50 protein-coding genes and 4 pseudogenes (2 of these 54 cut by a window edge) are annotated in these 56,970 nt (G+C 72.9%); 42 read left to right on the forward strand and 12 right to left on the reverse strand.

Translation table 11 applies throughout. The features are described 5' to 3' along the window. The 5 genes from nsdA to ffh all read left to right on the forward strand — a co-directional run. A protein-coding gene (gene nsdA / locus ACU6P3_RS25160; RefSeq protein ID WP_447194225.1) for a transcriptional repressor NsdA crosses the window boundary here: on the forward strand, positions 1–72 show its 3' portion. 1,392 nt of this gene lie to the left of the window's left edge; 72 of the gene's 1,464 nt are visible here — the last part of the coding sequence; its start codon lies off the left edge, out of view; it ends in the stop codon at positions 70–72. A gap of 479 nt (positions 73–551) precedes the next feature. Then, on the forward strand, positions 552–1,838 hold the full coding sequence (locus tag ACU6P3_RS25165) for an ammonium transporter (RefSeq protein ID WP_447194226.1): 1,287 nt from the start codon (positions 552–554) through the stop codon (positions 1,836–1,838). Continuing rightward, complete coding sequence (locus tag ACU6P3_RS25170; RefSeq protein WP_030753563.1) at positions 1,835–2,173, forward strand: P-II family nitrogen regulator; 339 nt, start codon at positions 1,835–1,837, stop codon at positions 2,171–2,173. The genes ACU6P3_RS25165 and ACU6P3_RS25170 overlap by 4 nt, the downstream gene beginning before the upstream one ends. Positions 2,174–2,225: 52 nt before the next feature. After that, positions 2,226–4,808, forward strand: a complete 2,583-nt coding sequence (locus ACU6P3_RS25175) for a [protein-PII] uridylyltransferase (protein WP_447194227.1) — start codon at positions 2,226–2,228, stop codon at positions 4,806–4,808. Positions 4,809–4,976: 168 nt separating this feature from the next. Continuing rightward, entirely contained in the window at positions 4,977–6,551 is a 1,575-nt protein-coding gene (gene ffh / locus ACU6P3_RS25180; RefSeq protein ID WP_447194228.1) for a signal recognition particle protein, read from the forward strand. Between the two features lie 76 nt (positions 6,552–6,627). Here ffh and ACU6P3_RS25185 read toward each other — a convergent pair whose 3' ends face one another. After that, on the reverse strand, positions 6,628–7,524 hold the full coding sequence (locus ACU6P3_RS25185) for a methyltransferase domain-containing protein (RefSeq protein WP_447194229.1): 897 nt from the start codon (positions 7,522–7,524) through the stop codon (positions 6,628–6,630). An 863-nt stretch (positions 7,525–8,387) separates the two neighbouring features. On the opposite strand from ACU6P3_RS25185, the gene ACU6P3_RS25190 reads away from it, so the two are divergent. From ACU6P3_RS25190 to ACU6P3_RS25270, 17 genes are all read left to right on the forward strand, one after another. Next, positions 8,388–8,981 (forward strand): hypothetical protein, encoded by a 594-nt coding sequence (locus ACU6P3_RS25190; RefSeq protein ID WP_030753574.1) that lies wholly within the window; start codon positions 8,388–8,390, stop codon positions 8,979–8,981. Between the two features lie 360 nt (positions 8,982–9,341). Then, positions 9,342–9,788: a 30S ribosomal protein S16 gene (gene rpsP, locus ACU6P3_RS25195; RefSeq protein ID WP_030753577.1), complete on the forward strand. Its 447-nt coding sequence runs from the start codon at positions 9,342–9,344 to the stop codon at positions 9,786–9,788. 2 nt (positions 9,789–9,790) lie between these two features. Then, entirely contained in the window at positions 9,791–10,030 is a 240-nt protein-coding gene (locus ACU6P3_RS25200; RefSeq protein WP_030753580.1) for an RNA-binding protein, read from the forward strand. A gap of 142 nt (positions 10,031–10,172) precedes the next feature. After that, a complete protein-coding gene (gene rimM / locus ACU6P3_RS25205) occupies positions 10,173–10,910 on the forward strand; it encodes a ribosome maturation factor RimM (protein WP_447194230.1) in 738 nt (245 codons plus the stop codon). Continuing rightward, complete coding sequence (gene trmD / locus ACU6P3_RS25210) at positions 10,910–11,731, forward strand: tRNA (guanosine(37)-N1)-methyltransferase TrmD (RefSeq protein WP_030753586.1); 822 nt, start codon at positions 10,910–10,912, stop codon at positions 11,729–11,731. The genes rimM and trmD overlap by 1 nt, the downstream gene beginning before the upstream one ends. A 130-nt stretch (positions 11,732–11,861) precedes the next feature. Further along, positions 11,862–12,209, forward strand: a complete 348-nt coding sequence (gene rplS / locus ACU6P3_RS25215) for a 50S ribosomal protein L19 (RefSeq protein ID WP_030753589.1) — start codon at positions 11,862–11,864, stop codon at positions 12,207–12,209. A 250-nt stretch (positions 12,210–12,459) separates the two neighbouring features. Then, positions 12,460–13,233, forward strand: coding sequence for a signal peptidase I (gene lepB / locus ACU6P3_RS25220; protein ID WP_447194231.1), 774 nt, complete (start codon positions 12,460–12,462; stop codon positions 13,231–13,233). Beyond that, complete coding sequence (gene lepB, locus ACU6P3_RS25225; protein ID WP_030753593.1) at positions 13,226–14,281, forward strand: signal peptidase I; 1,056 nt, start codon at positions 13,226–13,228, stop codon at positions 14,279–14,281. Before lepB (ACU6P3_RS25220) ends, lepB (ACU6P3_RS25225) begins: the two co-directional genes overlap by 8 nt. Beyond that, entirely contained in the window at positions 14,250–15,236 is a 987-nt protein-coding gene (gene lepB, locus ACU6P3_RS25230; protein WP_447198065.1) for a signal peptidase I, read from the forward strand. The genes lepB (ACU6P3_RS25225) and lepB (ACU6P3_RS25230) overlap by 32 nt, the downstream gene beginning before the upstream one ends. Before the next feature lie 59 nt (positions 15,237–15,295). Then, the gene (gene lepB, locus ACU6P3_RS25235) at positions 15,296–16,075 is read left to right on the forward strand and encodes a signal peptidase I (RefSeq protein ID WP_447194232.1); all 780 of its coding nucleotides are present in this window, start codon (positions 15,296–15,298) and stop codon (positions 16,073–16,075) included. Then, positions 16,065–16,667, forward strand: a complete 603-nt coding sequence (locus ACU6P3_RS25240) for an NUDIX hydrolase (RefSeq protein ID WP_447194233.1) — start codon at positions 16,065–16,067, stop codon at positions 16,665–16,667. The genes lepB (ACU6P3_RS25235) and ACU6P3_RS25240 overlap by 11 nt, the downstream gene beginning before the upstream one ends. Before the next feature lie 49 nt (positions 16,668–16,716). Next, positions 16,717–17,025: a DUF2469 domain-containing protein gene (locus ACU6P3_RS25245; protein WP_014675276.1), complete on the forward strand. Its 309-nt coding sequence runs from the start codon at positions 16,717–16,719 to the stop codon at positions 17,023–17,025. Positions 17,026–17,155: 130 nt separating this feature from the next. After that, positions 17,156–17,533 carry a YraN family protein gene (locus tag ACU6P3_RS25250; RefSeq protein ID WP_447194234.1) on the forward strand — a complete coding sequence of 126 codons (378 nt, stop codon included), beginning with the start codon at positions 17,156–17,158 and terminating at the stop codon, positions 17,531–17,533. A 1-nt stretch (position 17,534) separates the two neighbouring features. Next, positions 17,535–19,163: a YifB family Mg chelatase-like AAA ATPase gene (locus tag ACU6P3_RS25255; protein WP_447194235.1), complete on the forward strand. Its 1,629-nt coding sequence runs from the start codon at positions 17,535–17,537 to the stop codon at positions 19,161–19,163. After that, on the forward strand, positions 19,160–20,350 hold the full coding sequence (dprA, locus tag ACU6P3_RS25260; protein WP_447194236.1) for a DNA-processing protein DprA: 1,191 nt from the start codon (positions 19,160–19,162) through the stop codon (positions 20,348–20,350). The genes ACU6P3_RS25255 and dprA overlap by 4 nt, the downstream gene beginning before the upstream one ends. 251 nt (positions 20,351–20,601) lie before the next feature. Further along, positions 20,602–21,438: an RNA polymerase sigma factor WhiG gene (gene whiG / locus ACU6P3_RS25265; protein WP_447194237.1), complete on the forward strand. Its 837-nt coding sequence runs from the start codon at positions 20,602–20,604 to the stop codon at positions 21,436–21,438. Positions 21,439–21,499: 61 nt separating this feature from the next. After that, entirely contained in the window at positions 21,500–22,057 is a 558-nt protein-coding gene (locus ACU6P3_RS25270) for a TetR/AcrR family transcriptional regulator (RefSeq protein ID WP_447198066.1), read from the forward strand. A 326-nt stretch (positions 22,058–22,383) separates the two neighbouring features. On the opposite strand, the pseudogene ACU6P3_RS25275 reads toward ACU6P3_RS25270, so the two are convergent. After that, positions 22,384–22,641: pseudogene (locus ACU6P3_RS25275) on the reverse strand (hypothetical protein); the annotation flags it as partial. Here ACU6P3_RS25275 and ACU6P3_RS25280 point away from each other — a divergent pair. From ACU6P3_RS25280 to ACU6P3_RS25325, 10 genes are all read left to right on the forward strand, one after another. Further along, positions 22,544–22,969, forward strand: coding sequence for a hypothetical protein (locus tag ACU6P3_RS25280; protein ID WP_447194238.1), 426 nt, complete (start codon positions 22,544–22,546; stop codon positions 22,967–22,969). The pseudogene ACU6P3_RS25275 and the gene ACU6P3_RS25280 sit on opposite strands and share 98 nt — an antisense overlap. A 240-nt stretch (positions 22,970–23,209) precedes the next feature. Beyond that, positions 23,210–24,115, forward strand: coding sequence for a 30S ribosomal protein S2 (gene rpsB, locus ACU6P3_RS25285; protein ID WP_030753608.1), 906 nt, complete (start codon positions 23,210–23,212; stop codon positions 24,113–24,115). Between the two features lie 90 nt (positions 24,116–24,205). Then, positions 24,206–25,042: a translation elongation factor Ts gene (gene tsf, locus ACU6P3_RS25290; protein WP_030753611.1), complete on the forward strand. Its 837-nt coding sequence runs from the start codon at positions 24,206–24,208 to the stop codon at positions 25,040–25,042. Between the two features lie 284 nt (positions 25,043–25,326). Further along, a complete protein-coding gene (gene pyrH / locus ACU6P3_RS25295; protein ID WP_234314933.1) occupies positions 25,327–26,034 on the forward strand; it encodes a UMP kinase in 708 nt (235 codons plus the stop codon). A gap of 138 nt (positions 26,035–26,172) precedes the next feature. Next, positions 26,173–26,730 (forward strand): ribosome recycling factor, encoded by a 558-nt coding sequence (gene frr, locus ACU6P3_RS25300; RefSeq protein WP_030753619.1) that lies wholly within the window; start codon positions 26,173–26,175, stop codon positions 26,728–26,730. Next, the gene (locus ACU6P3_RS25305) at positions 26,730–27,980 is read left to right on the forward strand and encodes a phosphatidate cytidylyltransferase (RefSeq protein ID WP_447194239.1); all 1,251 of its coding nucleotides are present in this window, start codon (positions 26,730–26,732) and stop codon (positions 27,978–27,980) included. Before frr ends, ACU6P3_RS25305 begins: the two co-directional genes overlap by 1 nt. 80 nt (positions 27,981–28,060) lie before the next feature. Beyond that, the gene (rlmN, locus tag ACU6P3_RS25310; RefSeq protein WP_447194240.1) at positions 28,061–29,167 is read left to right on the forward strand and encodes a dual-specificity RNA methyltransferase RlmN; all 1,107 of its coding nucleotides are present in this window, start codon (positions 28,061–28,063) and stop codon (positions 29,165–29,167) included. A gap of 309 nt (positions 29,168–29,476) precedes the next feature. Further along, a complete protein-coding gene (locus ACU6P3_RS25315; protein WP_447198067.1) occupies positions 29,477–30,580 on the forward strand; it encodes a thiamine ABC transporter substrate-binding protein in 1,104 nt (367 codons plus the stop codon). A gap of 131 nt (positions 30,581–30,711) precedes the next feature. Beyond that, positions 30,712–32,325: an ABC transporter permease gene (locus tag ACU6P3_RS25320; RefSeq protein WP_447198068.1), complete on the forward strand. Its 1,614-nt coding sequence runs from the start codon at positions 30,712–30,714 to the stop codon at positions 32,323–32,325. Positions 32,326–32,341: 16 nt separating this feature from the next. Beyond that, positions 32,342–33,382, forward strand: coding sequence for an ABC transporter ATP-binding protein (locus ACU6P3_RS25325; RefSeq protein WP_447194241.1), 1,041 nt, complete (start codon positions 32,342–32,344; stop codon positions 33,380–33,382). A gap of 291 nt (positions 33,383–33,673) precedes the next feature. Here the strand turns inward: ACU6P3_RS25325 and ACU6P3_RS25330 are convergent, their stop codons facing one another. Both ACU6P3_RS25330 and ACU6P3_RS25335 read right to left on the reverse strand, forming a co-directional pair. After that, positions 33,674–34,966 (reverse strand): hypothetical protein, encoded by a 1,293-nt coding sequence (locus ACU6P3_RS25330; RefSeq protein ID WP_447194242.1) that lies wholly within the window; start codon positions 34,964–34,966, stop codon positions 33,674–33,676. Beyond that, positions 34,948–35,592: pseudogene (locus ACU6P3_RS25335) on the reverse strand (ABC transporter ATP-binding protein); the annotation flags it as partial. The pseudogene ACU6P3_RS25335 and the gene ACU6P3_RS25330, both read right to left, overlap by 19 nt. Positions 35,593–36,110: 518 nt before the next feature. Here ACU6P3_RS25335 and ACU6P3_RS25340 point away from each other — a divergent pair. Both ACU6P3_RS25340 and ACU6P3_RS25345 read left to right on the forward strand, forming a co-directional pair. Beyond that, positions 36,111–37,550, forward strand: a complete 1,440-nt coding sequence (locus tag ACU6P3_RS25340) for a gamma-aminobutyraldehyde dehydrogenase (RefSeq protein ID WP_447194243.1) — start codon at positions 36,111–36,113, stop codon at positions 37,548–37,550. Positions 37,551–37,933: 383 nt separating this feature from the next. Further along, on the forward strand, positions 37,934–38,806 hold the full coding sequence (locus ACU6P3_RS25345; RefSeq protein WP_447198069.1) for an MIP/aquaporin family protein: 873 nt from the start codon (positions 37,934–37,936) through the stop codon (positions 38,804–38,806). 145 nt (positions 38,807–38,951) lie between these two features. On the opposite strand, the gene ACU6P3_RS25350 is transcribed toward ACU6P3_RS25345, so the two are convergent. Beyond that, positions 38,952–39,632: a glycerophosphodiester phosphodiesterase gene (locus ACU6P3_RS25350; RefSeq protein ID WP_447194244.1), complete on the reverse strand. Its 681-nt coding sequence runs from the start codon at positions 39,630–39,632 to the stop codon at positions 38,952–38,954. 83 nt (positions 39,633–39,715) lie between these two features. Continuing rightward, on the reverse strand, positions 39,716–40,750 hold the full coding sequence (locus ACU6P3_RS25355; RefSeq protein WP_447194245.1) for an adenosine deaminase: 1,035 nt from the start codon (positions 40,748–40,750) through the stop codon (positions 39,716–39,718). Between the two features lie 235 nt (positions 40,751–40,985). On the opposite strand from ACU6P3_RS25355, the gene ACU6P3_RS25360 reads away from it, so the two are divergent. Next, complete coding sequence (locus ACU6P3_RS25360; RefSeq protein ID WP_447194246.1) at positions 40,986–41,747, forward strand: DUF4190 domain-containing protein; 762 nt, start codon at positions 40,986–40,988, stop codon at positions 41,745–41,747. A 242-nt stretch (positions 41,748–41,989) separates the two neighbouring features. Here ACU6P3_RS25360 and ybiA read toward each other — a convergent pair whose 3' ends face one another. Then, positions 41,990–42,598: a riboflavin biosynthesis intermediates N-glycosidase gene (gene ybiA, locus ACU6P3_RS25365; protein ID WP_447194247.1), complete on the reverse strand. Its 609-nt coding sequence runs from the start codon at positions 42,596–42,598 to the stop codon at positions 41,990–41,992. Between the two features lie 59 nt (positions 42,599–42,657). Here ybiA and ACU6P3_RS25370 point away from each other — a divergent pair, with 59 nt between their 5' ends. After that, positions 42,658–43,884: an ABC transporter substrate-binding protein gene (locus ACU6P3_RS25370; RefSeq protein ID WP_447194248.1), complete on the forward strand. Its 1,227-nt coding sequence runs from the start codon at positions 42,658–42,660 to the stop codon at positions 43,882–43,884. A 270-nt stretch (positions 43,885–44,154) separates the two neighbouring features. On the opposite strand, the gene ACU6P3_RS25375 is transcribed toward ACU6P3_RS25370, so the two are convergent. From ACU6P3_RS25375 to ACU6P3_RS25385, 3 genes and pseudogenes are all read right to left on the reverse strand, one after another. Next, positions 44,155–45,072 (reverse strand): AraC family transcriptional regulator, encoded by a 918-nt coding sequence (locus ACU6P3_RS25375; protein WP_447194249.1) that lies wholly within the window; start codon positions 45,070–45,072, stop codon positions 44,155–44,157. Positions 45,073–45,142: 70 nt separating this feature from the next. Next, the gene (locus tag ACU6P3_RS25380) at positions 45,143–46,051 is read right to left on the reverse strand and encodes a zinc-binding dehydrogenase (RefSeq protein ID WP_447194250.1); all 909 of its coding nucleotides are present in this window, start codon (positions 46,049–46,051) and stop codon (positions 45,143–45,145) included. Between the two features lie 353 nt (positions 46,052–46,404). Continuing rightward, positions 46,405–46,548, reverse strand: a pseudogene (locus ACU6P3_RS25385) (hypothetical protein); the annotation flags it as partial. Between the two features lie 239 nt (positions 46,549–46,787). Here ACU6P3_RS25385 and ACU6P3_RS25390 point away from each other — a divergent pair. From ACU6P3_RS25390 to ACU6P3_RS25405, 4 genes are all read left to right on the forward strand, one after another. Further along, the gene (locus ACU6P3_RS25390) at positions 46,788–48,005 is read left to right on the forward strand and encodes an ABC transporter ATP-binding protein (protein WP_447194251.1); all 1,218 of its coding nucleotides are present in this window, start codon (positions 46,788–46,790) and stop codon (positions 48,003–48,005) included. After that, positions 48,002–48,976: an ABC transporter permease gene (locus ACU6P3_RS25395; RefSeq protein WP_447194252.1), complete on the forward strand. Its 975-nt coding sequence runs from the start codon at positions 48,002–48,004 to the stop codon at positions 48,974–48,976. The genes ACU6P3_RS25390 and ACU6P3_RS25395 overlap by 4 nt, the downstream gene beginning before the upstream one ends. Then, positions 48,973–49,938 carry an ABC transporter permease gene (locus ACU6P3_RS25400; protein WP_447194253.1) on the forward strand — a complete coding sequence of 322 codons (966 nt, stop codon included), beginning with the start codon at positions 48,973–48,975 and terminating at the stop codon, positions 49,936–49,938. Before ACU6P3_RS25395 ends, ACU6P3_RS25400 begins: the two co-directional genes overlap by 4 nt. 78 nt (positions 49,939–50,016) lie before the next feature. Beyond that, positions 50,017–50,592, forward strand: coding sequence for a hypothetical protein (locus ACU6P3_RS25405; RefSeq protein WP_447194254.1), 576 nt, complete (start codon positions 50,017–50,019; stop codon positions 50,590–50,592). A 55-nt stretch (positions 50,593–50,647) separates the two neighbouring features. Here ACU6P3_RS25405 and ACU6P3_RS25410 read toward each other — a convergent pair. Together ACU6P3_RS25410 and gabT are read right to left on the reverse strand one after the other, a co-directional pair. After that, positions 50,648–51,433 (reverse strand): annotated as a pseudogene (locus ACU6P3_RS25410) (phosphatase PAP2 family protein); the annotation flags it as partial. Positions 51,434–51,601: 168 nt separating this feature from the next. Further along, the gene (gene gabT / locus ACU6P3_RS25415; protein WP_447194255.1) at positions 51,602–52,936 is read right to left on the reverse strand and encodes a 4-aminobutyrate--2-oxoglutarate transaminase; all 1,335 of its coding nucleotides are present in this window, start codon (positions 52,934–52,936) and stop codon (positions 51,602–51,604) included. 290 nt (positions 52,937–53,226) lie between these two features. Between gabT and ACU6P3_RS25420 the strand changes: the two genes are divergently transcribed. After that, entirely contained in the window at positions 53,227–55,455 is a 2,229-nt protein-coding gene (locus tag ACU6P3_RS25420) for an ATP-binding protein (protein WP_447198070.1), read from the forward strand. A gap of 202 nt (positions 55,456–55,657) precedes the next feature. Further along, positions 55,658–56,970, forward strand: partial view of a PucR family transcriptional regulator gene (locus ACU6P3_RS25425; protein ID WP_447194256.1) — the 5' portion only. The gene runs 307 nt beyond the window's last position; the window shows 1,313 of its 1,620 coding nt (coding positions 1–1,313); it begins with the start codon at positions 55,658–55,660; the stop codon falls past the right edge of the window.

Raw genomic sequence — 56,970 nt, forward strand, 5'->3', positions numbered from 1 at the left:
GACGTCGGCGAGATCATCGACCTCACGGACCTGCTCACCGCCCAGCTGCCCGAGTCGGCCGAGGCCGTCTAGTGCCGCGACGGGGCAAACGTTGCCGGGAGGGGCACTAGCGGCCGGGGGAGCGGCTCCACGCGCACCCGGGCCCGCTCCCGCGGACCCGCCCGTACCGGCCCGCGCGGACCCGCGGACCCGCGGGCCCGTCGGCGTCCGTCCGCCCGGCCCCGCGGCCCCCGGAGACCCCGGCCGCGACCGCACCCCGTACAGCCCGACACGGCTCCCCCGCCGCACGGACAGCAGGGTGACGGTCGCGGCCGGTTCCGCGGCGCCGCCGTGGCCGGTTCCCGACTCCTCGCGGACGGTCTCCCGGCCCACCGTGCCGCGTCGGCGGTTCACCGGCCCGTAACACGCCGGACCTCTTCGTCACTGGGGCGAAACATCGATCTGCACTGGCCGAAACGGCGTTGCGTCAGTGTCCTGAAGCACAGTCGGCCCGCATCCCCACCGCATGAGCATCCGCACGGGCCGTTCCGACCCACGAGGAGACGCTGGCCTTGAATGGCGCAGATACCGCATTCGTATTGATCAGTGCCGCGCTCGTCATGCTGATGACGCCCGGCCTGGCATTCTTCTACGGCGGCATGGTGCGGGTGAAGAGCGCCCTCAACATGCTCATGATGTCCTTGATCTCGCTCGGCATCGTCAGCGTGCTGTGGGTGCTCTACGGGTACTCGCTGGCCTTCGGCGACGACATCGGCGGCGGTCTGCTGGGCAACTTCGACCACATCGGCTTCCAGGGCATCGGCATCGACACGCTGACCGGGGGCAAGGAAGGCATCCCTGTCTTCGCCTTCGCGCTCTTCCAGCTGATGTTCGCCGTCCTGACGCCCGCGCTGATGAGCGGCGCGCTCGCCGACCGCGTCAAGTTCAGCGCCTGGGCGCTGTTCATCACGCTCTGGGTCACCGTGGTGTACTTCCCCGTCGCCCACTGGGTCTGGCAGTCCGGCGGCTGGCTCTTCAAGCTCGGTGTGATCGACTTCGCCGGCGGTACGGCGGTCCACATCAACGCCGGTGTCGGCGCCCTCGCCGCGGTCCTCGTCGTCGGCAAGCGGATCGGATTCAAGAAGGACCCGATGCGCCCGCACAGCCTGCCGCTCGTCGTGCTCGGCATGGCGCTGCTGTGGTTCGGCTGGTTCGGCTTCAACGCCGGCTCCGCGCTCGCCGCCAACGGCACCGCCGCCATCATGGCCTTCAACACGCAGATCGCCACCGGTGCCGCGATGCTCGGCTGGCTCGTCTACGAGCGGATCCGGCACGGCGCGTTCACCACGCTGGGCGCCGCCTCCGGCGCCGTCGCGGGCCTGGTCGCCATCACCCCCTCCGGCGCCTCCGTCAACCCCTTCGGGGCCCTGCTCATCGGTGTCGTCGCCGGAGCCGTCTGCTCCTGGGCCGTCAGCCTCAAGTTCAAGCTGGGCTACGACGACTCCCTCGACGTGGTCGGTGTCCACCTGGTCGGCGGTGTGATCGGCACCCTGCTCGTCGGTCTGCTCGCGGTCGACGGGGTCGGCGGGCTCTCGCAGCTCGGCAAGCAGGCCATCGGCGCCTTCGCGGTGATGGCGTACTCCTTCGTCGTCTCCTGGATCCTCGCCAAGTTCGTGGACGCCACCGTCGGCTTCCGGGCCTCCGAGGACGACGAGACCAGCGGTGTCGACATGGCCTACCACGCGGAATCCGCCTACGACTACAGCGCGGTCGGCGGCTCGCCGGCGGGCCGTAGTAGCGTCTCCGCCTCGACCCAGACCGCTACCGCCGCCCCGGCGAACAAGAAGGTGGACGCATGAAGCTCATCACCGCAGTCGTGAAGCCCCACCGCCTGGACGAGATCAAGGAGGCCCTCCAGGCCTTCGGCGTCCAGGGGCTCACGGTCACGGAGGCCAGCGGATACGGCCGCCAGCGCGGCCACACCGAGGTCTACCGGGGTGCGGAGTACACCGTCGACCTCGTGCCGAAGATCCGCATCGAGGTGCTGACCGACGACGCGGACGCCGACGAGCTCATGGAAGTCGTGGTGAAGGCCGCCCGCACCGGCAAGATCGGTGACGGGAAGGTGTGGAGCGTTCCGGTCGACGCGGCCGTCCGGGTCCGGACCGGCGAGCGCGGCCCGGACGCTCTGTGAACCAGGGCGCTCCGCACCGGCGGAGCGCCCGCCGAGAGACGGGAACGAGCGGGTGACGAGCCTCGAAGAGACCACAGGACAGACGGACTCGGGACCCAGCGGCTACGCGGCGGCCCGGCTGCGCCTCCTCCAGGAGAAGGCGCGGTCCGGGCCGCCGCGCCGTTCCGCCCTCGCCTCGCTCACGGACGACTGGTTGAACGCGCTGTTCACCGCCGCCGTCCGGCAGAGCGGGGTCCGGGGCGCGGCCCTCGTCGCCGTCGGCGGCTACGGCCGGGGAGAGCTCTCCCCGCGCAGCGACCTCGACCTGCTGCTCCTGCACGACGGCAGCGCCCGCGCGGACGCGATCGCCGCCCTCGCCGACCGCCTCTGGTACCCGGTGTGGGACCTCGGGCTCGCCCTCGACCACTCCGTCCGCACGCCCGCCGAGGCCCGCAGAACCGCCGCCGAGGACCTCAAGGCGCAGCTCGGGCTGCTGGACGCCCGCCATGTCGCCGGTGACCTGGGGCTGGTCACCGGCGTACGCGCCCAGATCCTCGCCGACTGGCGCAACACCGCGGCCAAACGCCTGCCCGCCCTGCACGAGCTGTGCCGGGAGCGCGCCGAACGCCAGGGCGAGCTGCGCTTCCTGCTGGAGCCCGACCTCAAGGAGGCCAGGGGCGGCCTGCGCGACGCCACCGCCCTGCGCGCCGTGGCCGCCTCCTGGCTCGCCGACGCGCCCCGCGCCGGACTCGCCGAGGCCCGCCGCAGGCTGCTCGACGTACGCGACGCGCTGCACCTGGTCACCGGGCGCGCCACCGACCGGCTCGCCCTCCAGGAGCAGGATCCCGTCGCAGCCGAACTCGGCCTGCTGGACGCCGACGTCCTGCTGCGCGAGGTGTACGAGGCCGCGCGCACCGTCTCGTACGCCTCCGACATCACCTGGCGCGAGGTGGGCCGGGTGCTGCGCGCCCGGTCGGTACGGCCCCGGCTGCGGGCCATGCTGGGCGGCAGGGCGGCCCCCGAGCGCCGCCCGCTCGCCGAGGGCGTCGTCGAACAGGACGGCGAGGCCGTCCTCGCCCGCGCCGCGCGGCCCGAACGCGACCCCGTGCTGCCCCTGCGGGCCGCGGCCGCCGCCGCGCAGGCCGCGCTGCCGCTCTCGCCGCACGCCGTACGGCGGCTGGCCGCCGTCGCCGCGCCCCTGCCGGTGCCCTGGCCCGCCGAGGCCCGCGACGAACTGATCACCCTGCTCGGCGCGGGCGAATCCACCGTGGCCGTCTGGGAGGCCCTGGACGCCGAGGGGATCGTCGGCCGGCTCCTGCCGGACTGGGAGCGGGTGCGCTGCCGCCCCCAGCGCAACGCCGTGCACACCTGGACCGTCGACCGCCACCTCGTCCAGACCGCTGTCCAGGCCGCCGCGCTGACCCGCCGGGTCGGTCGCCCCGACCTGTTGCTGGTCAGCGCCCTGCTGCACGACATCGGCAAGGGCTGGCCCGGGGACCACGCCGTCGCCGGGGAGGTCATCGCCCGGGACGTGGCCGCCCGGATCGGCTTCGACCGGGAGGACGCGGCCGTCGTCGCCGCGGTCGTACGCCACCACCTGCTGCTGATCGACACCGCGACCCGGCGGGACCTGGACGACCCGGCCACCGTGGACGCCGTGGCCGCCCGGGTCGGCTCGCTCGCCACCCTGGAGTTGCTGCACGCCCTCACCGAGGCCGACGCGCTCGCGACCGGCCCGGCCGCCTGGTCGGCCTGGCGCGCCTCGCTGGTGGACGACCTCGTCGCCAGGGTCGCGGCCGTCCTCACGGGCGAGGACCCCGCCGAGCCCGAGCCGGCCGAGACCAGTGCCGAACAGGAGCGGCTGGCCGTCGAGGCGCACCGCACCGGCGGCCCCGTCCTCGCGCTGCGCGCCCAGGCCGGGACGGGACGCGAGGGCGGGAGCGTGCGTGAGGGTGCGACGGCGCGCGAGGACGGGGCCGCGGGCGGGGACGGGGCCGCGCGTGGCGCCGGCGACCCGGAGCCCGTCGGCGTCGAACTGCTCATCGCCCTGCCCGACCAGCCCGGCGTCCTGCCCGCCGCGGCCGGGGTGCTGGCCCTGCACCGGCTCACCGTACGGGCGGCCGACCTGCGTGCCGTGGAACTCCCCGCCGAGCTGCGCGCCGATCCGGTCGGCGGTGCGGCCGGAGGCGCGCGAGGAGGCGAGGGCGGGGGCGAGGGCGGTCGCACGGACGTGCTGCTGCTGAGCTGGCGCGTGGCCGCCGAGTACGGCTCGCTGCCCCAGGCCGCACGGCTGCGCGCCGACCTCGTACGTGCCCTGGACGGCTCGCTGGACATCGCCGCCCGGCTCGCCGAGCGCGAGGCCGCCTACCCGCGCCGCCGGGGCGTCACGGCGCCCCCGCCCCGGGTGACCGCCGCGCCCGCCACCGCCTCGCGCCGAGCGACAGTGATCGAGGTCCGCGCCCAGGACGCCCCCGGGCTGCTGCACCGCATCGGGCGCGCACTGGAGGACGCGGCGGTACGGGTGCGCAGCGCGCACGTGTCGACGCTGGGCGCGAACGCGGTGGACACGGTGTACGTCACCCGCGAGGACGGTTCCCCGTTGCCGGAGGAGGAGGCGGCGGCCCTGGCGAAGGGGCTGGAGGAGGCGCTGGCCTGACGCGGCCGCCCCCCGCTGCGCGGGGCCGCGTGCCGGACGCCGTACAGGATCGGGGAGGGCCGGGGGCAGACCGCACCGCGCGCGGCCCGATACCCTGGGGGACGGCTCTGCCGTGCACCACGCAGGACAGCCCCTCATCCGCTCCCGACCCGAGGATCCGCGACCGCCGTGTTCGACACTCTCTCCGACCGCCTCGCAGCCACGTTCAAGAGCCTCCGGGGCAAAGGGCGCCTCAGCCCGGAGGACATCGACGCCACGGCCCGCGAGATCCGGATCGCCCTGCTCGAGGCGGACGTGGCGCTGCCCGTCGTCCGCGCCTTCATCGCCAAGGTCAAGGAGCGCGCCGCCGGCGCCGAGGTCTCCAAGGCGCTGAACCCCGCCCAGCAGGTCGTCAAGATCGTCAACGAGGAGCTCATCAGCATCCTCGGCGGCGAGACGCGGGTCCTGCGCTTCGCCAAGCAGCCCCCGACCGTGATCATGCTCGCGGGTCTCCAGGGCGCCGGTAAGACCACCCTCGCCGGCAAGCTCGGGCGCTGGCTCAAGGCGCAGGGGCACACCCCCCTGCTCGTCGCCTGTGACCTCCAGCGCCCCAACGCCGTCAACCAGCTCTCCGTCGTCGCCGAGCGCGCGGGCGTCGCGGTGTTCGCGCCGGAGCCGGGCAACGGCGTCGGCGACCCGGTCGCGGTGGCCAAGGACTCGATCGACCACGCGCGGACCAAACAGTACGACGTGGTCGTCGTGGACACGGCGGGCCGTCTCGGTATCGACCAGGAACTGATGAAGCAGGCCGCGGACATCCGCGACGCGGTCAGCCCGGACGAGATCCTGTTCGTCGTCGACGCGATGATCGGTCAGGACGCGGTCAACACGGCCGAGGCGTTCCGCGACGGCGTGGGCTTCGACGGCGTGGTGCTCTCCAAGCTGGACGGCGACGCCCGGGGCGGCGCGGCCCTGTCCGTCGCGCACGTCACCGGCAAGCAGATCATGTTCGCCTCCAACGGCGAGAAGCTGGAAGACTTCGACGCCTTCCACCCGGACCGCATGGCGTCGCGCATCCTCGACATGGGTGACCTGCTCACCCTGATCGAGCAGGCGGAGCGGACGTTCAGCCAGGCCGAGGCCGAGAAGATGGCCTCCAAGCTGGCGAGCAGCAAGGGTGGCAAGGACTTCACGCTCGATGACTTCCTGGCGCAGATGGAGCAGGTCAGGAAGATGGGCTCCATCTCCAAGCTGCTCGGCATGCTGCCCGGGATGGGGCAGATCAAGGACCAGATCAACAACATCGACGAGCGGGACGTGGACCGTACCGCCGCGATCATCAAGTCCATGACGCCGGGCGAGCGCACCGACCCGACGATCATCAACGGCTCACGCCGGGCCCGTATCGCCCGTGGTTCGGGTGTTGAGGTGAGCGCGGTGAAGAACCTGGTGGAGCGGTTCTTCGAGGCCCGGAAGATGATGTCCAAGATGGCGCAGGGCGGCGGCATGCCGGGCATGCCGGGGGTCCCGGGCATGGGCGGCGGCCCCGGTCGGCAGAAGAAGAAGCAGAAGCAGGCCAAGGGCAAGCAGCGCTCCGGAAACCCGATGAAGCGCAAGGCGGAGGAACAGGCCGCGGCGGAGCGCCGGGCGGCGGCCCAGTCGGGTCAGGACCAGCCCCAGCCGGGCGGGGCGTTCGGACTGCCCGGTGCGGGCCAGGGCAAGGACTTCGAGCTGCCCGACGAGTTCAAGAAGTTCATGGGCTGAGCCTCGCCCGGCCCAGGACGGGACCGGGCCGGACGAGCCCCGAACGTCCCGCGACCGGGCGGGGACGGGCGGCGGGTCATGGGGTGCGCGCGATCAGGTAGCGGAAGATGTTCGGCATCCAGACCGTGCCGTCGTGCCGCAGGTACGGGTGCAGCGCCTCGCCGATCTCCTTCTCCACCTGCCGTCGGTCGGTCGCCCGGACCGCCCCGTCGTACACGCCGGTCGACAGCAGCCCCCGGACCGCGCTGCCCATGTCCGCGTAGCCGAAGGGGCAGGCGACCCGCCCCGAGCCGTCCGGCCGCAGTCCGGACCGCGCGGCGATGTTCTCCAAGTCGTCGCGGCGCGCCGGTCGCCGGCCGTCCTTGCGCAGCCGGTCGGTGAGGCGGTCGGCGATCCGGAGCACGGCGTCCGTGGCACAGCGTTCCGGCGGGCCCCAGCCGGCCAGGACGACGGGGGTACCGTGCCGCGCCGCCGCTATGGCGGTGCCGAGTGCGCTGTCGAGCACGGGATCCGGCGCCGAGTCGCCGTCACCGCCGGGACCGGCCGGGTGGAAAGCCGTGATCAGGTCGTACGCCGGCCGGCCGGGCCCGGCGACGGCCTCGGCCGTCCGGTCGGCGGGGAAGAGCTCCTCGGCGGCGCGGTCCCGGTGCCCGCGTCCACGGCTGTGCGGCCCCTCCCCGTACAGCCGCTCCCGGGCCAGCGCGAGCCGTCCCCGGTCGGCGTCGACGCCGGTCACCCGTGCGCCCCTGGCCGCCGCGAGCACCAGGGCGAGCCCCGAGCCGCAGCCGAGACCGAGCAGCCGGGTCCCGGCGCGGACCTCCAGGCGCTCGTACACCGCTTCGTAGAGCGGTGCCAGCATCCGTTCCTGTATCTCGGCCCAGTCCCGGGCGCGGGCGCGCGGGTCGTCGGCGGAATCCGCCGGCGTCGGTGGCGTCTCCGAACGGTGCTGGTGGTCGGCGAGCGTACGTGTCATGGATAGCGCCCCAATCCGCCGAGAGGTTCAGATCGTGCCCTGCGTGACAGCCAGGCCCCCCTTGTGTGCGTGTGCGCACGTGTCCCCGTATGCCAGGGAACTCCCCATCCGGGTACGCGTCCAGTGGGTGGGAGAGGCCGGCGTCCGTGCTCCGGGCGTGCGCCCCGGCGTAATTGGCCGGTTCCCTGTGCCTGCCTCGGTGCCGGCGCGGTTCCCGCGGCGGCCGCACCACCGGCCGCCGCGCCGACGGAGCCTCAACACCGGTGCGTTTCAGGCCATTCGGGAGAGCTCGGGAGCGCCGGAAGGCGCCTCTTGTCCCCCTTCGGGGGACGGGGCGGTACCGGAAACGGATCACGGGCCCGGTACTGTCACCCAGGTGACCCCGCCGCGGTCATCTGGGCCCCGACCGGGGACCTGACGGGCCGCCCGGCGCCTTGGCGGGGCCGCGGCCCGTACCCGTGGGGCCGTCACCGCGCCACTCCGGAGGCGATACCGGACCACCGCCGGACGTGGTCGGCCGCCGCCGGTTTCGAGGGCCCGTTCCCGGGGTCCAGGGGTCCGAGGCCGAGACCCGGACCCCCGAGACGCGGGCTCCATGGAGCCACCGTCCACAGACCGGGCCGCGCGGTGCCGTCGGTCCCCCGCGTCCGACGTGACCGGCCCGACCGGCCCGTACGTAGATCGTCTACGCGGCGGTGTGTACGTGCTGCTACGTACGGCATTGAGGTGAGCTGCGAGGCTCCTCCATACATCGACGCACCCGCCCTCGTCAGGACGCATCAACGGCAACTGACGGGTACGTGCAAATTATTTGTGATGCCCCGTAATGGAACCCGGGAGGCTTCCGGCTCGTTGTTCACGACGTGAGCACGACACCACCTGTCCTCGCCGCGGAGCTGGCGCAGGCGTGGGCCGACATTCAGCGGTCCCACCCCGAGCTGCCGGATCTCGCCGCGCCAGAGTCCCTGATCGGAGAGTCCTCGTCCGCCTGTGGCGCGGAGCTCTCCTTCGAACGACTGCTTCACGAAGCGGTCCATGGCATCGCCGCCGCCCGGGGTGTCCGCGACACCTCGCGCGCCGGCCGCTATCACAACCGCAGATTCCTCGCGATCGCCGAGGAGATGGGGCTGGACCACCCCGAGGAGCCGCATCCCAGCAGCGGCTTCTCGCTGGTCTCGCTCAGTCCCGAGGCGAAGCGGCGCTACCGCCCCACCATCGAACGCCTTCAGCGCGCGCTGAAGGCGCACACGGTCGCGACGGCCGCCGACACCAAGCGCAGCTTCCGCGGTCCGGCCGCCCGGCACGGCTCGTCCGGCGGCGGGGTGCGCGTCAAGGCGGTCTGCGACTGCGGGCGGAACGTGCGGGTCGTCCCCTCGGTCCTCGCCCAGGCGCCGATCGTCTGCGGCGGCTGCGGCAAACCGTTCCGCATCCCCGACGTGGTGGCCGCCGCGAGCTGACCGCGTGCCCGACGGCGATGGGTGCGGCCGGGGGCCGTCACCGGCCGTGCCGCCGCACCGCCGTCCCGCGCGGCCGTCCACACCGTCCACACCGCCCGAGCCGTTCTCGCGACCGCGACCGCCACCTCCTCGTGGCCGCCGTCACCGCACGCCCGCGCGGCCGAGCCGTACCCCCTGTGGTGCACGGAGCCCCGGGGAGGACCGGCCGCGGGGGTGTGGCACAATGGCCAGCTGTACTCGACAGTCGCACAGGACCCCTCTCTCCTTCGGCTGACGCGTCCATCGGGCGGGTCGGGTACCGCAACCCCACGCGGCACATCGCCTCGCTCAACCACGTCAAGACCAGGAGACACCACTCCAGTGGCAGTCAAGATCAAGCTGAAGCGTCTGGGCAAGATCCGTTCGCCTCACTACCGCATCATCGTCGCCGACTCCCGTACCCGCCGTGACGGCCGGGCCATCGAGGAGATCGGCCTGTACCACCCGGTGCAGAACCCCTCGCGCATCGAGGTCGACTCGGAGCGCGCGCGTTACTGGCTGTCCGTCGGCGCCCAGCCGACCGAGCCGGTTCTCGCGATCCTCAAGCTCACCGGCGACTGGCAGGCGCACAAGGGCCTGCCGGCCCCCGAGCCGCTGCTCCAGCCGGAGCCGAAGGCCGACAAGCGCGCCCTCTTCGAGGCCGCGCTCAGCGACTCCGGTGACGAGCCCAAGGGCGAGGCCATCACGCAGAAGGCGAAGAAGTCCGACAAGAAGGCTGACGAAGCCGGGACCGAGTCCTCGGCCGCCGACGAGTCGACCGGAGCCTGAGCATGCTCGAGGAGGCTCTTGAGCACCTCGTGAAGGGCATCGTCGACAATCCGGACGATGTACGGGTCGCCTCGCGCAATCTGCGCCGTGGCCGTGTGCTGGAGGTCCGGGTGCACCCCGACGACCTCGGCAAGGTGATCGGCCGCAACGGCCGCACCGCGCGTGCGCTGCGTACGGTCGTGGGCGCCATCGGCGGCCGGGGCATCCGCGTCGACCTCGTCGACGTGGACCAGGTCCGCTGACACAGCAGAACACCGGCACGGGCCGGGGAGGGCGCCGCCTTCCCCGGCCCGTTCCGCATTGTCCGTGCGGCGGACCGTCGGCACGGACAATTCCGGAGGGACGGAGCAGGCGGAGCCCTGCGGGAGGAAGAGGTGTGCGTCAGTGCAGTTGGTGGTCGCGCGGATCGGCCGCGCCCATGGCATCAGGGGTGAGGTCACCGTGGAGGTGCGCACGGACGAGCCCGAGCTTCGGCTCGGACCCGGCGCGGTCCTCGCCACGGACCCGGCCTCGGCCGGACCGCTCACGATCGAGACCGGCCGGGTGCACAGCGGACGGCTGCTGCTGCGCTTCGAGGGCGTGCGGACTCGCTCCGGCGCCGAGTCGCTGCGCAACGTCCTGCTCATCGCCGAGGTCGACCCGGAGGAACTTCCCGAGGACCCGGAGGAGTTCTACGACCACCAGCTGATGGACCTCGACGTCGTCCTGGCCGACGGCACGGAGGTCGGCCGGATCACCGAGATCTCGCACCTGCCCTCCCAGGACCTGTTCATCGTGGAACGGCCGGACGGCAGCGAGGTGATGATCCCCTTCGTGGAGGAGATCGTGACCGAGATCGACCTGGCGGAACAGCGGGCCGTGATCACTCCGCCGCCGGGCCTGATCGACGACCGGGCCGAGGTGGCGTCCGCCCGCGAGGGCGCCGCGGGCACGGATCCCGCGGCCGCCGGAGAGGCCGGGGCCGGGGCCGACGGCGGCCCGGACCACGCGTCTGCCGCCGACGAACCGGCCGCCGGTGAATCGCCCGTCGGCGAGGACCCGGAACCGGCCGTCGGCGAAGACCCGGAATCGACGGGCGGCGCGGCCGGTGGCGCCGGCCGCGGGGACGGGGCGGCGCGCTGATGCGGCTCGACGTCGTCACGATCTTCCCCGAGTACCTGGACCCGCTGAACGTCTCGCTCGTCGGCAAGGCCCGCGCCCGCGGCCGGCTCGACGTCCACGTGCACGACCTGCGGCGGTGGACGTACGACCGGCACCACACCGTGGACGACACCCCCTACGGCGGCGGCCCCGGCATGGTCATGAAGACCGAGCCCTGGGGCGAGGCCCTGGACGAGGTACTGGCGAGCGGCTACGAGGCGGGCGCGCACGGGCCGGTCCTGGTCGTCCCCACGCCCAGCGGGCGTCCCTTCACCCAGGAACTGGCCGTCGAACTCTCCGGGCGGCCCTGGCTGGTCTTCACCCCCGCGCGGTACGAGGGCATCGACCGCCGGGTCGTGGACGAGTACGCGACCCGGATACCGGTGATCGAGGTGTCCATCGGCGACTACGTGCTCGCCGGCGGCGAGGCGGCGGTCCTGGTGATCACGGAGGCGGTGGCCCGGCTGCTGCCCGGCGTCCTCGGCAACGCCGAGTCGCACCGGGACGACTCCTTCGCGCCCGGCGCGATGGCCGATCTGCTGGAAGGGCCCGTCTACACCAAGCCCCCCGAGTGGCGCGGCCGGGGGATCCCGGACGTCCTGCTCAGCGGGCACCACGGCAGAATCGCGCGCTGGCGCAGGGACGAGGCGTTCCGCAGGACGGCCCGTAACCGGCCCGACCTGATCGAGCGCTGCGACCCCGCCGCCTTCGACAAGAAGGACCGCGAGATCCTCTCGATCCTGGGCTGGGCGCCCGAGCCGGGTGGCCGATTTTGGCGCAGGCCGGACAGCGTGGAAGAATGAGCCGCTGCCGTACGTCCGGTGGGCGCCCCTGCCACAGGGGGAAAGACGCCGCCCGATGTGAACGGCACCACCCGGAACCTCATCGACATCCGCTGATGACCTGTGGCATCAGCGAGGAAGCAGACCCCTCATGTCCAGCCTGCTCGACTCCGTCGACGCGACGTCGCTGCGCAGCGACCTCCCCGCCTTCCGCCCCGGTGACACCGTGAACGTCCACGTACGGGTCATCGAGGGCAACCGCTCCCGTATCCAGCAGTTCAAGGGCGTGGTCATCCGCCGCCAGGGCTCGGGCGTGCGCGAGACCTTCACGGTGCGCAAGGTCTCCTTCTCCGTCGGCGTCGAGCGGACCTTCCCGGTGCACAGCCCGATCTTCGAGAAGATCGAGCTGGTCAGCCGTGGCGACGTCCGCCGCGCGAAGCTGTACTACCTGCGTGAGCTGCGCGGCAAGGCCGCGAAGATCAAGGAGAAGCGCGACTAGTGCCCCTCCCGGCAACGTTTGCCCCGTCGCGACGCCCGGCACGCGCGCTCGCCGCGTTGGCCAAAAGCCCAGGTAGCTCCGCTACATGGACTTCTGACCGCCTTGCGATCACACGCACCGGACGCCGCTCCTTGACGGGCAAACCTTGCCGGTCGCGGCACCAGTGGTCGCGCGGGCGGCCGTGACGCCGCCCACCGGGACCGTCCAACGGGCCCGGGTCCACAGGAGCGCCGGATAAGCTCTGGCTCCGATGGACACCCAAGCACAGCAGACGGAGCGCGGCCGCCCGTCCGAATCCCCCGCCGGATCGGACGAGCGGCCGCGCTCCGCGCGTCTGTCCGGCCTCCTGGACACCGTCCGGCTCTCCTGGTACCGGGTGGGGCTCCTGAGCGCGGTCTGCGCGGCCTTCGTCCTGCTGGTGAGCACCTTCCTCGTGCAGCCCTTCCTGATCCCCAGTGGCTCGATGGAACCCACGCTTCAGGTCGGAGACCGGGTACTCGTCAACAAGTTGGCGTACCGTTTCGGTGGCGCGCCCGAGCGCGGTGACGTGATCGTCTTTGACGGCACCGGATCCTTCGTCCAGGAGCCGCCGCGGGAGAACCCCGTCACCGGCCTGCTGTACGGGGCGGCCGCGGCCCTTGGCCTCGTCGAGCCCGCCGAGACCGACTTCGTCAAGCGCGTGGTCGGTGTGGGGGGTGATCGTGTGGTCTGTTGCGACGGAGGGGGCAGGGTCGAAGTGAACGGCCGGGCGGTGAGCGAGCCGTATCTGCGTCCGGGGGACGCGCCGTCACGCGTCCCCTTCGACATCGTCGTGCCCCAGGGCAGCCTGTGGGTGATGGGCGACCACCGCGCCGCCTCGCGGGACTCCCGGGACCACCTCGGTGATCCCGGCGGCGGCATGGTCCCCGTCGGCAAGGTCGTCGGACGGGTGGACTGGATCGGCTGGCCGCCGGCGCGCTGGACCACGGTGCGGCAACCGGACGCCTTCCGGGACGTGCGGAGCCCGGGAGGCGCCCATGGGTAAGCGAGGCCGGCCGGCCGCCCACGGCGGCGACACCAGACTGCCCACCGGCACCCGGCCCACCACGGGCCGGGTCCTGCCGGGCCGGGCCGAGCGGCGCAAGCTCGCGCGCCGGGTCAAGCGGCGGCGGCGCCGCAACGCGGCGAAGGAGATCCCGCTGCTCATCACCGTGGCGGTGCTGATCGCGCTGGTCCTCAAGACCTTCCTGGTCCAGGCGTTCGTGATCCCGTCGGGTTCGATGGAGCAGACGATCCGGATCAGCGACCGGGTCCTGGTGGACAAGCTCACCCCCTGGTTCGGCTCGCAGCCGCAACGCGGTGACGTGGTGGTCTTCAAGGACCCCGGGGGCTGGCTGGCGGACGAGCGGCCCGTGCCGGACGACTCGTCGTTCATCGTCCGCCAGATCAAGACCGGACTGACGAACATCGGTCTGCTGCCGTCCGAGGACGAGCAGGACCTGATCAAGAGGGTCGTCGCCGTCGGGGGCGACACGGTCAAGTGCTGTGACGCCCAGGGCAAAGTCTCCGTCAACGGCATGCCCGTGAACGAGCCGTATCTGCACCCCGGCAACGCGCCGTCGACGATCACCTTCGAGGTCAAGGTGCCCGCCGGACGGTTGTTCGTCATGGGGGACCACCGGGAGAACTCGGCCGACTCCCGCTTCCACCTCAGGGAGGCTGACCAGGGCACGGTCTCCCAGGAGGGCGTCGTGGGCCGCGCCGTCGTGATCGCGTGGCCCTTCGACCACTGGACCACGCTGGAACAGAGGGGTGCGTACGCGTCGATCCCCGACGCGCCCGGCGTGCCCGCCGCACCGGCGACGGCGCGTGCACCGTCGCATAGTGTGTCCTCCCAGGATCAGGACTCGGTGCCCGCTCGGGACCGGGATCCGGATGGATTGATCCAGCTCCCGACCCCTGCGGAACTCCCGCTCGTTATGGGAGTGGTGGGCCTGTCCCGGCTCCGGGGCAGGCGGACACACGGAGTAATCGCACGAGTGAGGAGTGGCTGTGGGGGACGTGGCGGTCGGCGCACGATCCGGACACGATGATCCCGAGGAGGGACGCGAGCAGCTCGCCGAGTCGCCCCAGAACATGAGGGACGGTCGGCGGAGCGCCGGGAACACGGGCCCCGGCGGCGGGCCGGTGCCCGGGGACTCCGGCGGCGGACCGGGGCACCCCGAGGGGCCCGGACCCGGCGCGGACGGTGGATCCGACGCGGAGAAGGGGGCGAAGCCGCCGCGTTCCTTCTGGAAGGAGCTGCCGCTCCTGATCGGGATCGCGCTGGTGCTCGCCTTCCTGATCAAGGCGTTCCTCGTCCAGGCGTTCTCGATTCCCTCGGACTCCATGCAGGACACCCTGCAGCGGGGCGACCGGGTGCTGGTGGACAAGCTCACCCCCTGGTTCGGGGCCGAGCCCCAGCGCGGCGAGGTCGTGGTCTTCAGGGACCCGGGCGGCTGGCTGGAAGGCACCCCGACGCCCGAGCCGAACCTGCTCCAGACGGTCCTCAGCAACATCGGGCTGATGCCCTCGGCCGAGGACAAGGACCTGATCAAGCGGGTCATCGCGGTGGGCGGCGACACGGTGGAGTGCAAGAAGGGCGGAAAGGTCGAGGTCAACGGGCACGCGTTGAACGAGACGGACTACATCTACCCCGGGAACACCCCGTGTGACGACGAGCCCTTCGGACCGATCACCGTCCCCACGGGCAACCTCTGGGTGATGGGCGACCACCGGCAGAACTCGCTGGACTCGCGCTACCACCAGGAGCTGCCCGGCCACGGAACGTTCCCCGCGGACCAGGTGGTGGGCCGGGCGATCGTGGTGGCGTGGCCGGTCAACCGCTGGGCCACGCTCCCGGTACCGGACACCTTCGACCAGCCGGGCCTGAACACCGCGGCCTCGGCGGCGGTGGGAGCGGCCCCGGGTGCGCTCGGACTCGCCGGTGCGGTGCCCGTCGTACTGTGGCGCAGGAAGAGGCTGACCCGCGCGCGTACCGCCCGGTAGGGTGCGGTCCCGGATCGTCGGCCTCCGACGGTCGTCTTCCGGACCGGAGGTGCGCTGGGATGAGCGGTACTGGACCTGCGAACGGCGGCCGCGGCCGCCTCGGCGATGTGGTGTCGGGGCTGGTGGTGGCCGTCGGCTGCGTCCTCTTCCTGGGCGGTTTCGTCTGGGGCGCCGTGGTGTACCGGCCGTACACCGTGCCCACGAACTCGATGTCCCCGACGGTGCGGGCCGGCGACCGGGTGCTCGCCGAGCGGATATCGGCCGACGAGGTCCGGCGTGGGGACGTGGTGGTCTTCAGCGACGCCCAGTGGGCCGACATGCCGCTGCTCAAGCGGGTGGTCGGGGTGGGCGGCGACAAGGTCGCCTGCTGCGACGAGGACGGCCTGCTGACCGTGAACGGCACCGCGGTCGCCGAGCCGTACGTGGGCGGGGCGGTGGGCGGACGCGCGTCCACGGAGGACTTCGACGCGACGGTGCCCAAGGGCCAGTTGTTCCTGCTCGGTGACGAGCGGGGTGGGTCGCTGGACTCACGGGTGCACCTGGAGGACGCCGCGCAGGGGTCGGTGCCGCGCACCACGGTGGACGCGCGCGTGGACGCCGTGGCGTGGCCGTCGGCCGCCGTGCTGGACCGCCCGGAGGGCTTCGCGGCCCTGCCCGGCGGGGTGTCCGAGCCGGGGCCCGTGCGGCTGCTGACCGGCGCCGTGGTGCTCGGCGCACTGCTGATCCTCGGCGGCGCGGCCTACGGGCCGGTCGCGAAGCGGCTGGCGGCTTCCCGGCGGACCGGCCGGACCGGCCGGACGCGGAGGACCGGCGAAGGAGCGACGACACATGCGGGATGAGGCGTGCGAGGCGGTCGCCCGGGCTGCCGGGGACGACCTGGCCGACGCGGCCGGGGCGGACGACCGGGCCGGGGCGGAGACGGCGGGGCCGGCGGGGAGCGGCGGGGAACCGCGCAAGGTCGCCCGGGTGGTCCTGCTGGACCCCGACGACCGGATCCTGCTGATCCACGGCTTCGAACCGGCGGATCCGGACGACACCTGGTGGTTCACCCCCGGTGGTGGCCTGGAGGGCGACGAGACCCGAGAGGCCGCCGCACTGCGCGAACTGGCGGAGGAGACGGGAATCACAGAGGTCGAGCTGGGGCCCGTTCTGTGGCGGCGGATCTGTTCCTTCCCGTTCGACGGCCGGCGCTGGGACCAGGACGAGTGGTACTTCCTGGCACGTACCCGCCAGACGAAGACCTCTCCCGGTGGGCTGACCGAACTGGAGCTGCGCAGCGTCGCGGGTATGCGGTGGTGGACCTCCGCCGAACTCTCCGCGGCGCGTGAGACGGTGTACCCGACCAGGCTCGCCGAGCTGCTGCGCACGTTGCTCGACGAGGGTCCCCCGGACGCCCCGGTGGTCCTCGCTCCCGAAAACGTCCAGGGGTGAGGGAGCCGGGAGCACAATGGGGGGACGTACGGCTGAAGGGGAACATGCCATGAGCGCCGAGGACCTCGAGAAGTACGAGACCGAGATGGAGCTGAAGCTCTACCGGGAGTACCGAGACGTCGTCGGGCTGTTCAAATACGTGATCGAGACCGAGCGTCGCTTCTACCTCACCAATGATTACGAGATGCAGGTGCACTCGGTGCAGGGTGAGGTTTTCTTCGAGGTCACGATGGCGGACGCATGGGTCTGGGACATGTACAGGCCGGCCAGGTTCGTGAAGCAGGTCCGGGTCCTCACGTTCAAGGACGTGAATATCGAGGAGCTGAACAAGAGCGATCTCGAACTGCCCGGCGGCTGAGGCGCGTCAGCGACGAGTCCGTGATCTCCTCCGGGAGGGTGGCCGACTTATCCACATCGCGTGAGTTGTCCACCAAGATCCACTCATGACGGCCGGTCGCGTCAGAGTCGGTGCCGGAGGTGGTGCCGAGATGAACGCGACGGGGGCACTGGGGCGGTACGGCGAGGAGCTGGCGGCCCGACGGCTGGCGGGGGCGGGAATGACCGTCCTGGCCCGCAACTGGCGGTGCGGCAGGACCGGCGAGATCGACATCGTGGCCCGGGACCGGGACGCCCGGGGCCTGGAGGTGCTGGTCGTCTGCGAGGTGAAGACCCGCAGGGCCGGTTCGTTCGAACATCCCATGGCCGCCGTGACCCGGCGGAAGGCGGACCGGCTCAGACGGCTCGCCGAGTGCTGGCTGGACCGGCGCGGCGGCCCGCCGCCCGGCGGCGTGCGCATCGATCTGGTCGGGGTCCTGCTGCCCCGGCACGGCGCGCCGGTGATCGAGCACGCGCGGGGGGTGGCCTGAAATGGGATTCGCGCGCGCGTGCTCCGTGGCGCTGGTGGGCGTCGAGGGGGTGGTCGTCGAGGTCCAGGCGGATCTGGAGCCGGGAGTGGCCGCGTTCACCCTGGTGGGCCTGCCGGACAAGAGTCTGGTGGAGAGCCGGGACCGGGTCAGGGCGGCGGTGGTGAACTCCGGCGCGGAATGGCCGCAGAAGAAGCTCACGGTCGGGCTGAGCCCGGCGTCCGTGCCCAAGGGCGGCAGCGGCTTCGACCTCGCCGTCGCCTGCGCCGTGCTGGGCGCCGCCGAGCGGGTCGCCCCCGAGGCGATCGCCGATCTGGTGCTGATCGGGGAACTGGGGCTGGACGGGCGGGTCCGGCCGGTGCGCGGGGTGCTGCCGGCGGTGCTCGCGGCGGCGGAGGCGGGCTACCGCCGGGTGGTGGTCCCCGAGCGGACCGCGGGGGAGGCGTCGCTGGTCCCCGGGGTGTCCGTCCTCGGAGTACGGAGCCTGCGCCAGCTCATCGCCGTCCTGACCGACGAACCGGTGCCCGAGGAGCCCCCCGACGCGGCCGCGGGACGACCGGACCCGATGCCACCGGGGCTGATGGTCGCCGGCGCCGGGGTGGGCACCGGCCCGGCGACCGGCGCCGGGGCGGGGCCGGGCCATCGCCCCGACCTGGCGGACGTGGCCGGTCAGGCGGCGGCCCGGACGGCCCTGGAGGTGTCCGCCGCGGGCGGACACCACCTCCTGCTCCACGGGCCGCCCGGCGCCGGCAAGACGATGCTGGCGGAGCGGCTGCCCGCGGTCCTGCCACCGCTGACTCGCCAGGAGTCCCTCGAGGTCACCGCCGTGCACTCGGTGGCGGGCATCCTGCCCCCGGGGCAGCCGCTCGTGGACACCGCGCCCTACTGCGCCCCGCACCACTCGGCGACCATGCAGTCCCTGGTGGGTGGCGGGAACGGACTGCCGAGACCGGGGGCCGTCTCGCTGGCTCACCGCGGAATCCTCTTTCTGGACGAGGCGCCCGAGTTCTCCGCCCGGGCACTGGATGCCCTGCGGCAGCCGCTGGAGTCGGGCCACGTGGTGGTGGCGCGCAGCGCCGGCGTGGTGCGGCTGCCCGCCCGCTTCCTGATGGTGCTGGCCGCCAACCCCTGTCCGTGCGGGCGGCACACGCTGCACGGGGCGGGATGCGAGTGCCCGCCCTCGGTGATCCGCCGGTATCAGGCGCGGCTGTCCGGTCCGCTGCTCGACCGGGTGGATCTCAGGGTCGACGTGCGGCCGGTCGACCGGGCGGACCTGCTGAGGAGGGGCGGGCGGGGCGAGTCCACGGAGACGGTCGCCGCACGGGTCCGCGGGGCGCGTGAACGGTCGGCGGCACGCCTGGACGGCACGCCCTGGTCCGTCAACAGCGAGGTACCCGGGCACGAGCTGCGCACGCGCTGGCCGCTGGGCCCCGGCGCGCTGGCGGCGGCCGAGCGGGACCTGGAACGGGGGCTGCTCACCGCCCGGGGGGTGGACCGGGTGCTCCGGGTGGCCTGGACGGTCGCGGATCTCGCCGGGCACGACCGGCCGACCGCCCGTGACGTGGCGCTGGCCCTGGAGCTGCGGACGGGGATCGCCCGGGGCGCGACGGCCCTGGCGGGGGTGGCGTCATGACGTCCGCCGCGGGCCGGGCGGAGTGGCTCGCCCGAGCCGCGCTCACCCGCGTCTTCGAGCCGGGTGACGAGCACGGCGGGCGATGGCTGCGCCGGTTCGGCGCCGTCCGGCTGCTCGCTCTGCTCACCGCGTCCGGCGAGGGCGGGGGCCGCCCGCGGGACGGCGCCGGCGACCGGCTCACCGGAGTCGGCGAGCGGCGGCTGCTCGGCTATCGCGCCCGGGCCGCGACCGTCGCTCCGGAGCGCGACCTGGCGGCGGTGGCCGCGGTCGGCGGCCGGTTCGTGTGCCCCGGCGACCGGGAGTGGCCCAGTCAGCTCGACGACCTGGGCGAGGCCGCGCCCATCGGGCTCTGGGTGCGGGGCGGGCCGGACCTTCGGATCTGGTCCCTGCGGTCCGTCGCCGTCGTCGGGGCCCGGGCGTGTACCTCGTACGGGGCACATATGGCGGCGAGCCTCGGTACCGGGCTGGCCGAGCGGGGCTGGGTCGTCACCTCCGGCGCGGCGTTCGGTGTGGACGGCGCGGCGCACCGTGGGGCGCTCGCGGCGGGCGGTGCCACGGTGGCGGTCCTGGCCTGCGGGGTCGATGTGGTCTATCCGCGTGGTCACGCCGAGTTGATCGGACGCATCGCCGAACAGGGCCTCGTCGTCGCCGAACTGCCGCCGGGCGCCCATCCCACCCGCAGCAGGTTCGTCCTGCGCAACCGGGTGATCGCCGCCCTCACCCGGGGGACCGTCGTGGTGGAGGCGGAGTACCGCAGCGGGTCACTGGTGACGGCACGCGGCGCACAGCGGCTGGGGCGCTTCACGATGGGCGTGCCCGGCCCGGCAACCAGTGGTCTCTCGGCCGGCGTGCACGAACTGCTGCGCGGGGAAGGAGTGCTGGTCACGGACGCCGCGGAGGTGGTCGAGCTGGTGGGTGACATCGGTGATCTCGCGCCGGTCAGGCGCGGGCCCCTGCTGCCCAGGGATCTGCTCGACCCGGCCGCCGCGCGGGTGCTGGAGGCGCTGCCGGCCGGGGCCCCGGGCGGGGTGGCGGACATCGCGCGCGACGCCGGGACGACACCGGACGAGGCACTCGCCAAGTTGTACGAACTCCACTCGTTGGGGTTCGTCGAGCGGCGCGGCGAAGGGTGGCGGGTCACCGCGCCGACGGCAGTGCCCGACACGGCACGGCGAGGCGGTACTTGACCTGGAGCATTCGGGTGAAAGGGTGATGCGGGTGCCCCGCGTGCCCGGGCCGGTGATCCCCGGGGGCCCGCGCGAGCGGTGCCGCCCCCGGTCACGCGGTGCGGACGGTGGTGCCGGCGCGGGCGGGCGCGGTCGGATCTCCGTCGCGTACCGCGACCGTGCAGTCACGCTACGCTCACCTGCATTCCGGCCCAGACAGACAGCTTCCCGCAGTTTCCCGCACTTCACGGCAGAACGGCTCAAGGCAACGCATGCCCCAGCACACCTCCGGGTCCGACCGCGCGGCAGTGCCCCCCGCCGCCCGGGGCACCGTGCGACCGCCCGCGCCCTCGTCGCTCGACGAGCTGTGGCGGTCCTACAAGGCAACGGGCGACGAGCGGCTGCGCGAGCAGCTGATCCTGCACTACTCACCGCTGGTGAAGTACGTCGCGGGCCGGGTGAGCGTGGGGCTGCCGTCCAATGTCGAGCAGGCGGACTTCGTCTCCTCCGGCGTCTTCGGGCTGATCGACGCGATCGAGAAGTTCGACATCGACAGGTCGATCAAGTTCGAGACCTACGCGATCACCCGGATCCGGGGCGCGATGATCGACGAACTGAGGGCGTTGGACTGGATCCCCCGCTCGGTGCGGCAGAAGGCGCGCGCGGTCGAGCGCGCCTACGCCACGCTGGAGGCCCAGCTGCGGCGCACGCCCACCGAGGCCGAGGTCGCCGCGGAGATGGGGATCACGCTGGAGGAGCTGCACGCGGTTTTCAGCCAGCTCTCGCTGGCGAACGTGGTGGCGCTGGAGGACCTGCTGCACGTCGGCGGCGAGGGCGGCGACCGGCTCAGCCTGATGGACACCCTGGAGGACACCGCGGCCGACGACCCCGTGGAGGTCGCGGAGGACCGTGAGCTGAGACGGCTGCTGGCGGGCGCGATCAACACGCTGCCCGACCGTGAGAAGACCGTCGTCACGCTCTACTACTACGAGGGACTGACCCTCGCCGAGATCGGCCATGTCCTCGGGGTGACCGAGAGCCGGGTCAGCCAGATCCACACCAAGTCCGTGCTCCAGCTCCGGGCCAAACTGGCCGACGTCGGCCACTGACGCTCTGCCACGGATCCCTCACCGTAGAGTGGAGGGCGTGCCAAGGATTCGAGCGGCCTCGGTGGCCGAGCACCGGACGATGCAGCGCGGCGCCCTGCTGGACGCCGCACGCTCCCTCCTCTCCGAAGGCGGCACGGAAGCGCTGACCTTCCCCGCGCTCGCCGAGCGCACAGGACTCGCCAGATCCTCGGTGTACGAGTACTTCCGCTCGCGCGCCGCCGTGGTCGAGGAGCTGTGTGCCGTCGACTTCCCGGTCTGGGCCGCGGAGGTCGAGGCCGCGATGGCGCGCGTGGACTCCCCCGAGGCGAAGATCGAGGCGTATGTGCGCCGCCAGCTGGCGCTGGTCGGTGACCGCCGGCACCGCGCGGTCGTCGCCATCTCCGCGAGCGAGCTGGACGCCGCCGCCCGGGAGAAGATCCGGGCGGCGCACGGCGGGCTGATCGCGCTGATCGTGGAGGCACTCGGCCACCTGGGCCACGAGCAGCCCCGGCTCACGGCGATGTTGCTCCAGGGCGTGGTGGACGCCGCTGTCCGGCGCACGGAACTCGGCGTGGCGGAGACCCCCCAGGAGATCGCCGACGCGGCGGTCGCGATGGCCCTGCGGGGCGTCCGGGGCTGACCCCGCGCGGGCTGCCGCGCGGACACGGCCGGGCCGTGCGGCACTCCCGCCCCCGGTGCGCCGCCGTACGCGGCCGCCGCGTACGGCACCACTCCGTACGGCACTATTCCGTACGGTGCCGGCGCGCAAAGCAGCGCGACGTACGTCGCCCCCGCGCACGGTGTCCCGCCGAACCCCCGCGCTCCCACGGCGAGGGACGGGCTTCCGTGCAGTGGCAGCAGTCGGGACGGGGGCCTGCGGAGCAGCCCGGGCGGGAGCAGGGACAGCGGGTTCAGGTACGTCTCGCCCCGCCGCAGGCCCCAGTGCAGACACCCCGTCGGGCAGTGGGCGCGCGGGCCCGGCGCCAGCGTGGCCACGACCTGACCCGCGCTCACCTCCTCGCCCTCCGCCACGAGCGGCTCCACCGGCTCGTACGTGATCCGCAGCGGACCGCCGCGCACGCCGGGCATGCCTCGTGAGCCCTGTGGGCCCGGCGCGGACAGAGCGATGGACAGCACCCCCCGCCCCGCGACCCGGCCCGCGTGGAACACCCGGCCCGGCGCCGCGGCCCGTACCGGATCGCCCGGGGCGGCGGCCAGGTCCACACCGCGGTGGCCCGCCCCGTACGCCGACAGCGGTGGCTCCCAGCCGCGCAGCACCGTCGGCCGGGAGCCCACCGGCCATGCCCGGCCCTCGGCCGTCCCGGCCGCCGCCCCGGTCACCGAGGCCCGCGCCCGGGCCGGGGCCGGCAGCGCCAGTACGAGGATCGGCACCAGTACGAGGATCGGCAGGAGAACCAGCACGAGCGTCGGCGCGAGCCGGCGGACCGTGCCCGGGAAACGGCGCGGCGGGTGGCGGCGGGCGGGGCGGGCAGCGGCGGTACGGTCGGTCGTCATGCGCTCACCGTGCCGCGTGACGCCCGGACCGCACTGATCATGGTCCGGATCTGTGGACTACTGACGGGTTGTGGACATCGCCGTCACCCGTGGGTGCGAAGGTCCCGTACACTTCATGTGGCGATCCGGGTCACCGGGTCGACTTCGCACGCCCCGCCATCGGCCCCTTCGAGCCGATGCTCGCGCCTCTCGGTCCTCCGTGGCACGGCGCACCGGGGCGTCAGGCGCGACTGCCGTCCGGCGGACGCGACAACCGAGTACCTCAAGGAGTACGGCCATGGCCGTCGTCACGATGCGGGAGCTGCTGGAGAGCGGCGTCCACTTCGGTCACCAGACCCGTCGCTGGAACCCGAAGATGAAGCGCTTCATCTTCACCGAGCGCAACGGCATCTACATCATCGACCTGCTCCAGTCGCTGTCGTACATCGACCGCGCCTACGAGTTCGTCAAGGAGACCGTCGCCCACGGCGGCTCCATCATGTTCGTCGGCACGAAGAAGCAGGCCCAGGAGGCCATCGCCGAGCAGGCGACGCGCGTCGGCATGCCCTACGTCAACCAGCGCTGGCTGGGCGGCATGCTCACCAACTTCTCCACCGTCTACAAGCGCCTCCAGCGCCTGAAGGAACTCGAGCAGATCGACTTCGAGGACGTGGCCGCCTCCGGCCTCACCAAGAAGGAGCTGCTGGTTCTCTCCCGCGAGAAGGCCAAGCTGGAGAAGACCCTCGGTGGTATCCGCGAAATGCAGAAGGTGCCCAGCGCCGTCTGGATCGTCGACACCAAGAAGGAGCACATCGCCGTCGGTGAGGCGCGCAAGCTCCACATCCCGGTCGTCGCGATCCTCGACACCAACTGCGACCCCGACGAGGTCGACTACAAGATCCCGGGCAACGACGACGCGATCCGCTCCGTGACCCTGCTCACCCGCGTGATCGCCGACGCCGTCGCCGAGGGCCTCATCGCCCGTTCCGGCGTCGCCACCGGTGACTCGAAGCCGGGCGAGAAGGCGGCCGGCGAGCCCCTCGCCGAGTGGGAGCGCGACCTGCTCGAGGGTGAGAAGAAGGACGGCGCCGACAAGCCCGCCGAGGCCCAGGCCGATGTCCAGACCTCCGCCGAGACGGAGAAGGCCGCCGACGCCGAACAGGCCGCCGCCCCGGCCGCTGCGGCGGACGCCGAGCAGGGCTGACCTTCCCGGATTCCGTGGTCGACGGCGGGGGCCTCGGCGGCCCCCGCCGTCCACCCGTATCTTTCAGACTTCGAGAGAGAATTACAGATCATGGCGAACTACACCGCCGCCGACGTCAAGAAGCTCCGTGAGCTCACCGGCGCCGGCATGATGGACTGCAAGAAGGCGCTGGACGAGGCCGAGGGCAACGTCGACAAGGCCGTCGAGCTGCTGCGCGTCAAGGGCCAGAAGGGCGTCGCCAAGCGCGAGGGCCGCTCGGCCGAGAACGGCGCCGTCGTCTCCCTCATCGCCGACGACAACTCCTCCGGCGTGCTGCTGGAGCTGAAGTGCGAGACGGACTTCGTCGCCAAGGGTGAGAAGTTCCAGGCCGTGGCGAACAAGCTCGCCGCCCACGTCGCCGAGACCTCCCCGGCCGACCTCCAGACGCTGCTCGCGTCGGAGATCGAGGGCGGCAAGACCGTCCAGGCGTACGTGGACGAGGCCAACGCCAACCTGGGCGAGAAGATCGTCCTGGACCGCTTCACGCAGTTCACCGGCGGTTACGTGGCCGCCTACATGCACCGCACGATGCCCGACCTCCCGCCGCAGGTCGGCGTTCTCGTCCAGCTGGACAAGGAGAACGCCGAGGTCGCCAAGGACGTCGCGCAGCACATCGCCGCCTTCGCGCCCAAGTACCTCAGCCGCGACGAGGTCCCGGCCGAGACGGTGGAGAACGAGCGCCGGGTCGCCGAGGCGACCTCCCGCGAGGAGGGCAAGCCCGAGGCGGCCCTGCCCAAGATCGTCGAGGGTCGGGTCAACGGCTTCTTCAAGGACGTCGTCGTCACCGAGCAGCCCTTCGCCAAGGACAACAAGAAGTCCGTCCAGAAGATCCTGGACGAGGCCGGTGTCGCCCTGACCGGCTTCTCCCGGATCAAGGTCGGCGTCTGAGGCTGTACGCGATCAACCGAAGACCCCGATAGGGTCTGACGCAGCCGCCCGCGTGTGCCCGCCGGCACACCTTCGCCGACGCGGCCGGGCGGCCGCAGATCTGACGAGGAGGCCATTGCCGCGAGAGGGAACCGCAAGGACCCGGGCAATGGCCTTCTTCGTATGCGCACGAGGAGATCTCCATGGAACAGGCCGACACGAGCGGCGACGGCAACAACAGCGACCAGGGCACGCCGGGCCACGAGGACGCGGCGCGTGGCGGCCGCAAGAAGCCCCGCCGCTTCATGCTGAAGCTGTCCGGTGAGGCGTTCGCCGGCCGGGGCGCGCTCGGCGTCGACCCCGACGTCGTCCACGCCATCGCCCGCGAGATCGCCGCCGTCGTCCGGGACGGCGCCCAGATCGCGGTCGTCATCGGCGGCGGCAACTTCTTCCGCGGTGCGGAACTCCAGCAGCGCGGTATGGACCGGGCCCGCTCCGACTACATGGGCATGCTCGGTACGGTCATGAACTGTCTGGCGCTCCAGGACTTCCTGGAGAAGGAGGGCGTCGACTGCCGGGTGCAGACCGCCATCACGATGGGCCAGGTCGCCGAGCCCTACATTCCGCTGCGCGCCGTGCGCCACCTGGAGAAGGGGCGCGTCGTCATTTTCGGCGCGGGCATGGGCATGCCGTACTTCTCCACCGACACCACCGCCGCCCAGCGTGCCCTGGAGATCGATGCCCAGGCCCTGCTGATGGGTAAGAACGGGGTGGACGGGGTGTACGACTCCGACCCCAAGACGAACCCGGGAGCGGTCAAGTTCGACGCCCTGGAGTACAGCGAGGTGATCGCCGGTGATCTGCGCGTCGCCGACATGACCGCGATCACCCTGTGCCAGGACAACAAACTGCCGATCCTCGTCTTCGAATTGCTGACCGAAGGCAATATCGCGCGTGCGGTCAATGGTGAGAAGATCGGCACGCTCGTGAGCGACCAGGGCACCCGGGACTGAGCCGGAGCGGCCCCGCACGGGGATGGACAAAGCCCTGCCGGTCGGACACCGTGCAGGAAAGACGCCAGGAAAGACGCGACGCAGGATCCGTCGGCCTATGAGCACGCCGGGCCCACTCAAGACACGCAGGAGCAAGTGGTGATCGAAGAGACCCTCCTCGAAGCCGAGGAGAAGATGGAGAAGGCCGTCCTGGTCGCCAAGGACGACTTCGCCGCGATCCGCACCGGGCGTGCGCACCCGGCCATGTTCAACAAGATCGTGGCGGACTACTACGGCGCCCTGACCCCGATCAACCAGCTGGCCTCGTTCTCCGTGCCGGAGGCGCGGATGGCCGTGGTCACCCCGTTCGACAAGAGCGCGCTGCGCAACATCGAGCAGGCGATCCGGGACTCCGACCTCGGGGTCAACCCGAGCAACGACGGCAATATCATCCGGGTGGTGTTCCCCGAGCTCACGCAGGACCGCCGCAAGGAGTTCATCAAGGTCGCCAAGACCAAGGCCGAGGACTCGAAGATCTCGATCCGAGCCGTCCGCCGCAAGGCCAAGGAGACCATCGACAAGCTCATCAAGGACGGCGAGGTCGGCGAGGACGAGGGCCGGCGCGCGGAGAAGGAGCTCGACGACACCACGGCGAAGTACGTCGCCCAGGTGGACGAGCTGCTGAAGCACAAGGAAGCCGAGCTGCTCGAAGTCTGATGAACGACTCTTCCCGGGGAGCCCCGCCGACAGCCGGCTATTGGGGCGCGTACGAGCAGGGGGCCGGCCCGGCGGTGGACGCCGCCCGCGAAGGGCGTCCGGCGGACCCCGCCCATGAGGGGTATCCCGCCGCCGCGGCCCATGACGGGTACGCGGCGGGCCCGGGTCACGACGGGCGGCCGGTGGGCACCGCCTTCGACGGGTACCCGGCGGGTCCCGCCCATGACGGGCGGGACGCCCAGCAGACTCGCCCCATGCCCATCGTGCCCGACGGACCCGCAGGCGGCGGGGACCAGGACGACGACCGGGGGGCTGCCCGGCAGGACGGCCCGGCCCCCCGCGCGCGCCGTGACGACACCCCGCAGGAGCCCGTGGCCGTGCCCCAGCCCGCCCCGCCGGAAAGTCCGGAACAGCCGCGATCGGCGGAACCGCCGAAGAAGCGGGCCGGCCGTGACCTCCCGGCGGCCATAGGGGTCGGCGTCGGTCTCGGCGCGGTGGTCGCGGCATCGCTGTTCATCGTCAAAGCCGTGTTCGTCGGCGTGATAGCGGTCGCCGTGGTGATCGGGCTCTGGGAGCTGACCACCCGGCTCTCCGAGCAGAAGGGCATCAAGCCGCCCCTCGTCCCGCTGGCCGTGGGCGGCGCGGCCATGGTCGTCGCGGGGTACGCGCGCGGCCCGGAGGGCGCCTGGGTCGCCATGGCCCTCACCGCGCTCGCGGTGCTGATCTGGCGGATGACGGAGCCGCCCGAGGGCTATCTGAAGGACGTCACCGCGGGGCTCTTCGCCGCGTTCTACGTCCCCTTCCTCGCCACGTTCGTCGCGCTGATACTGACCGCCGACGACGGCCCGTGGCGCGTGCTGATGTTCCTGGTGCTCACCGTCGTCAGCGACACCGGCGCGTACGCGGTGGGCTGGCGCTTCGGCAGGCACAAGCTGGCCCCCCGCATCAGTCCCGGCAAGACGCGCGAGGGCCTGGCCGGAGCGGTCGTCTTCGCCATGGTGGCCGGCGCGCTCTGCATGCAGTTCATGATCGACAACGGGGTCTGGTGGCAGGGCCTGCTGCTCGGCCTGGCGGTCGCGGCCAGCGCCACGCTCGGTGACCTCGGCGAGTCCATGATCAAGCGGGACCTCGGCATCAAGGACATGGGCACGCTGCTGCCCGGGCACGGCGGCATCATGGACCGGCTCGACTCCCTGCTGCCCACGGCCCCCGTGATGTGGCTGCTCCTGGTGCTGTTCGTAGGCTCCTGACCAGCTCCTACGCCGCCCCGGGGCCCGCTGTCCACAGGACGGCGGGCCCTTCGTCGTACGTCTGCGACACTGGATCCACCATGCCTGTACCCGGAGAACTGACTTTCGTCGCGCCCCGCGGAGCCAAGAAGCCCCCGCGGCACCTCGCCGACCTCACCCCCGCCGAGCGCCGTGAGGCGGTCGCCGCGGTCGGCGAGAAGGCCTTCCGCGCCAAGCAGCTGTCACAGCACTACTTCGCGCGCTACGCCCATGACCCCGAGCAGTGGACGGACATCCCGGCCACCGCGCGCCGGAAGCTCGCGACGGAGCTGCTGCCCGACCTGATGTCGGTGGTACGGCACGTCTCCTGCGACGACGACGCCACGCGTAAGACGCTCTGGCGGCTGCACGACGGCACGCTCGTCGAGTCCGTCCTGATGCGGTACCCGGACCGGGTCACGATGTGCGTCTCCTCGCAGGCGGGCTGCGGGATGAACTGCCCGTTCTGCGCCACCGGACAGGCGGGCCTGGACCGCAACCTCTCGACCGCCGAGATCGTGCACCAGATCGTCGAGGGCATGCGCGCCCTGCGCGACGGTGAGGTGCCCGGCGGGCCGTCCCGGCTGTCCAACATCGTCTTCATGGGCATGGGCGAGCCGCTGGCCAACTACAACCGGGTGGTCGGCGCGATCCGCCGGCTGACCGACCCGGCGCCGGACGGGCTCGGCCTCTCCCAGCGCGGGATCACCGTCTCCACGGTCGGCCTGGTGCCCGCGATGCTGCGCTTCGCCGACGAGGGGTTCAGCTGCCGGCTCGCGGTCTCGCTGCACGCGCCGGACGACGAACTGCGCGACACCCTCGTCCCCGTCAACACGCGCTGGAAGGTGCGGGAGGTGCTGGACGCCGCCTGGGAGTACGCGGCGAAGTCCGGCCGCCGGGTCTCCATCGAGTACGCGCTGATCCGCGACATCAACGACCAGGCGTGGCGCGGCGACCGGCTGGGCCGGCTGCTCAAGGGCAAGCGGGTGCACGTCAATCTGATCCCGTTGAACCCCACCCCGGGCTCGAAGTGGACGGCGTCGCGCCCCGAGGACGAGCGGGCGTTCGTGGACGCGATCGCGGCGCACGGCGTGCCGGTGACCGTACGGGACACGCGTGGCCAGGAGATCGACGGGGCATGCGGTCAGTTGGCGGCCTCGGAACGGTAGAGCGCCGCCGGGCGCGGAGCGGCCGGCCGCGCGTGTGTGAGGCCGCCCCGGGTGTGCGGAGACCACCCTCGGGTAATCTTGGCTCGAACCAATTGCATATTTTCCGACAGGGGAGCGCCACAGCGCTGAGAGTGCGGTACGGACGCGTCAGATCCGGTCCGGTCCGCAGACCCTCTGAACCTCGCCCAGGTCATTCTGGGTAGGGAGTTCGGACATCACTCAAGCTGTTGCGCCCTGCCCGTCGCCGGTCCCCGGCCGCGGGCGGGGCCGCGTCTTCTCCTGGCATTCCCAGGAGGAAAACCAGTGGGCATCACCAGCATCACCAGGACGGCGTGCGCCGCACTCGCCACTGCGCTCGGCGTCTCGGCGCTGGCCGCGTGCGGTGGGTCCGGTTCCGGTACCGGGGCGTCCGACGGGGCGGGCGGGTCCGGGTCGAAGACCGTGACCCTCGTCAGCCACGACTCGTTCGCCGCCTCGCCGGGTGTCCTGAAGGAGTTCACCAAGGAGACCGGCTACACGGTCAAGGTGCTCAAGAGCGGTGACGCCGGGGCAGCCCTCAACAAGGAGATCCTCACCAAGGGCTCGCCCCAGGGCGACGTCTTCTTCGGCGTCGACAACACCCTGCTCTCCCGAGCCCTCGACAACGGCCTGTTCACGCCGTACCGGGCCAAGGGGCTCGACCGGGTCGACGCCGGCACACAACTCGACAAGGACAAGAACCGAGTCACCCCGATCGACACCGGTGACATCTGCGTCAACTACGACAAGAAATACTTCGCCGACAAGAAGCTGGCGCCCCCGTCCTCCTTCGACGACCTCCTCGAGCCCGCCTACAAGAACCTGCTCGTCACGGAGAACGCGAGCACGTCCTCGCCGGGGCTCGGCTTCCTCCTGGGCACGGTCGCCCGGTACGGCGACGACGGCTGGCAGGACTACTGGAAGAAGCTGAAGGCCAACGGCGTCCGGGTCGTCGACAGCTGGGAGCAGGCGTACAACGAGAACTTCTCCGGTTCGGCGGGCGGGAAGAAGGCCCACGGCGACCGGCCGCTCGTCGTCTCATACGCCTCCAGCCCGCCCGTCGAGGTGCTGTACGCCGACCCGCGTCCCGGCGAGGCCCCGACCGGCGTGGCCACCGGGACCTGCTTCCGGCAGACCGAGTTCGCCGGGCTTCTCCAGGGCGCACGGAACGAGGCCGGCGGAAAGGCCCTGCTGGACTTCCTGATCAGCGAGAGGTTCCAGGCCGACATGCCGCTGAACATGTTCGTGAACCCGGTGGTCGAGGGAGTGCGTCCGCCCGAGCTGTTCACGAAGTTCGGCGCCCGGGTCGACCGCTCCGAGACCGTGGCACCCGACCGGATCGCCGCCCATCGAGAGCAGTGGATCCAGTCGTGGTCCTCACTCGTCGTGAAGTGACCGCGAAGTCCGCGAAGACCGTGAAGACCGTGAAGTCCGCGACGGTGGCGAAGACCGCCGAGGCCGCCGCCCCGTCGCGACGCGCGGGCGGGAAGGCCGGGCGGCGCGGCGGCCTGGTGCGGCTCGCCCTGATGGCCGTCCCCGTGACGTTCTTCGCGGTCTTCTTCGCCTACCCCGTGGCCTCGATCGTCGGTCGCGGCCTCGCACCGGACGGCGCCTGGCGGCCCGGCCGGATCGTGGACGTACTCGGCCGGCCCGACCTCCTCGGCGTCCTGTGGTTCACCACCTGGCAGGCGCTCGCCTCGACCGCGCTCACCCTGCTGCTCGCCCTGCCCGGCGCGTACGTCTTCGCACGCTTCGAGTTCCCCGGCAAGCGGCTGCTGCGCGCGGTCGTCACCGTGCCGTTCGTGCTGCCGACCGTCGTCGCCGGCACGGCCTTCCTGGCGCTGCTCGGGCGCGGCGGACTGCTGGAGCAGCTGTGGGGCGTCCGGCTCGACACCACCGTCTGGGCGATCCTGCTGGCCCACGTGTTCTTCAACTACGCGGTGGTCGTACGGACCGTGGGCGGCCTGTGGGCACAACTCGACCCGCGGCAGGAGGAAGCCGCCCGGATGCTGGGCGCGGGCCGCCTCGCCGCCTGGTGGCGCGTCACGCTGCCCGCCCTCGGCCCGGCCGTGGCGGCCGCGGCCCTGATGGTCTTCCTGTTCACGTTCACGTCCTTCGGCGTGGTCCAGATCCTGGGCGGCCCGGCCTTCGCCACGGTGGAGGTGGAGGTCTACCGGCAGACCGCCCAGCTCCTCGACCTGTCCACGGCGGCCGTGCTCACGCTGGTGCAGTTCGCGGCCGTGGGGACCGTCCTGGCGGTGCACGCGTGGACTGTAGGGCGCCGGGAGGGCGCGCTGCGGCTGGTCGACCCGGCGCTCACCGCGCGCCGGCCGCGCGGGGCCGGACAGTGGGCGCTGCTCGGCGGGGTGCTGGGCAGTGTGGCGCTGTTGCTCCTGCTGCCGCTCGGGGTGCTGGTGGAGCGCTCCCTGAACGGCCCCGCCGGTTACGGCTTCGCCTACTACCGGGCGCTCGCGTCGGCGGACGCGAGCGGCGGCACCTTCCTCGTACCGCCGCTGGAAGCGGTCGCCAACTCGTTGCGGTACGCCTTCGTCGCGGCCCTGATCGCCCTGGTGGTGGGCGGGCTGGCGGCGGCGGCGCTGAGCCGGCGAGCCGGCCGGCTCGTCCGGGGTTTCGACGCGCTGCTGATGCTGCCGCTCGGGGTGTCGGCGGTGACCGTCGGCTTCGGCTTTCTGATCGCGCTGGACGAGCCGCCGCTGGACCTGCGGGCCTCCTGGATCCTGGTCCCGCTCGCCCAGGCGCTGGTGGGCGTGCCGTTCGTCGTACGCACCATGCTGCCCGTCCTGCGGGCGGTGGACACCCGGCTGCGGGAAGCCGCGGCGGTCCTCGGGGCGTCGCCGCTGCGCGCCTGGCGCGAGGTCGACCTCCCGCTGGTGCGGCGGGCGCTGCTGGTCGCGGCGGGGTTCGCGTTCGCCGTCTCGCTCGGTGAGTTCGGCGCGACGGTCTTCATCGCGCGCCCGGACCGGCCGACGCTGCCGGTGGCCGTGGCGCGGCTGCTGGGCCGCCCCGGCGAGCTCAACTACGGGCAGGCCATGGCCCTGTCCACCGTGCTGATGGTGGTGTGCGCGGTCGCCCTGCTCGCGCTGGAACGGATCCGTGACCACCACTCGGGGGAGTTCTGATGGCGGAGGTGTGCTGATGGGTCTGCTGACCCTGTCGGGCGTGACCGTACGGTTCGGCTCCCGCACCGCGCTCGACGCGGTGGATCTGGAGATCGCCGAAGGGGAGATCGTCTGTCTGCTCGGACCGAGCGGCAGCGGCAAGTCGACACTGCTGCGCGTGGTCGCGGGCCTCCAGCCGCCCGACGGCGGACGGGTCGCCCTCGACGGTGCCGACCAGGCACGGGTGCCGGCACACCGGCGCGGGGTCGGGCTGATGTTCCAGGACCACCAGCTCTTCCCGCAGCGCGACGTGGCCGGCAACGTCGCCTTCGGGCTGCGGATGCGGGGTGTGCCCCGGGCCGAACGCGCGCCGCGCGTGGCGGAGTTGCTGGACCTCGTCGGGCTGCCGGGCGCGGGGAGCCGGTCCGTCGCCGCCCTCTCCGGCGGCGAGCAGCAGCGGGTCGCCCTGGCCCGGGCGCTGGCCCCGAGCCCCCGGCTGCTGATGCTGGACGAGCCGCTCGGTCAGCTGGACCGCGGCCTGCGGGAGCGGCTCGTGGTCGAACTGCGCGGCCTGTTCGGTCGGTTGGGTACGACCGTGCTCGCGGTCACCCACGACCAGGGCGAGGCGTTCGCGCTTGCCGACCGGGTCGTGGTCATGCGCGAGGGGCGGGTGGCCCAGACCGGCACGCCGCTCGCGGTGTGGCAGCGCCCGGCCTCGGCGTTCGTGGCCCGGTTCCTCGGCTTCGACAACGTCGTGCCCGGCACCGTCAGCGGATCGGCCGCCGACACGGTCTGGGGCAAGGTCCCGGTGCCGGCCGGCTCGGCGCAGGGCGCGCGTACGGTGCTGATCCGCCCCGCGGGGGTGCGCACGGCCGACCCGGCCGAGGGCCTGCGCTGCACGGTCGAGGCCCGTACGTTCCGGGGCAGCCGGGTCGCCGTCCTGCTGCGCCCCGAGAGCGGCCCGCTCCTGGAAGCCGAGTGCGGCCCGCGGGACGCGCCGCGCGAGGGCGCGACGGTGGGCGCGGTCTTCGCCGAGGAGGACGTGGTCGTGCTCCCCGACGGCCCGGGGGAGTCCTGACGCGTGTTCCCGCGGGCGACCCGATCAGGGTCCCGACGGGCCGGGGCGCACGAGCCCCAGTTCGTAGGCCAGGATCACCGCCCGCGGGCTACGGTCGTCGCGGCCGCGCTGCTGGCGCTCGGTGCCCTCGCGCTGGCCGCCTCGCTGCTGATACGCCCGCCCGCCACCGGCCCGGAGGCGGCGCGGCGGCTCGCGCTCGGGCTCACCGTGGCCATCGCGCTCATGCCGGCGAGCCGCTTCGGCTATCTCGTCTGCCCCCTGGTGCTGTGGGCGTGCTTCCCCGGGGCCGGGTCACCTGGTCAGCGGGACCGCCGCGAGCGCGGCCACCGCCCAGGTCAGCGGGGCGAACAGGGCGAGCAACGCGACCGTCCGCACCACCGCCGCGGTACGCAGGACCGCGGCGGGCGCGCCCAGCCGGTACAGGGAGTCGATCAGCGCGGCCCGGGTCTGCCGGGACTCCAGCGCCGCCATCAGAGCCGTGGCCGCCGTACAGCCGACGACCAGCGTCGCGCCGAGGGCCGTGAGGGGGCCGAAGGGACGCTCGTCGCCGGGGCCGTACAGCGTCGCGGCGGCGAAGACGCCCGACAGCACCGCGCACAGCACGCCCAGCGGGCGGCCGACGCGGTGGGCCTCGGTCATCAGCATGCGGCCCGCGAGCAGCCGGACGGCGCCGGGACGCACCGTCTGGAGCAGCAGTCCGCACAGGTGGGTGAGGCCCGGGCCGGCGAGTGCCAGGCCCACGGCGGTCAGTGACCAGCCCGCCAGGACTCCGGCCGGGCTGCCGTCGAACCGCCCCGGCAGCGGCAGCGCCGTGCCGCCGCCCCGGCTCGCGTACGTCTCGATCGCGAAGCCCGCCGCCGTCAGAGCGATGCCCCAGGGCAGTCCGGCGGGGGCCGTCGGAGCGGCCGACGGCGGGGGAGGGGGTGCGGCCGTGCGGGGCCGTTCCGTGTCGGTCTCGTCCTCGTCGGCCGATGCCGATGCCGATGCCGATGCCGATGGCGCGGTCGTTGCCGATGACGACGCCCGTCCCGGGGCCGTGCCGGGAGCGGCTGCCCGGGAACGGGCGGCGCCCGCGCCGTCCGGGCCCGCGGCCCGTACGGCGTACCACGTGGTGACGCCGGCCAGCACCGGCACCACCGCCAGCAGCATCAGCGCCGCGCCGAGCGGCAGCGGCCGGCCCGGGGCCAGCAGCTCCGCCCCCTCGCCCGTGTACGGCGCCCCGGCCAGGTCCCCGCGCAGATGCAGGAAGGAGAGCAGCGCCACCGCGCTGCCCAGCGCGCAGGTCACGGCCGCCGAGGCGGCCGCCAGCACCGACAGCCGCGCGGGGCCGAGCCCCACCGCCGACAGCCCGGAGCGGGCCCGCGCGCCCGGGTCCGTACGTCCCACGGCGGCCGCGAACTGCGCCGCCGCCACCACCGGGACCAGCGACCACAGCAGTCGCACCGCGGACCCGGCCGGATGGTCCACCGCCCACCCCAGGGTGCACAACAGCAGGAAACCGACACCGGCCGAGGCCGCCGCGACCAGCAGCCGGCGTGCCTGAACGAGCGCGTGGCCGCCGCGGCCTAGACGGAGAGCGAGCACGCCGCCCGGCCTTCCGCCTCGGACGGCCGCTGCGAGCCGACGCGGCGCCCGTCCACCAGCCGGACCACGCGGTCGGCGACCGTCGCCACCTCCGCGTCCAGCGTGGCCAGCACCACCGTGATCCCGTGCGAGCGCGCCGCCGTGGTCAGCGTACGCAGCACCTGGGCCCGGTCCGGGCCGTGCAGCGGCGCCGTGGGCTCGTCCGCGAAGAGCACGGCGGGCGCGGCGACCAGGGCACGTGCCACGGCGACCCGCTGGCGCTGCGCCTGGAGCAGGGCGTAGGGACGGTTGGCGGCGCAACGGCCGATGTCGAGCCGCTCCAGCCACTCCAGCGCCTTCGTCCTGGCCGCCCGGTGGGACACGCCGGACATCAGCAGGGGCAGTGCCGCGTTCTCCCACGCGGTCAGCTCCGGTACGAGTTCGGGCTCGGGCCCGATCCAGCCGAAGCGGTCGCGGCGCAGCCGTTCGCGCTGGACGGCGTTCATGGTGTGCACCGGCGCGCTGTTGAACCAGACCTCGCCCCGCTGTGGCACCAACTGTCCCGACAGGCAGCGCAGCAGGGTCGTCTTGCCGCTGCCGCGCGGGCCGTCGACGGCCAGGATCTCGCCGTCCCGCACGCCGAGCGAGACCTCCTCGAGGGCCGGCGAGCCGCCCAGGAAGCAGTGCAGGGAGCGCGCCCACAGCACGTCGTTGTCGGGTGGGGCCACCATGGCGTACACCTCGGTTCTGATCGACAGGTCTCAGGGCAAGGTCTCGGGGCAAGGTCTCGGGGAAACCTCGGGGCAGGACGTCGGGCACGGCGTCAAGGCACGGCCTGAGGGCACGGTAGGGACGCGGGCCCGGGCGGGCGGACAGCACACGGCCCGGTGGCCGTCCTTCTCACTCGAAAGAGGCACCGGCGCCTCCGCGTGCGTACCCGCCCGCGTACCGCGGCGGTGCCGGCCGCCGCGTACGCGGGCCGGGTCCGGGCGCCGCGTACGTGGCCCTCCGCCCGAGCGCCACGTACGAGTGCGGGTGCCGGTGACCGACGGCGGTCCCGTCCCCGTCCCGGAGTCATAAGGTGGGGGTTGTCTCACCCACCGGACATCGGGCCACCGCACCGCTGCCGGCAACCGAACCGCTACGTCCGACAGGAGGGGTGGCAGTGACCACCGAGCCGCGTCGTCTGCGCAACTACATCAACGGGGAGTTCCGGGATGCCGCCGAGGGCGGGACCACCGAGGTGATCAACCCGGCCACCGGCGAGGCGTACGCCACCGCCCCGCTCTCCCGGCAGGCCGATGTCGACGCCGCCATGGCGGCCGCCGAGGCCGCCTTCCCCGCTTGGCGCGACACCGTTCCGGCCGAACGCCAGAAGGTGCTGCTCAAGATCGCGGATGCCTTCGAGGAGCGCGCGGAGGAGCTGATCGCGGCCGAGTCCGAGAACACCGGCAAGCCGCTGGAGCTGACCCGCACCGAAGAGATCCCGCCGATGGTGGACCAGATCCGCTTCTTCGCGGGCGCCGCGCGGATGCTGGACGGCCGCTCGGCCGGCGAGTACATGGACGGTCTGACGTCCATGGTGCGCCGGGAGCCGATCGGCGTCTGTGCGCAGGTCACACCGTGGAACTACCCGATGATGATGGCGGTGTGGAAGTTCGCGCCCGCCCTCGCCGCGGGCAACACCGTGGTCCTCAAGCCGTCGGACACCACCCCGGCCTCGACGGTGCTGATGGCCGAGATCATCGGAGCGATCGTTCCCAAGGGCGTCTTCAACGTGATCTGCGGCGACCGGGAGACCGGCCGGGCGATGGTCGAACACCCGACGCCCGCGATGGCCTCCATCACCGGGTCCGTACGCGCCGGCACCCAGGTCGCCGAATCGGCGGCCAAGGACCTCAAGCGGGTGCATCTGGAGCTCGGCGGCAAGGCGCCCGTCGTCGTCTTCGAGGACGTCGACATCGCCAAGGCCGTCGGCGCCATCGCCGAGGCGGGGTACTTCAACGCGGGCCAGGACTGTACGGCCGCGACCCGGGTCCTCGTCCACGAGTCCATCCACGACGAGTTCGTGACGGCGCTCGCCAAGGTCGCCGAGGGGACCAGGACGGGCACGCCCGAGGACGAGGACGTGCTCTACGGACCGCTGAACAACGCGAACCAGCTGGAGCGGGTCTCCGGCTTCATCGAGCGGCTGCCCGCGCACGCCCGGGTCGAGACGGGCGGACACCGAGTCGGTGACAAGGGCTACTTCTTCGCGCCCACCGTCGTCTCCGGGCTCCGGCAGGACGACGAGATCATCCAGAACGAGGTCTTCGGTCCGGTCATCACCGTCCAGTCCTTCACGGACGAGGCGCAGGCACTCGCGTACGCGAACGGCGTGGAGTACGCCCTCGCCTCCTCGGTGTGGACCAAGGACCACGCGCGGGCCATGCGGATGTCGAAGGCGCTGGACTTCGGCTGCGTCTGGATCAACACGCACATCCCGCTGGTCGCGGAGATGCCGCACGGCGGCTTCAAGAAGTCCGGGTACGGCAAGGACCTGTCGGCGTACGGCTTCGACGACTACACGCGCATCAAGCACGTGATGACGTCGCTCGACGGCTGAACCGGCCGCCGGTCCGGGCCGGCCGCTGGCCCGGACCGCGACGGTACCGGTGGCACGAGGCGGGAGGCGGATACGGGTCCGCCGCCCGCCTGCCTCCTTCTCGCCCGCCGCTTCTCGCGCTCTGCCTTCCTCCGCCGGTCGTTTCGCCCTTTCCTGTTCCGTCGCCCGGATCCATCACCCGAACGGTCCACTCGGTTTCGTGACCGCGCCTCAGTTCGGGCGCGCTTCGAGCCGTTCTCGCCGGGCGCGTTCCGGCGGGCGGTCCTACAGTCCTGTAACAGGCCCTGCCTACAGGAGGAGCGATGGCGGAAACCAGTGCAACGGGTGCGGGGGCGCACACCACTGCCAGACGCCGTGGATATCCGAACGGCCTCGGCGGTGAACTGCTGGCCGAATTCCTGGGCACATTCGTACTGATCCTGCTGGGCTGCGGATCGGTCGCGGTGGCGGTCGCCGGGCTCCCCGGGTCGGGGCGGCAGGCGGTCGCGTTCGGGCCGGCGAACTGGCTGATCATCTCGTGGGGATGGGGACTCGCCGTGGTCTTCGGGGTGTACGTCGCCGGAGGCGTCACCGGCGGCCACATCAACCCCGCCGTCACCCTCGCGTTCGCCGCGCGCCGGGGATTTCCCTGGAAGAAGGTCGTCCCGTACTGGGCCGCCCAATTCCTGGGCGCTTTCATCGGCGCCGCCGTCGTATTCTCCGCCTACAGCTGGGCCATCGACGACTTCAACAACAAGGCCGGGGTGGCGCGCGACAAATCACTCGCCACCTTTTCGATTTTCGCCACCTTCCCGGCCCAGTACTTCGGGAATTCCTGGTGGGGGCCGCTGCTCGACCAGATCATCGGCACCGCCGTACTCCTGGTGCTGGTCTGCGCGCTCATCGACAAGCGGAACACGGGCCCGGCGGCCAATCTCGCTCCCTATCTGATCGGCCTGGTCGTCGTGGCCATCGGCCTGAGCGTCGGGACGAACGCGGGCTACGCGATCAACCCCGCCCGGGACTTCGGCCCGCGGCTGTGGACGTACGCCGTCGGGTGGGGCGACATCGCGCTGCCGGGCACCTTCCAGTGGTTCAGCGACTACATGTGGATCCCCATCGTCGGCCCGCTCATCGGCGGCCTCGTCGGCGTCGTCGTCTACGACCTGTTCGTCGGGAAGGTGCTCCAGTCCCGGAGCGAGGTGATGGCACCGGTGGAGGCGCGCAAGGGCGCCGAGCCGGGCCCGGCCGACGAGGAACCGGGCGCCGACCGGTAGACACCGGTCGAGCCGGGGCCCCGTCGCGCCGGACGGCCACACCCGCCCCGGAGACGACCCGTGGGGCGGCGGCGTGACACGCGGGACGCCCGGTCCCGCCGCCCGGTCACCGAGTCCCGCCACCGTGTCGGGTCCTGCCGCCCTGTCACGCCTCCCGGCCGGAGGCCAGCAGCGCGGACAGTACGTCGATCCGGTTCGTCGTGATCGAGTCCACGCCCCGCGCGGCCAGCCGTCGCATGACACGCCGGGTGTCCGCGGTCCAGGCGGAGACCAGCAGCCCGGCCCGGTGATCACGCGCCACCGACTCCGCGCTGATGAGCCCGAAGCGGTAGTTGAGCCAGCGCGGGCGGACGGCCGCGAGCAGGGCCGGGCGCGGTGGCGCGAGCGTCGTCCAGGTCATGGCGATCTCGGCGGTTCCGTCGGCGGCGCGGACGGCCAGCATCGTGCCGGGGCCCGCGCAGTAGCGGACGCGCTCCGCCGCGCCGCCCTCGCGCACGACGCCGACGACCGTACGCACCGACTCCTCGGTGGCGCCCGGGAGGTCGATCATCAGCGGGTCCCCGTCGGTCGCGCGGAGCGCCTCCCGCAGCGTCGGCACACCGCCGTCGGTCAGCTCCCTTACCTGACGACAAGTCAGTTCCGTGAGCCGCCGGTCATGGCCCCACAGTCGCTTCAGCGAGGAGTCGTGCAGCAGGACGGGCACACCGTCCCGGGTGGTCCGGACATCGATCTCGACCACGTCCGCGCCGTGTTCGCGCGCCGACCGGACCGACGCGATCGTGTTCTCCCGGACCCGGTAGGGGTCACCGCGGTGGCCGACGGCCACGACGGGCCGTCGGCCACCGGTCCGTCGACCGGCGGATCCTTGGCAGGCGGATCCTTGACCGCCGGGCGGGCCGCCGGCCGCCGTCACCGCGCGAGCCACTTGTCGGTGTACGCGTCGATCTCCTCGCTGATCGCCCGCTTGCCCGCCTGATCGAGGAAGGACGCCTCGACCGCGTTCTTCGCCAGGGACGCCAGCCCCCGCTCGTCCAGGTCCAGCAACCGGGCGGCGATCGCGTACTCCTGGTTGAGGTCCGTGCCGAACATCGGCGGGTCGTCGCTGTTGATCGTCACCAGCACCCCGGCCGCCGCCATCGCCTTGACGGGGTGCGCGTCGAGGTCCGTGACGGCGCGGGTGGCGATGTTGGAGGTGGGGCACACCTCCAGCGGAATCCGGTGCTCCGCCAGATGCGCCAGCAGCGCCGGGTCCTGGACGGCGCTGGTGCCGTGGCCGACGCGCTCCGCGCCCAGCTCGCGCAGCGCGTCCCAGATGGTCTCCGGGCCGGTGGTCTCACCGGCGTGCGGCACGGACCGCAGCCCCGCGGCGACGGCACGGTCGAAGTACGGCTTGAACTGGGGCCGGGGAACGCCGATCTCCGGGCCGCCCAGACCGAACGAGACCAGTCCCTCGGGCCGCAGGTCCAGCGCGAGCCGGGTGGTCTCCTCGGCCGCCGCCAGCCCGGCCTCGCCCGGGATGTCGAAGCACCAGCGCAGGACGACCCCCAGCTCCCGTTCGGCGGACCTCCGCGCGTCCTCGATCGCCTCCATGAACCCCTGCTCGGGGATGCCCCGGCTGGTGGAGCTGAACGGGGTCACCGTCAGCTCGGCGTAGCGGATGTTCTGCCGGGCCATGTCCCGGGCGATCTCGAACGTGAGCAGCCGTATGTCCTCGGGCGTGCGGATCAGGTCGACCACGGACAGGTAGACGTCGATGAAGTGCGCGAAGTCGGTGAAGGTGAAGTACTCGGCGATGGCCCCGGGATCGGACGGCACCCGCGAGTCGGGGTGCCGGGCGGCGAGGGCGGCCACCGTACGCGGTGAGGCCGAGCCGACGTGGTGGACGTGCAGCTCTGCCTTGGGCAGCCCCGCGATGAACGCGGTGAAGGACTGCGGATCGGCCATCGGGACCTCCGGATGCTGGAAGCGGACACCCCGCCGGTACGGCTCCGGCGGTGCGGGACGTCCGAGCGGCCGCGGTGAGCCCGCAGGCGGTGCGAGGCGGCGCGCGGGGCCGGCTACGGCGACGGAACACACCGCCGTCACCGGGCGTCCGCTCGGGCAGAGGTCATCGTAGGCCGGGCCGGATCGGTGTCGGACCGAGGCCGTAGCATGACGGGACGACGATGGGGAGGCCCACTTGCCAGACAACACAGAACAGCCGTCGGGCCGCTACGAGCCCCAGGATCCCTGGGCGCCGCCGGGGAGCGCGGCCCAGCCGGCCAAGCCGGACCCGGGGGCGGCCTCCGGACCGGGAGCGGGGTCCATACCCGGGCCGGGGTCGGGTTCGGGATCCGGGGCGGCCTCCGGATCAGGGTCCGTGCACGACATGCCGACCGTGGTGGAAATACCGGGCGCGGCACCGCAGTCCGGCTCCTCCGTCCCCCCGCCGCCGACCGCCCCCGGCGGACCGGCTTCGCCCGCCCCGGGCCCGTACGGCTACCCGGCCGCGCCGCCCGTGCAGTCGGCGCCCGGCGCCCAGCAGTCCGCGACCCCGTACGGCGCCGGCCCGGGCGGCCCGGCCTACGGCTACCCCGCCACCGGCTACCCCGCCTACGGCGGCCCCGGCTGGCAGGCGAACTCGGGCAACAACGGTATGGGGATCGCCGCGATGGTCCTCGGCATCATCGGCGTGGTCGGGTTCTGCATGTGGGGCCTCGGTGTCGTCCTCGGTGTCCTCGCGCTGATCTTCGGCGTCATCGGCCGCCGCCGCGCCCAGCGGGGCGAGGCGACGAACGGCGGGATGGCGCTCGCGGGCATCGTCCTGGGGTCCATCGCCACACTCATCGGTGCCGCGTTCCTCGCCTTCCTGATCTGGGCCATCGCGTCGGGCGAGGGCGACTACGACACCACGGACGAAGACCCCTTCGCCACCTCGCTCGTGGTCGGTCCCGCCCGCTGAACCGGACCGGGACGGGAGCACCGACCGATGCCCGGCCCGAGCCGGAGCGGAGCGAGGCCCAGGCGCGGGGAGTTCGCGTCGTGTGCGGGTCACCCGCCGGGGGCCGGGGCTCGGGGCCTCGGCTCGTTCGGCTCCCTCGGCGCAGGCGGGCGGGCACGGCCCTCGGCCGCGGGGCTCCCCGGCTCCGGACCCGGATCTCGTGGGCCGCCCGGCATCGCCTCTCCACCGTCCGTGCCCAGGGCTCAGCCTTCGGAGCGGAGCCGTTCCCGCGCCTCCATCAGCGCGAAGCCCAGCAGGTTGAGGCCGCGCCAGCGCGCCGGGTCCCGCGCCCGTTCGTCGTCCGCCGCCAGGCCGATGCCCCAGACACGGTCCGTCGGGCTGGCCTCCACGAGTATCCGGTCGCCCGTCGCCAGCAGGAACGACCGCAGCTCCGGATGGTGGCCGAACTTGTGGACGCTGCCCGCCACGACGATCCCGTACCGCTCGCGCTCCCAGACGCTCTCGTCGAAACCGCGCACCAGCCGCCCCGCACGCTTCGCGAGGGCAGGGTTGCCCGCCTTGATCGCGGACCGCTCGGCCCCCTCGTCCTTGAAGAGCCGGGCCTTGGCCGCCATCATCCAGTGCTCGGCCGTCGGATAGGTCACCCCGTCGACGGTGAAGGGCGAGGGCCACCACTGGCTGAGGCAGCCCGGGCCCGGCGTCCCGTCCGGGCGGGGCCTGTGGCCCCAGAAATACACGTACTTGATCCGCTTGCCGCGCGCGGCCGCCTCGACCAGTGCGGCGGTGGTGCGCACGGCCCCCGCCGTACCGTCCTCCGTGTCCGGCACGGAGTCCCCCGTGTTCTCGCTCATGCCCCCCAGTCTGCCAACGCCCACTGACACTCGCCCCGCCACCGTCCCCGGAGCGCCCCATGTATGACGGATCCCGTCGTGTGACCGAACCGGCCGGGTCCGCACGGACCGCCGCCGTCCTCACCCGGCGTTCGCTGCTGCGCGCCACCGGCGCCGGCGCGCTCGCCATCGGCCCCCTCGGCACGCTGGCCGGCTGCGGCATCCCGCCGGCCCGGCGCGGCGGCGACGGCCCCACCGCCCCCGACCACTCGGCCGACGAGAAGCGGGTCGTCTTCTCCAACTGGACCGAGTACATGGACGTCAGCGAGGACGGCGGACGCCACCCGACCCTCCAGGACTTCACCAGGCGCACGGGCATCAAGGTCGCCTACACCACCGACATCAACGACAACGTCGAGTTCTTCGGCAAGATCCGGCCCCAGCTCGCCGCCGGGCAGGACACCGGACGCGACCTCGTCTGTGTCACCGACTGGCTGGCCGCCCGCATGATCCGGCTCGGCTGGGCCCGGCCGCTGAACCCCGCGAACCTGCCGCACGCCTACGCGAACCTGGCCGCGCGGTTCCGCTCGCCCGACTGGGACCCGGGGCGCGCGCACAGCTACCCGTGGACCGGTACCGCGACCGTCATCGCCTACAACACCAGGGCCACCGGCGGCCGTACGGTCGACTCCGTCTCCCAGCTGCTGGACGATCCCCGGCTCGCCGGCCGGGTGGCCCTGCTCGCCGAGATGCGCGACACGGTCGGCATGACCCTGCTCGACCTCGGCAAGGACCCGGCGGTGTGCACCGACGAGGACTTCGACGCGGCGCTCGCCCGGCTGCGGGGCGCCGTCGACCGCGGTCAGATCCGCCGGTTCACCGGCAACGACTACACGGCCGACCTCGACAGCGGCGACATCGCGGCCTGCCTCGCCTGGGCGGGGGACGTCGTCCAGCTCCGCGCCGACAATCCGGACATCAAGTACGCCATACCCGCGAGCGGTTACCTCAGTTCCACCGACAACCTGCTCGTCCCCGCCGGCGCACGGCACCAGACGAACGCCGAGAAGCTCATCGACCACTACTACCGGCCGCCCGTCGCGGCCCGGCTCGCCGCGTACATCAAATACGTCTGCCCGGTCGACGGCGTACGCGCCGAACTCGCCCGTATCGACCCGTCGATGGCCGACGACCCCCTGATCACCCCGGACGCGGCGACGGCCGCCGCCTCGCACGCCTTCCGCTCGCTCGGCGGCGCGGAGGAGGCCGCGTACGAGGAGAAGTTCGCCACGCTCATCGGCGCCTAGTGCCGCGACCGGCAGGGTTTGCCCGTCAAGGAGCGGCGTCCGGTGCGTGTGATCGCAAGGCGGGCAGAAGTCCATGTAGCGGAGCTACCTGGGCTTGTGGCCAACGCGGCGAGCGCGCGTGCCGGGCGTCGCGACGGGGCAAACCTTGCCGGTCGCGGCACTAGGTGCGGTGGGTATCCTGGCCCTGGTCGCCGGCCAGGCCGTCGAGTTCCTCGTGCCGATGTGGGCACGAGGGGCGCCCGACTGGTGCTGACCTCTCCCGAGCCCGGATCACTTGCGAAGTCGAGAACGGTACTCGCCCGGGGCAGTGCCTCGGGCACGTCTGAAGGCCCGGCTGAAAGCGTGCGGAGAACCGTATCCGACCGCGCCGGAGATCGACTCGACCGGCTCATCGGTATCGCGGAGCCGGACGGACGCCAGGTCGATGCGCCACTGCGTCAGGTACGCGCCCGGCGTCTGTCCGAGGGCGGACCGGAAACGCCTGGACAGCGTCGCCCGGGAGACGCTCGTCGCGGCGGCCAGGGTCTCCGTGGTCCAGGGGTGTCCCGGTTGGGCGTGGACACATGCCAGAGCGTCGCGCACGACCGGATCACGCATCGCTCCCAGCCATGAGCCGGACTGCTCCTGCGGGTGGCGGGCCAGCCAGGCGCGTACGAACTGGACGAGCAGAAGGTCGACGATGCTGTTGATGGCGGCGGTGGTGCCGATCCGCGGCTGTGCGAGCTCGGCAGCGAGAAGTTCGACGGTCCTTCCGAGCTGCGCGTTCTCCCGGGCTGTGACGTGCATCGGCCGAGCGAGGGAGGTAAGCACCGGTGTGCGCACCTCCGGGTCCTGCTCATAGTGCAGGAGGATCACTTCCGTCTGCACCGGCGCCGAGCCCAGACGCAGGGCCCGGCCATCGCCAATGGCTCGGGCCGCCTCTTCCCGGTCGCAGGAACCCATCGTCACGTCGGCGCCGCCGGCTATCCCGTGTGCGGTGCCCGGCGACACCAGGACGGCGTCTCCGGCCTGCACCTGAAGAGGTTTCTCGCCTGTGACGTGGAGCCACATGGTGCCGCGGGACACCACGTGCAGTGCCGCTCCTGGAAAGGAGTCCAGCCACAGGCCCCAGGTTCCTCCGGCCTTCAGCATGACCCCGAGCGCCCCACGCGCACCCGAAACATGTAAGACCTCCGCCAGCACATCCATGGGTCCATTCTCGTCCACCGCCGCGAACCGCCGCCGACGGCCGACGACGCATGTCTCCTCGTCCGCAGCTTCAGGCCACGTCAAGAACAATTTTTCCGTGCACCTTCCGCGTGAACAGCGCCTGGACGGCGTCGCGCACGTCCTGCCAGTCGCCTCGAAGTCCGACCGGTGCCGAGAGCCTCCCGGCGGCCATGAGGCCCAGCAGGTCCGTCAGCTCCCCGCCGGTCGGCGTCATGTCGCCGTAGGTGGCGATGCTGCGGGGCTCACCGAAGCCGAACAAGGCCCCTGACGGGAACGTGGTTTCCTGCCCCGAGGAGTAACCGACCAGGTGGATGGTGCCGCCCTCGGCGAGGGAACTCCACGCCTGGGCCACCAGCGGGCCGCCGACCGTGTCCAGGACGAGGTCGAACCGGTCCCCGGTCTCGGCCAAGTCCGTCAGGACCCTGTCGGCGCCGAGTTCACGGAGCCCGGCGGCCCGCTCCGGCGAACCGACGAGTGCCGTCACCCGGGCACCCGCCAGCGCCGCCAGCTGGACGGCGAAGTGCCCCACACCCCCGCTGGCGCCGGTGATCAGCACGTCGCGCGCCAGCAGGGAACGCTTGCGCAGCACCCGGAATGCGGAGACTCCGGCTATCCCCAGCGCGGCGGCGTCGGCCAGGTCCACGCCCTCGGGGACGGTGCCGAGCGAGGCGGGGCTGACTGCCACCCGCTCCGCCCACGCGTGGGGAGCCATTCCCACTGCGACGCGCGTACCTTCGGGCGGCCCCGAGCCGTCGGATGCGGCGCGCACCACGACGCCGGCCGCGTCGTGACCGTGCACAGCGCCGGCCGGCCACTTGTGCACGTAATTCAGCTCTCCGAAGTTGAGACTGATGTGCTGTATCTCCACCAACGCCTCACCGGTGGACGGTACGGGCTCATCGACATCGGCGAACCGGACGGGTCCGGCCTCGCTGTGATCGACCACAAGGGCGCGCATAGGGGTGTGTTTCCTTCTCTCGTGGATGTGCCTGAACATTCGGCGCGGCGACAGATCGGGTCCGCACATGCCGCCCTGTCGTCTTCTTGGAACCCTACGCAGGACCGGGACGGTGACCAGACCCGTGAGAATCAATCAGTTGACGATCTGTGTCAGTGCGTCCCACGTCGGCGCTTCCGCTTCCTCAACTTCCTCAACATGCGAGCCCACCAGTCTCACGGCCGGTGCAGCGGAAGCAGGGTGCCGGCGGCCGGAGTAGGGGGCGGTAAAGCTGCCGTGCGTGGCGACCGGCCCCGCACGACGGTGCTTGCCTCGGCGCCGCTCCATCCACTGCGCTGACTGACGCAGCCCGTTCACCCCGGGTGCGCCTGAGGGGCCGATGACCATGACCGGGCCGGGCCGGGCCGGCGCAGCCGCTCGGACAAGCGGATCATCAGGTCGGCTGTTGCGCGCTCACGGCCGAAGAAGCACAGGGCGTCCTTGGGCCCGAAGGCCGCGAGGCCCGGGTAAGCGCACTGCTCGCGGTCGGCGCCGGCAGGGACCGATCGTAGCCTTCTAGTGTCGCGTCAGCCCAGGCTTGCCCCGCTCGCCGCCCCGGCGCGGCCGTCCGCGGCGTTGCCGAACCGACCGAGCAGTCCCCCTACGAGGCCGATTCAGCGCCTTGCGGCCGACCGCACCAGGACGCCTCGCCACTGGGCAGACCTTGACCGACCCGGCACCTAGGAACCGTGAACCCATGACACAGCCCGTATCCCCCCGGGCCGGAGCCGGCACCGGACCCGCCGCCGGTGATCTCCGCCTCGCCGGGATCAGCAAGACGTACGGTACGGTCCGGGCCGTCCGGCCCCTCGACCTCACCGTGGAGCAAGGATCCTTCTTCGCCCTTCTCGGCGCCTCCGGCTGCGGCAAGACCACCACCCTGCGGATGATCGCCGGACTGGAGGAGCCCACCACCGGCGCGGTCCTCCTCGGCGGCCACGACGTCACGGACCTGCCCGCGCACAAGCGCCCGGTCAACACCGTCTTCCAGAGCTACGCGCTCTTCCCGCACCTCGACGTCCACGAGAACGTCGCCTTCGGCCTGCGCAGGCGCGGCATCAGGTCCGTACGCGCCAAGGTCGGCGAGATGCTCGACCTCGTCCAGCTCGGGGACCACGCCCGGCGCAGGCCGCACCAGCTCTCCGGCGGTCAGCAGCAGCGCGTCGCCCTGGCCCGCGCGCTGATCAACCGGCCGCGCGTGCTGCTGCTGGACGAGCCGCTCGCCGCCCTGGACCTCGCGCTGCGCCGCCGGATGCGACTGGAGCTCAAGCGCGTCCAGACCGAGGTCGGCATCACCTTCGTCCATGTCACGCACGACCAGGAGGAGGCTATGGCCCTGGCCGACACCGTCGCCGTGATGAACGCGGGCCGGGTCGAGCAAGTGGGCCCTCCCGCCGAGCTCTACGACCGTCCCGGGACCCCCTTCGTCGCCGGCTTCCTCGGTAACTCAAACCTGGTCGAGGCCACGGTCGCCACCACAGGCGGCGACGAGATCACGGTCACCGCGGGCGGGACGGCACTCCGCGTGCCCGCCGGGCGCTGTCCACGCGACGTCGCGCGCGGCGACACCCTCCTGATCGGTGTCCGCCCCGAGAAGATCTCCCTCACGCACGCCGACGACACCGGCAGTGGCAACGGCAGTGGCAGCGTCGGCGGAGCCGCTGACGGCGGCGGCGGTTCGGTGGCCGACGGACGCAATCGCGTCACCGGCCGGATCGTCGACGCCGCGTTCCTGGGTGTCTCCACGCAGTACGTGATCGACAGCCCCGTCCGGGCCGGACTGGAGGTGTACGTACAGAACGCGGGCCACGACCGAGGGCCGCGGCCCGGCGCCGCGGTGGTCCTGCACTGGGACCCCGCGCACACCTTCGGCCTGCGCGACGAGCCCTCCGCCGCGACCGTGGGAGCGATATGAGCGCGACAGAAGTTTCCGGGAGTGAGGTGAGGGCGCCGGAGGTCCCCGGGGGCGACGGAAGCGTGCCGGAGGTCTCCACCGACCGCGCTCGGCCGGGAGGACCCGCCCGCCGCGGGGTGCTGCCTTACGCGCTGCTCCTGCCCGCCGTCCTGTGGCTGCTCGTCCTCTTCCTCGTGCCGATGGTCTACCAGGCGTCGACGTCCCTCCAGACCGGTTCCCTGGAGGAGGGCTTCGAGGTCACCTGGCACGTACGCACCTACGCGGACGCGTTCGGCGCGTACTGGCCGCAGTTCGCGCGCTCCCTGCTGTACGCGGGCTCCGCCACGCTCCTGTGCCTGGTGCTCGGATACCCGCTCGCCTACCTCATCGCCGTCAAGGCGGGCCGCTGGCGCCACACACTGCTGGTCCTCGTCGTCGCGCCGTTCTTCACGAGCTTCCTGATCCGTACGCTCGCCTGGAAGGCGATCCTCGCGGACGGCGGTACGGTCGTCGCCCTGCTGGACCGGCTCCATGTCCTCGACGTCACCCGCGCGCTCGGCTGGACCGAGGGGAACCGGGTGCTGGCCACGCCCCTGGCGGTCGTGTGCGGGCTGACGTACAGCTTCCTGCCGTTCATGATCCTGCCGTTGTACGCGTCCCTGGACCGCGTGGACGTCCGGCTCCACGAGGCCGCGCGCGACCTCTACGCGTCCGCGCCGGCCGTCTTCCGCAGGGTCACGCTCCCGCTCTCCCTCCCCGGCGTCGTCTCCGGCACCCTCCTCACCTTCATTCCGGCCAGCGGCGACTACATCAACGCCGAACTACTGGGCTCCACCGGCACCAGGATGGCCGGCAACGTGATCCAGTCGCAGTTCCTGCGCGTGCTGGACTACCCGACGGCCGCCGCGCTCTCCTTCCTGCTCATGGCGGTCGTCCTGCTGCTGGTCACGGTGTACATCCGCCGGGCCGGAACGGAGGACCTCGTCCGATGAGCGGCACGCCCACGTCCTCACCCGCGCCCACGTCCTCACCCGCGCCCACGTACGAACAAACACCGGCGCGGAGGCCCACCGCGACGCCCGCGGCAACGACCGCCCCGCGCAGGGCGCCACGCCGACGCCGCCGACGGGCGAGGCCCCCCCTCGTGACCCTCGTGGGCCTGCTGACGCTGTGCTACCTGGTCCTGCCCAACCTCGTCGTCCTCCTGTTCTCCTTCAACAAGCCGGACGGGCGCTTCAACTACACCTGGCGGCGCTTCTCCGCCGACGCCTGGACCGACCCCTGCTCGGTCGCCGGCCTGTGCGACTCCCTGGTGCTCTCGCTCCGGATCGCCGCCTGGGCGACGCTCGGCGCCACCGTCCTGGGCACCGCCGCCGCCTTCGCGCTCGCACGTCACCGTTTCAGGGGACGGCCGGGCGTCAACGCGCTGGTCTTCCTGCCGATGGCGATGCCCGAGGTCGTCATGGCGGCCTCGCTGCTCACACTCTTCCTCAACCTGGGCGTGCGCCTGGGCTTTTGGACCGTCCTCCTGGCGCACATCACCTTCTGCCTCAGCTTCGTGGTGACGGCCGTCAAGGCACGGATCCTGTCCATGGACCCGAGACTGGAGGAAGCCGCACGCGATCTCTACGCGGGGCCGGTCCGGACGTTCCTGCGCGTCACCCTGCCGATCGCCGCACCCGGGATCGCGGCGGGCGCGCTGCTGGCCTTCGCGCTCTCCTTCGACGACTTCGTCATCACGAACTTCACCGCGGGCTCGGCCGTGACCTTCCCCATGTACGTCTGGGGCTCGGTGCAGCGCGGCACCCCGGTGCAGGTCAATGTGATCGGTACGGCGATGTTCGCCGTGGCCGTGGCGGCGGTGGCCGCCGGGCAGCTGGTGGGCCGCCACCGCCGGGCGAGGGCGGACCGCCGTGCCGGCACGCGAAAGTCATGGCACGAAGTCGCGTCATGAGCCGCCGCCCCCGCGCTCTCCCCCGTGGACGCACATGTCAGCGACGCGGAACAGTGACACAGAAGGGAGGCCAGGCGGATGACTGGCGCGGGGGCGGGGCCGGGGACGAGGAGCGCGGTGGAGTGGCTGGTGTCGGCGGCCCCGGATCCCGAGGCGTGCCGGTCGGAGTGGGAGCGCGGCCCGGCGGGGGTGACGCTCCTGCCGGCCGGACGCCGCTGGGACGTCCTGATCCTGCCGGGCGCGCTCGGCCGTCCGGCTCTGGACGTGCTCACCCGGCTCGTCGACCGGCCCGGCCCGGTGCTCGCCGGCCCCGGGGACACCCGCCTGGGATTCTTCGTACCGCCGGGAACGGTCGCGCGCTGGGTCGGCACGGGGGTGCGGGGCGTGGGCCGGGGCGCCTGGATCGCCGTCCCGTACCCGGGCCGCACATGCGGCGGGACGCGCTGGCTGATCCCGCCGGACGGCTCGGGCACGCTCACCGATCTGTCGGTCCTGGAGCGGGCGATGCATGAGGCGGCGGCCGGCCTGGCGGCTCGGAGCCCGAGCCGAGGGCCGGGCCGGGGGCCGGGTCCGGCCCCGGTGCCGGGTCGGAGGCCGGGCTCGGGTCCTGGCCCCGTTCCGGACCGGGGGAGCGGCGCGGGGTACGACGGCTGAGCGAGGCGCGGGGTCGGCCGGGGCGGACATACGAGCCCGCCACGGCCGCGAGGACCAGCAGCATCCCGCACAGGGCCACGCTCGCGAGCACGTCGACCGGCCAGTGGTAGCCGCGCAGCAGCAGACCGGTGCCCGTCGCCAGCGTGAGGAGGACGGCGACGGGCACCGTGCGGCGCCACCCCGCGTACGGAGCGAGCAGCAGCGCCGCGCCGCCGTACGCGATCATCGCCGTGGCCGTGTGGCCCGAGGGGTAGTAGCCCGTCGCGTCGGTGAGCGGTCCCGGCCGGTCCGTCCAGACCTTCAGCGGGACCACGACGAGCGGCACCGCGACCGCCGCCAGCGCGACCGCCAGGGCCGGACCGCGCCGCCCCCGCCACAGCGCGTACGCCACCGCGAGGACGAGGACGGGCAGCGCGACGAGCGGGCCCCCGAGGTCGGCGCAGAACTGTGCCAGCGGCTGTGGTCCCCGGCCGGCGAGCCGGAGCTCCACCCGCTCGTCCGGGAGCAGCAGCGGACCGCGCACGGCGACCTGCCAGGTGAGCACCGCGAAGAGGACCGCGCACACCGCGAACGTACCGAACGCGCGGGCGAGACAGGTGCGGGAAGGAGAGCGGGAGAAAGAAGGCGGCCGCCCGGGAACAGGGGGGACAGTTCCGGGGCGGCCGTCAGGACCGGTGTGCCGCGCGCCCCGGGGGGTGTGGGACGGGCGGCCATCCGATCGGTGAGGAGTTCTGGAGCCCGAAGCTCCAGTGGTGTGCGCGAAGGCACGACCGAAGCGGAGCTGGGGATGCTCCACGCCGGTGTCGCTCGCAGTCCCCTGCGAGCGGGGTGTTTCTCTCATCTGCGGAAACCGTACGCGAGGCGAGAGGGTCCCGACAGCCGCGAACGCCACCCGCCATCGCCCTCGCACACCTTCTTCACACGCCCTGACAGGTGTGGAGCGGGCGGTGTGCCACGGCAGGGCGTTGTGTCACAGCGAGGTGGTGGGGCGTGGTGAGGCGGGGACCGGTCAGAGGTCGGCCAGCGCGTTCTCCAGGATGTCCAGGCCCTCCTCCAGCAGGTCCTCACCGATCACCAGGGGCGGCAGGAAGCGCAGCACGTTGCCGTACGTGCCGCAGGTGAGCACCAGCAGGCCCGCCGCGTGGCACGCGGCGGCGAGCGCGGCCGTCGCCTCGGGCGCGGGCTCCTTGGTCCGCCGGTCCTTCACCAGTTCGATGGCGATCATGGCGCCGCGGCCACGGACGTCGCCGATGAGGTCGTACTTCTCCCGCAGCGCCGACAGCCGCCCCTTCATGACCGTCTCGATGCGCCGGGCCTTCGCGGGGAGGTCCAGTTCCCTCATCGTCTCGATGGCGCCGAGCGCGGCGGCGCAGGCCACCGGGTTGCCGCCGTAGGTGCCGCCCAGTCCGCCCGGGTGCGCCGCGTCCATGATCTCGGCGCGGCCGGTGACGGCGGCCAGCGGCAGGCCGCCCGCGATGCCCTTCGCGGTGGTGATCAGGTCGGGGACGACCCCCTCGTCCTCGCACGCGAACCACCGGCCGGTGCGGCAGAACCCGGACTGGATCTCGTCGGCCACGAAGACGATCCCGTTGTCCCTGGCGAACGCCGCGAGCGCAGGCAGGAAGCCCTTCGCGGGCTCGATGAAGCCGCCCTCGCCGAGCAGCGGCTCGATGACGATCGCGGCGACGTTCTCGGCGCCGATCTGCTTGCTGATCTGGTCGATGGCCTGGGCGGACGCCTCGGGACCACAGTTCTCGGGCCCGGTCGGCCAGCGGTAGCCGTAGGCGACCGGCACCCGGTAGATCTCCGGGGCGAACGGCCCGAAGCCGTTCTTGTACGGCATGTTCTTCGCGGTCAGCGCCATGGTGAGGTTCGTACGGCCGTGGTAGCCGTGGTCGAAGACGACGACGGCCTGGCGCCCGGTGTACGACCGGGCGATCTTCACGGCGTTCTCGACGGCCTCGGCACCGGAGTTGAACAGCGCGCTCTTCTTGGCGTGGTCGCCCGGTGTCAGCTCCGCGAGCCGCTCGCACACCTCCACGTACCCCTCGTAGGGCGTGACCATGAAACAGGTGTGGGTGAAGTCGGCGAGCTGGGCGGCCGCCCGGCGCACGACGGCCTCGGCGCTCGCGCCGACCGAGGTCACGGCGATGCCGGAGCCGAAGTCGATCAGCCGGTTGCCGTCCACGTCCTCGACGATGCCGCCGCCCGCGCGGGCGGCGAAGACGGGCATCACGGACCCCACGCCGCGGGCGACCGCGGCGGTCCTGCGCGCCTGCAACTCCTGGGACGTGGGGCCGGGGAGGGCGGTGACGACACGGCGCTCCTGCGGGACTGCGTTCATGAGGGGCTCCTGGGGTGTGTCCGGGGCGGGCCCGGGTGCGTCTTTCCTCGCAGGCTAGGGGCGGGGACGGGGTACGGGCACGCGCCGTTCAGGAGTGTTCGGGGGTGTGTCGTTGTCCGCCATGGACATGGCCCGGCGGGTACGCGGCGGGCCGGGGACGGTCGGGAAGGGCCCCGAGCGGGCAACGCCCGTACGGGCGGGGGGCGATGACCTGCCGCCCGACGGGTGGCCATGGTCATACATTGAACGGGTACGACCACGCGGACCGACTGCGCAGGGGGCAGGGCTACATGGGAACCGACGGCACGCACGACGCACGGGACACTCGCGCCACTTCCCTGCCGCGTCAGGCAGGACCGCCGCAGCCACCGACCCCGCCGCCCATGCCATCCGTGCCGCCACCCGCCGTGCCGCCTTCGGCCGTGCCGCCACCCGCCGTGCCGCCTTCGGCCGTACCGTCCGCGGCCGCGCCGCCTCCGGCCGTGCCATTCGGCGCCGGCGCGTTGCCGCCCGCGCCGGGGCACGCCCCCGGCGCGACCGCCGGCCCCACGCTGCGCGAGTGGCTCCATGTGCCGCGGACCGCGGACGCGCCGGGCGTCTGGGCGTACGGGCATCGCGTGCGCCCCCCGGAGGAGCCGGAGCGCACGCCGACGCGGCAGCTCGTCAGCGGCGCGCTGATCTCGCTCCTCGCCGGACTGCTGCTCTGGTCGCTGCTGTGGAACAACTACCTCGGCGGCTTCTGGCTCTGGCCGCTCTACATGTTCACGCCCGACTCCTGGCGCGGGACGATGGCCTCGGTCGTCGCCGCGTACGTCTACTACGCGCTGGTCGCCGGCGGCCTGCTGGTCCTGTTCGGGCGGCTCGGCCGGTGGGCCGAGCTGGGGCGGCGCGTGCTGGGTCACCGGCCGGCCCGGGCGGCGAAGGAGGCGGTCCCGCCGCCCCCCGAGCCCGAGGACGATCCGGCCGAGTGGCCCGACCTGCGGGCCGCCGGCCAGAGCGAGACCGCCGGCCGGCTCGCCGCCGAGGTGCGCGACGGGCGCATGAACGACGTCGACTACGCGAGGATCCGGCGTGCCTGGCTCTCCGTGCGCGCCGACCCCACCCGGCTCACGGCCTTCACCGAGGCCGTGCGCGGCACGGGCGCCGCCGCCTGTGTCCACCCCTCCGGCAAGCGGGACCTGCCCGTGCGCGCGGCCCGGCACGACCTGCTCGCACGCCAGGTCAGGCTCGGCACGGTCCAGGACGGGGAGCGCAATCCGTACTCCAGGCGCGGCACCGGACTCGCGCTGGACCCGGCCGTGCTGGGCACGTCGCTGCTGGCCGTCGGGCCGCCCGGGGCCGGCAAGACCGGCTCCCTGGTCCGGCCGGTGGTGGAGTCGCTGGCGCTCCAGGCGCTCGCCGGGCAGGCCGCGGTCGTCGCCGTCTGCGCCGCCGGCACCCCGCTCGGACCCGACGACGCCTATGACGTCGTCGTCCGGGTCGGCGATCCGGACTCGGTGCACGACCTCGACCTGTACGGCGGGACGAACGATCCGGACGAGGCCGCCGCCCTCCTCGCCGAAGGGCTCGTCGGGGACCTCGCGGACCAGGACGGCAGGCGGGCCACGACGGCACTCGCCCAGCTGCTCGGGCCGTTCGGAGTGGCGCACGGGCGGCTGCCCGGCGTCCCGGAGCTGCGGGAACTGCTCGACGGCGAGTCGGCCGCGCTGGCCGCGCTGCGCGAGGCGCTGGACGCCGGGGGACACGGCGCGATGCGGCGGGAACTCGACGCGCGCGAGCGGCAGTCGGGCACGCCCGGCGATCCGGGCCGGGCGCTCGCGGACCGGTTGGCGTTGCTGGACCGGCCCGCGTTCGCGGGGTTCTTCGACACGCGCGGGCGCACCAGGCCGTTCTCCCCGCGTGCCCTGCAACACCCGCTGCGGGTCCGGATCGACCTGCCGGAGCGCGGCCACGCCGAGGCGTCCCGGACGCTGGCGCGGCTGGTGCTGGCGCAGTTCACGGCGCACGCCGCGGCGCGCGCGGACCGGTCCCTCTTCGTCTGTCTGGTCCTGGACGACGCGACCCGCACGCTCACCGCTCAGACACTGCGCGGAGTGCAGCGGCTGCGCTCGGCGAACGCGGGCGCGGTGCTGACGCTGCGTACGCTCGACGACGTACCCGAGACACTGCATACGGCGCTGCTCGGGGCCGTCGGATGCAGGATGGCGTTCTCCGGCATCACCACCTGGGACGGCAAGCGGTTCGCGGAGGCCTGGGGCACCGAGTGGGTGCAGACCCGGGACGTCACCCAGCGCACGGTCTTCGCCGACCAGCCGCTGACGCGCGCCATCCACGCTTTCCGCAAGCTCGTCACGGGCAAGGCCGTGACCACGGACGCGGTGACCGTACGGACCGTGGAACGGGAGCGCTGGTCCGCGTCCGACCTGGCACATTCCGTGCCGGCGGGCCACGCGGTGCTGTCGCTGCGGACGGTGGGGGGCGAGCACGCGCCGCCGCTGCTGGTGGACCTGCGGAGCTGAGCCCGGCCGGGCGAGCAGGCGTACGGGGGCGTACGGGGCCGGCGCGGGGGCCGCCATGTGCGGGTGGCATAACCGGCACCCCTACGCCTTGTCGTACAACCTGGCAGAATGAGGGGATGCCGTTCATACGGGACGGCGTACGGGGCCGTGGAGCCGCCCGCGGCCCTGCCCCTCCGCTGCCGAAGGCCCTACGGTTCCCCCCATGCCGCCCACCCTCGCCTCCCTCGTCCAGCATTCGGCGCTCCAACTCACCGTGCGCGCGGGGGAGGACGGGCTCATGGCCCCGGTGCGCTGGGTGCACGCGAGCGAGCTGGCGGACCCCGTCCCGTACATGGAGGGCGGCGAACTGCTCCTGATCACCGCGGCGGCGCTGGACGCCGAGGACCCGGAGCAGATGGAGCGCTACGTGCGGCGGCTGGTGGACGCCGGAGTGGTGGGCCTCGGCTTCGCCGTCGGTGTGAACTACCCGGACATCCCGGACGCGCTGCTCGGGGCGGCCCGGTCGGCCGGCCTGCCGCTGCTGGGCGTACCCCGGCGCACCCCGTTCCTCGCGATCAGCAAGGCCGTGTCGGCGGAGATCGCGGCGGACCAGTACCGCGCGGTGACGGCCGGGTTCGAGGCACAGCGGGAACTGACCCGCGCCGCGCTCACCGACGGGCCGTCCGAACTGCTGGCCCGGCTGGCGGCGCACGTGGACGGCTGGGCGGCCCTGTACGACGCGTCCGGCGCGGTCGTCGCCGCGGCGCCCGAGTGGGCGGCCCGACGGGCGGCCCGGCTGTCGCCGGACATCGAGCGGCTGCGGGAGCGGAGGATGCCGGCGAGCACGGTGGCCGGCGAGCCCGGGGGGTGCGGGGAGGAGACCGGCGAGGAGCCCGCGGGGGAGGCCGGGGGCGACCGGGTGGAACTCCACTCCCTGGGCACCGGCCGCCGGATGCGCGGCGCCCTGGCCGTCGGCACGGCGTCGGCGCTGGGCACGGCGGAGCGCTACGCGGTGCACTCGGCGGTGGCGCTGCTCACCCTCACCACCGAGCGCTCCCGCTCCCTCCAGGCGGCGGAACAGCGCCTCGGCGCGGCGGTGCTGCGGATGCTGCTGTCCGGGCAGCCGGACCACGCGCGGGCCGTGGCGGGCGACCTGTACGGAGAACTGCTCGACGCGCCGTTCCGGCTGCTGGTCGCGGAGGTGACCGACGCCGTGCCGGACTCCGGGGACATCCATCCGCTCCATGTCCTCGCCGAGTCCCTGGAGACGGCGGCCGCGCGGGCGGGCGAGGCGACGCTGACCGTGCCGGACGGCGGGAAGCGGCTGGCTGTCCTGGCCGCGGACAGGGGAGCGGTGGTCACGGCCGCCGGCGAGTACGCGGGATGGGAGGCGGAGGACGTCGGCGTGGTCATCGGTCTCTCCGCGCCGACGGGCCCGATCGCGGCGGCGGGCGCGTACAAACAGGCCGAACAGGCGCTGTCGGTGGCCAGGCGGCGCGGTCGCGCGCTGGTCGAGCACGAGGACCTGGCGGCGGG

It is taken from the genome of Streptomyces hebeiensis, assembly GCF_052983195.1.

Bases quoted from the DNA above. Each gene is read 5' to 3' on its own strand.
- ACU6P3_RS25170 (WP_030753563.1), top strand. From the start codon at position 1,835: ATGAAGCTCATCACCGCAGTCGTGAAGCCCCACCGCCTGGACGAGATC.
- ACU6P3_RS25185 (WP_447194229.1), bottom strand. From the start codon at position 7,524: ATGACACGTACGCTCGCCGACCACCAGCACCGTTCGGAGACGCCACCG.
- ACU6P3_RS25200 (WP_030753580.1), top strand. From the start codon at position 9,791: ATGCTCGAGGAGGCTCTTGAGCACCTCGTGAAGGGCATCGTCGACAAT.
- trmD (WP_030753586.1), top strand. From the start codon at position 10,910: ATGCGGCTCGACGTCGTCACGATCTTCCCCGAGTACCTGGACCCGCTG.
- rplS (WP_030753589.1), top strand. From the start codon at position 11,862: ATGTCCAGCCTGCTCGACTCCGTCGACGCGACGTCGCTGCGCAGCGAC.
- lepB (WP_447194231.1), top strand. From the start codon at position 12,460: ATGGACACCCAAGCACAGCAGACGGAGCGCGGCCGCCCGTCCGAATCC.
- lepB (WP_030753593.1), top strand. From the start codon at position 13,226: ATGGGTAAGCGAGGCCGGCCGGCCGCCCACGGCGGCGACACCAGACTG.
- lepB (WP_447194232.1), top strand. From the start codon at position 15,296: ATGAGCGGTACTGGACCTGCGAACGGCGGCCGCGGCCGCCTCGGCGAT.
- ACU6P3_RS25240 (WP_447194233.1), top strand. From the start codon at position 16,065: ATGCGGGATGAGGCGTGCGAGGCGGTCGCCCGGGCTGCCGGGGACGAC.
- ACU6P3_RS25245 (WP_014675276.1), top strand. From the start codon at position 16,717: ATGAGCGCCGAGGACCTCGAGAAGTACGAGACCGAGATGGAGCTGAAG.
- ACU6P3_RS25250 (WP_447194234.1), top strand. From the start codon at position 17,156: ATGAACGCGACGGGGGCACTGGGGCGGTACGGCGAGGAGCTGGCGGCC.
- ACU6P3_RS25255 (WP_447194235.1), top strand. From the start codon at position 17,535: ATGGGATTCGCGCGCGCGTGCTCCGTGGCGCTGGTGGGCGTCGAGGGG.
- dprA (WP_447194236.1), top strand. From the start codon at position 19,160: ATGACGTCCGCCGCGGGCCGGGCGGAGTGGCTCGCCCGAGCCGCGCTC.
- whiG (WP_447194237.1), top strand. From the start codon at position 20,602: ATGCCCCAGCACACCTCCGGGTCCGACCGCGCGGCAGTGCCCCCCGCC.
- ACU6P3_RS25280 (WP_447194238.1), top strand. From the start codon at position 22,544: ATGGACAGCACCCCCCGCCCCGCGACCCGGCCCGCGTGGAACACCCGG.
- rpsB (WP_030753608.1), top strand. From the start codon at position 23,210: ATGGCCGTCGTCACGATGCGGGAGCTGCTGGAGAGCGGCGTCCACTTC.
- tsf (WP_030753611.1), top strand. From the start codon at position 24,206: ATGGCGAACTACACCGCCGCCGACGTCAAGAAGCTCCGTGAGCTCACC.
- pyrH (WP_234314933.1), top strand. From the start codon at position 25,327: ATGCTGAAGCTGTCCGGTGAGGCGTTCGCCGGCCGGGGCGCGCTCGGC.
- ACU6P3_RS25305 (WP_447194239.1), top strand. From the start codon at position 26,730: ATGAACGACTCTTCCCGGGGAGCCCCGCCGACAGCCGGCTATTGGGGC.
- rlmN (WP_447194240.1), top strand. From the start codon at position 28,061: ATGCCTGTACCCGGAGAACTGACTTTCGTCGCGCCCCGCGGAGCCAAG.
- ACU6P3_RS25320 (WP_447198068.1), top strand. From the start codon at position 30,712: ATGGCCGTCCCCGTGACGTTCTTCGCGGTCTTCTTCGCCTACCCCGTG.
- ACU6P3_RS25325 (WP_447194241.1), top strand. From the start codon at position 32,342: ATGGGTCTGCTGACCCTGTCGGGCGTGACCGTACGGTTCGGCTCCCGC.
- ACU6P3_RS25355 (WP_447194245.1), bottom strand. From the start codon at position 40,750: ATGGCCGATCCGCAGTCCTTCACCGCGTTCATCGCGGGGCTGCCCAAG.
- ybiA (WP_447194247.1), bottom strand. From the start codon at position 42,598: ATGAGCGAGAACACGGGGGACTCCGTGCCGGACACGGAGGACGGTACG.
- ACU6P3_RS25370 (WP_447194248.1), top strand. From the start codon at position 42,658: ATGTATGACGGATCCCGTCGTGTGACCGAACCGGCCGGGTCCGCACGG.
- ACU6P3_RS25375 (WP_447194249.1), bottom strand. From the start codon at position 45,072: ATGGATGTGCTGGCGGAGGTCTTACATGTTTCGGGTGCGCGTGGGGCG.
- ACU6P3_RS25380 (WP_447194250.1), bottom strand. From the start codon at position 46,051: ATGCGCGCCCTTGTGGTCGATCACAGCGAGGCCGGACCCGTCCGGTTC.
- ACU6P3_RS25390 (WP_447194251.1), top strand. From the start codon at position 46,788: ATGACACAGCCCGTATCCCCCCGGGCCGGAGCCGGCACCGGACCCGCC.
- ACU6P3_RS25395 (WP_447194252.1), top strand. From the start codon at position 48,002: ATGAGCGCGACAGAAGTTTCCGGGAGTGAGGTGAGGGCGCCGGAGGTC.
- ACU6P3_RS25400 (WP_447194253.1), top strand. From the start codon at position 48,973: ATGAGCGGCACGCCCACGTCCTCACCCGCGCCCACGTCCTCACCCGCG.
- ACU6P3_RS25405 (WP_447194254.1), top strand. From the start codon at position 50,017: ATGACTGGCGCGGGGGCGGGGCCGGGGACGAGGAGCGCGGTGGAGTGG.
- gabT (WP_447194255.1), bottom strand. From the start codon at position 52,936: ATGAACGCAGTCCCGCAGGAGCGCCGTGTCGTCACCGCCCTCCCCGGC.
- ACU6P3_RS25420 (WP_447198070.1), top strand. From the start codon at position 53,227: ATGGGAACCGACGGCACGCACGACGCACGGGACACTCGCGCCACTTCC.